The sequence below is a fragment of the Psychrobacter aquaticus CMS 56 genome, assembly GCF_000471625.1.
GTDB classification, from domain to species: Bacteria; Pseudomonadota; Gammaproteobacteria; order Pseudomonadales; family Moraxellaceae; genus Psychrobacter; species Psychrobacter aquaticus.
The window spans coordinates 57,672-115,342 of sequence record NZ_AUSW01000013.1 but is presented as its reverse complement, the minus strand read 5'-3'; the positions used below and the strand labels follow the sequence as shown (position 1 = coordinate 115,342).

Annotated in this window: 47 protein-coding genes and 1 pseudogene (1 of these 48 only partly in view); 31 read left to right on the top strand and 17 right to left on the bottom strand. The window is 42.9% G+C overall.

Annotated features, from left to right (window positions below):
* The 11 genes and pseudogenes from M917_RS02895 to M917_RS02845 form a co-directional block, all read left to right on the top strand.
* On the top strand, nt 1-133 hold the final stretch of the coding sequence (locus tag M917_RS02895; RefSeq protein ID WP_021813261.1) for a YigZ family protein. The gene continues 464 nt to the left of window position 1, outside the view; the window shows 133 of its 597 coding nt (coding positions 465-597); its start codon lies off the left edge, out of view; its stop codon occupies nt 131-133.
* 351 nt (nt 134-484) lie between these two features.
* The gene (locus M917_RS02890; protein ID WP_021813260.1) at nt 485-1,534 is read left to right on the top strand and encodes a YheT family hydrolase; all 1,050 of its coding nucleotides are present in this window, start codon (nt 485-487) and stop codon (nt 1,532-1,534) included.
* A gap of 74 nt (nt 1,535-1,608) precedes the next feature.
* Nucleotides 1,609-2,150, top strand: a pseudogene (locus M917_RS02885) (acyl-CoA thioesterase).
* A gap of 168 nt (nt 2,151-2,318) precedes the next feature.
* Nucleotides 2,319-3,776, top strand: a complete 1,458-nt coding sequence (locus M917_RS02880; protein ID WP_021813257.1) for a hypothetical protein — start codon at nt 2,319-2,321, stop codon at nt 3,774-3,776.
* 177 nt (nt 3,777-3,953) lie between these two features.
* On the top strand, nt 3,954-5,012 hold the full coding sequence (locus M917_RS02875; protein ID WP_021813256.1) for an NAD(P)H-dependent flavin oxidoreductase: 1,059 nt from the start codon (nt 3,954-3,956) through the stop codon (nt 5,010-5,012).
* A 171-nt stretch (nt 5,013-5,183) separates the two neighbouring features.
* Nucleotides 5,184-5,438 (top strand): DUF2798 domain-containing protein, encoded by a 255-nt coding sequence (locus M917_RS02870; protein WP_040641754.1) that lies wholly within the window; start codon nt 5,184-5,186, stop codon nt 5,436-5,438.
* A 120-nt stretch (nt 5,439-5,558) separates the two neighbouring features.
* Nucleotides 5,559-6,665, top strand: a complete 1,107-nt coding sequence (locus M917_RS13640; protein ID WP_021813254.1) for a DUF2157 domain-containing protein — start codon at nt 5,559-5,561, stop codon at nt 6,663-6,665.
* Nucleotides 6,666-6,669: 4 nt separating this feature from the next.
* A complete protein-coding gene (locus tag M917_RS02860) occupies nt 6,670-7,827 on the top strand; it encodes a DUF4401 domain-containing protein (protein ID WP_161626687.1) in 1,158 nt (385 codons plus the stop codon).
* A complete protein-coding gene (locus M917_RS02855) occupies nt 7,824-8,396 on the top strand; it encodes a GDYXXLXY domain-containing protein (protein WP_021813252.1) in 573 nt (190 codons plus the stop codon). Before M917_RS02860 ends, M917_RS02855 begins: the two co-directional genes overlap by 4 nt.
* A 218-nt stretch (nt 8,397-8,614) precedes the next feature.
* Complete coding sequence (locus M917_RS02850; RefSeq protein ID WP_021813251.1) at nt 8,615-9,592, top strand: zinc-binding dehydrogenase; 978 nt, start codon at nt 8,615-8,617, stop codon at nt 9,590-9,592.
* A 111-nt stretch (nt 9,593-9,703) separates the two neighbouring features.
* Nucleotides 9,704-10,708 carry an oxidoreductase gene (locus tag M917_RS02845; protein ID WP_021813250.1) on the top strand — a complete coding sequence of 335 codons (1,005 nt, stop codon included), beginning with the start codon at nt 9,704-9,706 and terminating at the stop codon, nt 10,706-10,708.
* Between the two features lie 71 nt (nt 10,709-10,779).
* Here the strand turns inward: M917_RS02845 and M917_RS02840 are convergent, their stop codons facing one another.
* The 3 genes from M917_RS02840 to M917_RS02830 all read right to left on the bottom strand — a co-directional run bounded on the left by M917_RS02840 (nt 10,780) and on the right by M917_RS02830 (nt 13,425).
* Nucleotides 10,780-11,835 (bottom strand): hypothetical protein, encoded by a 1,056-nt coding sequence (locus M917_RS02840; RefSeq protein WP_021813249.1) that lies wholly within the window; start codon nt 11,833-11,835, stop codon nt 10,780-10,782.
* A 308-nt stretch (nt 11,836-12,143) separates the two neighbouring features.
* On the bottom strand, nt 12,144-12,830 hold the full coding sequence (locus M917_RS02835; protein ID WP_021813248.1) for a zinc ribbon domain-containing protein: 687 nt from the start codon (nt 12,828-12,830) through the stop codon (nt 12,144-12,146).
* A gap of 196 nt (nt 12,831-13,026) precedes the next feature.
* A complete protein-coding gene (locus tag M917_RS02830; RefSeq protein ID WP_040641752.1) occupies nt 13,027-13,425 on the bottom strand; it encodes a winged helix-turn-helix transcriptional regulator in 399 nt (132 codons plus the stop codon).
* Between the two features lie 96 nt (nt 13,426-13,521).
* Between M917_RS02830 and M917_RS02825 the strand changes: the two genes are divergently transcribed.
* Nucleotides 13,522-14,373, top strand: coding sequence for an SDR family oxidoreductase (locus M917_RS02825; protein ID WP_021813246.1), 852 nt, complete (start codon nt 13,522-13,524; stop codon nt 14,371-14,373).
* Nucleotides 14,374-14,568: 195 nt separating this feature from the next.
* On the opposite strand, the gene M917_RS02820 is transcribed toward M917_RS02825, so the two are convergent.
* From M917_RS02820 to M917_RS02810, 3 genes are all read right to left on the bottom strand, one after another.
* Nucleotides 14,569-15,255 (bottom strand): DUF2628 domain-containing protein, encoded by a 687-nt coding sequence (locus tag M917_RS02820; RefSeq protein ID WP_021813245.1) that lies wholly within the window; start codon nt 15,253-15,255, stop codon nt 14,569-14,571.
* A 214-nt stretch (nt 15,256-15,469) separates the two neighbouring features.
* On the bottom strand, nt 15,470-15,991 hold the full coding sequence (locus M917_RS02815) for an NADPH-dependent FMN reductase (RefSeq protein ID WP_021813244.1): 522 nt from the start codon (nt 15,989-15,991) through the stop codon (nt 15,470-15,472).
* Between the two features lie 122 nt (nt 15,992-16,113).
* A complete protein-coding gene (locus M917_RS02810; RefSeq protein ID WP_021813243.1) occupies nt 16,114-17,298 on the bottom strand; it encodes an MFS transporter in 1,185 nt (394 codons plus the stop codon).
* A 106-nt stretch (nt 17,299-17,404) separates the two neighbouring features.
* Here M917_RS02810 and soxR point away from each other — a divergent pair, with 106 nt between their 5' ends.
* A complete protein-coding gene (gene soxR / locus M917_RS02805; RefSeq protein WP_021813242.1) occupies nt 17,405-17,854 on the top strand; it encodes a redox-sensitive transcriptional activator SoxR in 450 nt (149 codons plus the stop codon).
* 119 nt (nt 17,855-17,973) lie between these two features.
* Here soxR and guaA read toward each other — a convergent pair whose 3' ends face one another.
* Nucleotides 17,974-19,584: a glutamine-hydrolyzing GMP synthase gene (gene guaA / locus M917_RS02800; RefSeq protein WP_021813241.1), complete on the bottom strand. Its 1,611-nt coding sequence runs from the start codon at nt 19,582-19,584 to the stop codon at nt 17,974-17,976.
* 692 nt (nt 19,585-20,276) lie between these two features.
* Here guaA and M917_RS14355 point away from each other — a divergent pair.
* Together M917_RS14355 and M917_RS02790 are read left to right on the top strand one after the other, a co-directional pair.
* Nucleotides 20,277-21,980 carry a YadA-like family protein gene (locus M917_RS14355; RefSeq protein ID WP_021813240.1) on the top strand — a complete coding sequence of 568 codons (1,704 nt, stop codon included), beginning with the start codon at nt 20,277-20,279 and terminating at the stop codon, nt 21,978-21,980.
* Nucleotides 21,981-22,099: 119 nt separating this feature from the next.
* Entirely contained in the window at nt 22,100-22,948 is an 849-nt protein-coding gene (locus M917_RS02790; protein ID WP_021813238.1) for an outer membrane protein, read from the top strand.
* Nucleotides 22,949-23,206: 258 nt separating this feature from the next.
* Here M917_RS02790 and M917_RS02785 read toward each other — a convergent pair whose 3' ends face one another.
* Nucleotides 23,207-24,373, bottom strand: coding sequence for a MalY/PatB family protein (locus tag M917_RS02785; protein ID WP_021813237.1), 1,167 nt, complete (start codon nt 24,371-24,373; stop codon nt 23,207-23,209).
* Nucleotides 24,374-24,458: 85 nt separating this feature from the next.
* Here M917_RS02785 and M917_RS02780 point away from each other — a divergent pair, with 85 nt between their 5' ends.
* Entirely contained in the window at nt 24,459-25,220 is a 762-nt protein-coding gene (locus M917_RS02780) for a class I SAM-dependent methyltransferase (protein WP_040641747.1), read from the top strand.
* 175 nt (nt 25,221-25,395) lie between these two features.
* Nucleotides 25,396-25,893 (top strand): cupin domain-containing protein, encoded by a 498-nt coding sequence (locus tag M917_RS02775; RefSeq protein ID WP_021813234.1) that lies wholly within the window; start codon nt 25,396-25,398, stop codon nt 25,891-25,893.
* A gap of 94 nt (nt 25,894-25,987) precedes the next feature.
* Here the strand turns inward: M917_RS02775 and M917_RS02770 are convergent, their stop codons facing one another.
* The 3 genes from M917_RS02770 to M917_RS02760 all read right to left on the bottom strand — a co-directional run bounded on the left by M917_RS02770 (nt 25,988) and on the right by M917_RS02760 (nt 29,540).
* The gene (locus tag M917_RS02770; protein WP_021813233.1) at nt 25,988-27,775 is read right to left on the bottom strand and encodes an NACHT domain-containing protein; all 1,788 of its coding nucleotides are present in this window, start codon (nt 27,773-27,775) and stop codon (nt 25,988-25,990) included.
* 186 nt (nt 27,776-27,961) lie between these two features.
* Nucleotides 27,962-28,621 (bottom strand): hypothetical protein, encoded by a 660-nt coding sequence (locus tag M917_RS02765; RefSeq protein ID WP_021813232.1) that lies wholly within the window; start codon nt 28,619-28,621, stop codon nt 27,962-27,964.
* Nucleotides 28,622-28,736: 115 nt separating this feature from the next.
* Entirely contained in the window at nt 28,737-29,540 is an 804-nt protein-coding gene (locus tag M917_RS02760) for a crotonase/enoyl-CoA hydratase family protein (protein ID WP_021813231.1), read from the bottom strand.
* Between the two features lie 291 nt (nt 29,541-29,831).
* Between M917_RS02760 and M917_RS02755 the strand changes: the two genes are divergently transcribed.
* Nucleotides 29,832-30,530, top strand: a complete 699-nt coding sequence (locus M917_RS02755; protein ID WP_021813230.1) for a LysE family translocator — start codon at nt 29,832-29,834, stop codon at nt 30,528-30,530.
* Between the two features lie 65 nt (nt 30,531-30,595).
* Nucleotides 30,596-31,636 carry a 23S rRNA (adenine(1618)-N(6))-methyltransferase RlmF gene (gene rlmF / locus M917_RS02750; protein WP_021813229.1) on the top strand — a complete coding sequence of 347 codons (1,041 nt, stop codon included), beginning with the start codon at nt 30,596-30,598 and terminating at the stop codon, nt 31,634-31,636.
* 87 nt (nt 31,637-31,723) lie between these two features.
* Here rlmF and M917_RS02745 read toward each other — a convergent pair whose 3' ends face one another.
* The 5 genes from M917_RS02745 to dnaA all read right to left on the bottom strand — a co-directional run bounded on the left by M917_RS02745 (nt 31,724) and on the right by dnaA (nt 40,148).
* Complete coding sequence (locus tag M917_RS02745; protein ID WP_021813228.1) at nt 31,724-32,320, bottom strand: manganese efflux pump MntP; 597 nt, start codon at nt 32,318-32,320, stop codon at nt 31,724-31,726.
* 108 nt (nt 32,321-32,428) lie between these two features.
* The gene (gyrB, locus tag M917_RS02740) at nt 32,429-35,038 is read right to left on the bottom strand and encodes a DNA topoisomerase (ATP-hydrolyzing) subunit B (protein WP_021813227.1); all 2,610 of its coding nucleotides are present in this window, start codon (nt 35,036-35,038) and stop codon (nt 32,429-32,431) included.
* Between the two features lie 662 nt (nt 35,039-35,700).
* The gene (gene recF / locus M917_RS02735; RefSeq protein WP_021813226.1) at nt 35,701-36,909 is read right to left on the bottom strand and encodes a DNA replication/repair protein RecF; all 1,209 of its coding nucleotides are present in this window, start codon (nt 36,907-36,909) and stop codon (nt 35,701-35,703) included.
* Between the two features lie 309 nt (nt 36,910-37,218).
* Nucleotides 37,219-38,394, bottom strand: a complete 1,176-nt coding sequence (gene dnaN / locus M917_RS02730; protein ID WP_021813225.1) for a DNA polymerase III subunit beta — start codon at nt 38,392-38,394, stop codon at nt 37,219-37,221.
* Between the two features lie 308 nt (nt 38,395-38,702).
* Nucleotides 38,703-40,148 carry a chromosomal replication initiator protein DnaA gene (gene dnaA, locus M917_RS02725; RefSeq protein ID WP_021813224.1) on the bottom strand — a complete coding sequence of 482 codons (1,446 nt, stop codon included), beginning with the start codon at nt 40,146-40,148 and terminating at the stop codon, nt 38,703-38,705.
* Nucleotides 40,149-40,751: 603 nt separating this feature from the next.
* On the opposite strand from dnaA, the gene rpmH reads away from it, so the two are divergent.
* The 8 genes from rpmH (at nt 40,752) to M917_RS02685 (ending at nt 48,593) form a co-directional block, all read left to right on the top strand.
* Nucleotides 40,752-40,886 (top strand): 50S ribosomal protein L34, encoded by a 135-nt coding sequence (rpmH, locus tag M917_RS02720; RefSeq protein ID WP_007394757.1) that lies wholly within the window; start codon nt 40,752-40,754, stop codon nt 40,884-40,886.
* Nucleotides 40,887-41,076: 190 nt separating this feature from the next.
* On the top strand, nt 41,077-41,478 hold the full coding sequence (gene rnpA, locus M917_RS02715; RefSeq protein WP_021813223.1) for a ribonuclease P protein component: 402 nt from the start codon (nt 41,077-41,079) through the stop codon (nt 41,476-41,478).
* A complete protein-coding gene (yidD, locus tag M917_RS13845) occupies nt 41,468-41,824 on the top strand; it encodes a membrane protein insertion efficiency factor YidD (RefSeq protein WP_084606122.1) in 357 nt (118 codons plus the stop codon). The genes rnpA and yidD overlap by 11 nt, the downstream gene beginning before the upstream one ends.
* Before the next feature lie 419 nt (nt 41,825-42,243).
* A complete protein-coding gene (gene yidC, locus M917_RS02705; protein WP_021813221.1) occupies nt 42,244-43,926 on the top strand; it encodes a membrane protein insertase YidC in 1,683 nt (560 codons plus the stop codon).
* Between the two features lie 205 nt (nt 43,927-44,131).
* On the top strand, nt 44,132-45,568 hold the full coding sequence (mnmE, locus tag M917_RS02700) for a tRNA uridine-5-carboxymethylaminomethyl(34) synthesis GTPase MnmE (protein ID WP_021813220.1): 1,437 nt from the start codon (nt 44,132-44,134) through the stop codon (nt 45,566-45,568).
* An 87-nt stretch (nt 45,569-45,655) separates the two neighbouring features.
* Nucleotides 45,656-46,114 carry a transcriptional regulator NrdR gene (gene nrdR, locus M917_RS02695; RefSeq protein WP_021813219.1) on the top strand — a complete coding sequence of 153 codons (459 nt, stop codon included), beginning with the start codon at nt 45,656-45,658 and terminating at the stop codon, nt 46,112-46,114.
* 97 nt (nt 46,115-46,211) lie between these two features.
* The gene (ribD, locus tag M917_RS02690; protein WP_021813218.1) at nt 46,212-47,258 is read left to right on the top strand and encodes a bifunctional diaminohydroxyphosphoribosylaminopyrimidine deaminase/5-amino-6-(5-phosphoribosylamino)uracil reductase RibD; all 1,047 of its coding nucleotides are present in this window, start codon (nt 46,212-46,214) and stop codon (nt 47,256-47,258) included.
* A 660-nt stretch (nt 47,259-47,918) separates the two neighbouring features.
* On the top strand, nt 47,919-48,593 hold the full coding sequence (locus tag M917_RS02685) for a riboflavin synthase (RefSeq protein WP_040641736.1): 675 nt from the start codon (nt 47,919-47,921) through the stop codon (nt 48,591-48,593).
* 204 nt (nt 48,594-48,797) lie between these two features.
* On the opposite strand, the gene M917_RS02680 is transcribed toward M917_RS02685, so the two are convergent.
* Nucleotides 48,798-51,704, bottom strand: coding sequence for a response regulator (locus M917_RS02680; protein WP_021813216.1), 2,907 nt, complete (start codon nt 51,702-51,704; stop codon nt 48,798-48,800).
* A gap of 318 nt (nt 51,705-52,022) precedes the next feature.
* Here M917_RS02680 and fmt point away from each other — a divergent pair, with 318 nt between their 5' ends.
* The 4 genes from fmt to M917_RS02660 all read left to right on the top strand — a co-directional run bounded on the left by fmt (nt 52,023) and on the right by M917_RS02660 (nt 57,606).
* Complete coding sequence (fmt, locus tag M917_RS02675) at nt 52,023-53,135, top strand: methionyl-tRNA formyltransferase (protein ID WP_021813215.1); 1,113 nt, start codon at nt 52,023-52,025, stop codon at nt 53,133-53,135.
* Between the two features lie 114 nt (nt 53,136-53,249).
* Nucleotides 53,250-54,833 (top strand): transcription antitermination factor NusB, encoded by a 1,584-nt coding sequence (locus M917_RS02670; protein ID WP_021813214.1) that lies wholly within the window; start codon nt 53,250-53,252, stop codon nt 54,831-54,833.
* A 46-nt stretch (nt 54,834-54,879) separates the two neighbouring features.
* Nucleotides 54,880-56,301 (top strand): threonine synthase, encoded by a 1,422-nt coding sequence (gene thrC / locus M917_RS02665; protein ID WP_021813213.1) that lies wholly within the window; start codon nt 54,880-54,882, stop codon nt 56,299-56,301.
* 207 nt (nt 56,302-56,508) lie between these two features.
* On the top strand, nt 56,509-57,606 hold the full coding sequence (locus M917_RS02660) for a LysM peptidoglycan-binding domain-containing protein (protein ID WP_021813212.1): 1,098 nt from the start codon (nt 56,509-56,511) through the stop codon (nt 57,604-57,606).
* The last annotated feature ends 65 nt before the right edge of the window (nt 57,607-57,671 follow it).

Sequence of the window (57,671 nt, the reverse complement as noted above, 5' to 3'; positions counted from 1 at the left end):
GAGTTTAAACGGCAAGATTGATGATGTTGCTTATAGTAAGCAAGTCACGCTTACCGTCACGCTGGCTGAGGCAGATATCGAGGGCTTAAAAGAACGTCTTGCGATGGATGGTCGAGTGTTGGATAAACCATAAGCGATAGTTGATCCTAAATAAAAAGAGTACAACAATGATAACGTACTGCCAACATCATATTCTCTTGCTTGCTGTGCCTTCGCAGACAGAGGCTACAGAAATATGATGTTGGCTGTACTGTATGTATTTTATAGAGGATTGACGATATGAAACAATTTGGCATAACAACGTTTTCATCACAGATAATGTTTTAATCACGGATTTTGAGTAACCGTGTTTTGAGTAACCCTGTTTTGAGTAACCATGCGTTCACTGAAAACTATTGGTTTTACTTCTTGCTATCGCTATGATAAGGCATGAATTTTAACCAACAAAAACGAAATAAGCTCCCTAATTAAATAAGACCCCGATATGTCAACTTCCAAACCGAATAAGCCTTTTTCTCCATCGCCTTTTAAACCGCCATTTTGGCTAACCAATCCCCATTTACAAAGTATTTTGCCCAAGTTTTTTGCGCCCAAAGCACCCACTTATCGCCGTGTGGTCGAAAAGGACTCTTTGGAAGAAAGCGATATCGCTTATGATTTTTACGATGCGCATCCTGTAGAAACATCGACAGATGGTGAGCGGGAACAAACGCCCCTTATCGTATTGTTTCATGGAATGGAAGGCAGTAGCGATAGCCACTATGCCCGTGCTTTAGCGTATCAGATGCATGCGCAAGGCTGGCACTTCGTCGTGGCGCACTTTCGCAGTTGTGGCGGCATTCCTGCTAATGGTAGAGTTTTTTATAATGCGGGTGATACCGATGAAGTGCATCATGCGCTACAAAATTTAAGTCAGCAATACGCCAATATTTATGCAGTTGGGGTGTCACTTGGCGGCAATGCGCTGGCAAAATATATGGGTGAATATGCGGATAAGGCGTTATGCGCTGCCGCAGTGGTGATTTCTGCACCTGTTGATATGTCATCGGCGGCCATTACAATGCACAACTTTTTAAGCCATCGAATTTATACGCCGTACCTGCTCAATCCGATTATCAAAAAAGCCTTAGCCAACGATATTACTCAAGATGAGATCGACTCGATCAAAGCCGTCAATCGTATCAGTGATTTTGATGATATCTTTACCGCGCCGCGTCATGGCTACCGCTCTAACAATCACTATTATCACTCGTCCTCTGCCCTGCCTTATTTAAGAGACGTGACTCATCCATTATTACTTATTAGTGCTAAAGACGATCCCTTTATTGGCTTTACCGCGACGCCAAATGATGTCTCTGATAGCGTCACCATTCTCGATACGGCTCACGGTGGCCATATTGGTTATCTGCGTTATCGCTCTGATAAAGACACATCACCTCATCTTTATAAAAAATCAAGATTTGATATCAACTGGATACCCGAAACCGTGAGTGTGTACTTCAACTGGATTGGCGTTGAATCACGTAAAAAATAAGTATAAGTGCTCTGACAATAAACTTCTGATATGACGAATATTAATTCTGCTCTTTAACCTTTTGAGACTGCTTTATGTATCCATTTATCCGTTACGCCAGTACCATCGCTCATGCGGCACTACAAGTGAAAAAGGGCAATACTTTAGCGCTAAAGGAGACAAGCGAAATCAGGTTTCGCTGCCGTTTATCAGACATTGATAACTTCTTGGAGATGAACAACGGTCGCGTGTTTACGCTATATGACTTGGGACGTATGGACTTTGCGGTACGCACAGGGTTGGCAAGCAGCTATTAAAACAGCGTTGGGGATTGGTCGTTGCTGGCAGCACCATCCAGTACCGCAAGCGGATTCGCGCGTTTGAAAAGGTCACACTAAAGACCAAAATCGTTGGCATCGATGCACGCTGGATGTATATCGAGCAGTCGATGTGGGTCAAGGGTAAGCCGTGCTCTTCTGCGCTACTACGTACTGGGGTCACCGAAGGCGGCAGAGTCATCGACACGTCACGTGTGCTGACGGCGTTAGGTCAATCTGAGTGGGAATTACCGCCAACTGGCTATGTGGCAGAATGGATTGTAAGCGATGCAGATCGTCCGTGGCCGCCTGTGGCTTGAGGTTAAGTTTTACTATAGTTAGATAAATGGGGTGGTTTTTTTAATTGTCTTTTTGAGGATTTGAGAAACCGAATTTTTTATTCCATGCGAAGCAATACAAACTTAAATATATAAACTTTAGTATGCTAATATTATATTAACTTATATGCTTCAATAAGCGTGAATTTTATGACTAATAGAAATAGTGAATATGAAAGCTTCTTGAATGAGTGGCAAGAGTTAGTAAATAAAATTTGCGATATATCTATAGTAGATACTGATAGTGAATCAACTGATCCTACGCAAGAGTTTGCCCGATTGTTGAAAGTTATTACTTATATGGATGAAACTATAAAAAGTATTGATAGTGAACTTGTTCCTTTAACCTTATGGAGTGAATGTAAAAATCATTGTATAAGCTGCAAATCAAGTGTAGAGGAAGCTATCAACAACCAAACTGAAGCCACTGTTCTAACAGCTAATAACTCAGTAGATGTATTACTTTCTAAACTTGCTCCCTACTTTCAAGATTCTTTAGCTAAAATTAAAGCGATGAAGCCTGCTTTTAATGAATATACTAAATATATCACAAATCAGCTCGAGGCTTATAAAGAGAAAAACAATGATTTAGTAAAGCACCTTAAAGGAAAGGTAAGTACTGCTTCAAAGATTAATGATGAATTGCTTGAGTATAAAGATAGTATTTCGAAGTTACATAGTGAGTTTTTAGTAGGCACAGACGAAGAACATTCACTGCAGGCAAAGATGAAAGGTCTGGAAGAATCTATCGACGAACAACGCTCTAAGATAGACGCTTTTTATAGTTCTCTTTTGATAAATGAAGGCTCAATACAGTCTAAAATAGAAGAAGCTCAAGAGCTAATAACTACTGCAAATACAGAAGTCCAAAAAATTCGAGATGATTTATCCGTAAAGCTTAATGAATTAGACGACTTTCATAACAAAGTTTTTGGGGAACCCAATGCAGAGGGTGACATAGAAAACGGACTCAAATTCGAAATTAATGAAAGAAAAAATAACTTAGATTCTTTAATCACCACTCAAACAGATCAATACAAGGTTATAAAATCTAATATTGAAAGTCTGTTGCCTGGCGCTACAAGTGCTGGATTAGCAAGTGCGTATCATGAATTAAGTATATCTTTCAACGAACCTATAGAAAAATATTCCAAATATTTTACTATCTCTCTTTTTCTTCTTTTACTTGTATCAGGTTCCTTGACCATACATAGTTTACTTTTGACTAATTTTCCATCAAATGCTGATGGTCGTAATTTTCTCAATGATATAGGCGTGTTTTTACTTCAACGCTTACCTATTGTTTTACCTATTATTTGGTTTGCGGTATTTGCTTCTAAAAGAAGAAGTGAGGCGGAGAGACTAAAACAAGAATACGCACATAAGGAAGCTTTGGCTAAGTCCTATCAGAGCTTTAAGCTTCAGATAGAAGAACTTGATAGTGAAAACAAAGAACCTTTACTAGAAAAACTTTTAGCTGCTGCTATTGAAACTATAGCTATGAACGCTTCAAATACGTTAGATAAAAAGCATGGTGATAATGCTCCTCTAATTGGTATCTTCGATAAAACTGTTAATAAACTACCTTTTACTGACCCTAAAGAGTAGTTTTTTCATAAACTATACCTGCTTAACTACAAAACCATAGTCAACCATTTTAACTACAATTTTATAGCCAAAACCCCTCAATCCATTCAGCAACTAAATAAACATTATCCAACACGTGAACCGCCTTCCTCTGCTACAGTAAGTCATGTAAACATCCTACTAAAAAGGCGGCCCGTCATGACGTTACGTAACACGCTTAACTTAACCTATGCGATCATTCAAGCACCAATGGCAGGAGCAACCACACCCGAGCTGGTGGCGACGGTGAGTAACTTTGGTGGATTAGGTTCATTAGGTGCTGGCATGACCGCACCAGATGTTTTAAATAGCCAAATCAATACGATTAAAGCCCTGACCGACCGTCCTTTTATGGTCAATCTGATGGTGCTATCTGAGCACGAGGCGAGCATCTTTGATGCCGACATACCCAATTGGTTAACTGATTATTATCAAAAGCATAATATAGAAGTTGCATTACCTGAACGCCCTGCACAGAGCTTCGCGGATCAGCTACAAGTGCTCTATAACAATCCTGTGCCTGTCGCTAGCTTTACCTTTGGCATTATCAGCACCGAGCAAGTACAGCGTCTGCAAAGTGTAGGCACGTGCGTTATCGGTACAGCCAATCATCCCAAAGAGGCAAAACAGTGGGTAGATATTGGCGCGGACGCGGTCTGTGTACAAGGGGTAGAAGCTGGTGGGCATCGTGGTGGCTGGTTGCCACAAAGTGAAACCGACCCTTTAGGGTTATTGACATTGATTAGTCAAACGCGCGCCCTCACCGACATTCCCTTGATTGCCGCTGGTGGTATCATGACGGCACAGGATATCAAGGCAGTGCAGACAGCTGGTGCTGAGCTTGCGCAAATGGGGACGGCGTTCTTGACCACAGATAAGTGCGGTATCAACGACACTTATAAGCAAGCGCTACTTGATGCCAGCCAAGGCAAACGCAGTACCGAGACACGCTTAACGCGACTGTTTTCAGGCAAGCTTGCGCGTGGTTTATTAAACGATTATCTGCGTGAATTCGCCCAATTTGAGAGCAGTACGGATCTACCGCCTTATCCCCAGTTGAATGCCATGACCAAGTTTGCACGTGCTCATGCTACCAAGCGTTTGGACGCCGAGCATCAGTCTTTATGGGCGGGACAAGGCGTTGCTTTGGTTAAAGACGAGGATACGATTGCATTGTTAGAGCGTCTGGTAAAAGAGTTATCATTGCCTATAGAATGATTTTATCTTGCTTACGGTGCTGTTGCTGGCAAAGGCCGAGAAAATTTATCCTAGCAGTACGGTGTTTATTTTATGATGAATTGACAATATCATAACCATCACTGATGACTCATGACATAATACGCCTCATCATGAACGTAGCATCATCACCACGCAGGACAGCATAATACTATGGCAAAATTCCCCACCATCAAAATACGCACACGGCGCAAATACTATCGGCTCATTTTCACAGGTCTCATGGCGATGATGATGTCACTTATTATCTCAGCGGCATTGATCATCGTTAAAGCCGGGATTCATGATGGGTTTTTTATGACGCTGATACACTCATGGGGCTTAGCGTTTATGTTTGCTTGGCCGAGCGCTTATATTTGTGCTTATTTAATTCAAGAGCACGTGCTGAGTCGCATTGAGTTTTATTAGTGGCTGTATGGGATTTGAGCATAAATTTCGACCGTAAATAAAATCTACAAACTTTAGTATACCTGTGCCTCATAAAAACCGTTAAGATAGCTTTCATACTGTTTTTGCTGAGAGCGTGCTATGAGTCAACCACGGCGCACTATTGAGCATTTGCTTCAACACGGTATTCTCCCCATCACACAGGCTGATGCAGCAGCCTCTCATCTCGAAGTCTACCCCAATAAGCGGACATGGCTGGCATTTTTTGACAAAGCTTTGCTGGTTATTGGCGCTGTCGCCCTAGCATTGTCTCTTGTGTTCTTTATTGCCTACAACTGGCAAAACATGGGCAAGATGGGTAAGTTTGCTTTGGTTGAAGGGACGCTGCTCGTCACCATCGCTCTCTACGTTGGACTCTCTTTTAGGCGACGATTTTTACTCATTCGCCAGTTATTATTGCTCATCGCCAGTATCATCACAGGCAGCCTACTGGCATTGTTTGGGCAGGTGTATCAGACGGGCGCAGACACGTGGCAGTTATTTTTTATGTGGGCGTTGCTCATCACACCGTGGGTCGTCATCGCGCGTTTCCCTGCGCTATGGTTATTGTGGCTCGGGCTGATTAACGCCAGTCTCACTTCATATTTTGATATATCAGATTTCTTGTTCAACGATTATTTATATCAAAGAGTGGTGCAATTAGGCGCACTGGCAATCACTAACTTTATCGCCTTAAACGTCTGGCTATTTTTTATCGAAAACAAAAAGCGCAGTCAAACGACTTCTACCCGAATAGAGCCGTCTCACTCTATCGCTGATAGACAACGTCCGACCAAATCCAGTTTGCACTGGAGCACTTATGCAGTTGGTTTACTCAGCACCTACTCCATCACTCACCTCGCTATTTTCACCATTTTTGAAAACAACCGTTTTCTAATGTCAGCGGTTTTATTAGTGATGTGGCTAATTTGGTGTGTGTTTATGGTTTGGCGATTTTATCGATACAGCGTGAGTCTATTGATGCTGACCTATTTAAGTGGCTCTGTCATTATCGTGGTGATGTTTTGGGCAGGTAAGCCGCTATTAGACCATCTTTATATGAGTGGCTTTTTAATCTTAGCCCTATTGCTGATGGGCATGAGTTCAGCGGCGGTCGTTTGGCTACGTAAGGTGGCGCGTTTGAGCAACGAAAACAACATTCCAAATGCTGTGGTTAAAGGACTAGCTAGGGGACGCAATGATGAATAGCGACATGAATAACAACCACTTGCGCGCAACCCTTTTACAACTCCAACAGCGTGGATTGGTAGACACAGATGCGATTGATAAAAGTGGTCAAACAACCCTAGTTGATAATAATTTTCAAGAGCATACCCCTTGGTTTATACAAGTGCTTTTTGGCCTTAGCGGTGTCGTAGCGAGTCTGTTTTTTATTGGCTTTTTGACTTTACTATTAGAAGGTACGGGCGTGCTTGATAGCGCCATCATGATGGGCATTATTGGTCTGTTGTTAAACGCGAGCGGTTTTTGCTTATTTAAGTATGAGCGTCGCCGCGATAATGTATTTTTGAACAGCCTAGCCTTGATGACTAGCGTTGCGGGTCAGTCATACGTCATATACGCCTTGAGTGAAAGCGGTATTGCAACGCCTTTTAGTGTGTGGATATTTCTATTGCTGCAAAGCGCCTTAACGCTTATCGTTCCAAGCTTTATGTACCGCTTACTCAATAGCGTGGTGGCATTTGGCTGCGTGGTCTATTTACTCAATTATTATGATTTGCCTGAGATCAGTTTGGGTTTATTGGCACTGGTTGCGGTTGTCAGTCATTTACAACGTTATACCCTGTTACAGCATGTCCCTCCCAAATGGCGAGCATTCAGTTTTGAGCTGATAAAAGCCGTTGGTTATGCCAGTGCTCTCATGCTGCTATGCATCTCCGTCTACTTTATCGCTGCTGAATACGGGCATGGTTTTGAGAGCGATGGCGACGCTGTCTATCATTATTATGTGGCGCAAGCGCTGCTCACACTTGCCAGCCTTTATGCAGCTTATCTGATACTCAAACGCTACCAAATCAAATTCCTGTCAGCCACGGGAGTCATCGTGGGCTGTACGGTCGCGGTGCTGGGCATTGTCTCGATATATGTCTCAGGCTTGCTGGCTACCTGTGTGCTTGTGGTGATTGCCATGGCCAATAGCCAGCGTACCCTATTGGCTATCGGTATTTTTGCCTTAGTCTGCTATGTGTTTTGGTACTATTATCAACTCGATACTTCTTTGTTGGTCAAATCTATCTCCATGCTGGTTGTTGGTATTGCGCTATTATTGATGCGGTGGCTACTTATTAAACAGTATTTTGCAGAGAATACTACTCATCCTGCGACCGATAGTCAGGAGCATTTATCATGAAAGCCACTCATTGGACACAAAAACGAGCCTTCACTATTGCCATTTCCGTGCTTGGATTGGTCATTATCTTCATTATCATGACGTTGAATGTGGCGAAATATGAGACGCATCTTGCCAGCGGTGATATCGTTTTATTACCCCTTGCGCCTGTCGATCCGCGCGGTTTCATGCAAGGGGATTATATGACGCTCAGCTATGCGTTAGAGCGTGACATTTTAGACACGCTTGAGAAAGTAAGCGACCTTGAGAAAGCCGCAGATGGTTATGTGATCGTGCGTTTGGATGAACATAATGTTGGGCAGTTTGTACGATTAGCTGATAGTCATCAGCCTGATACTTTAGCCGCTGATGAGATGGCTATTCATTATCGTGTGCGCAATGGCTCGGTCAAGCTTGCGACCAATGCGTTTTTCTTTCAAGAAGGTCATGCTGAGGCTTTTGAAGCGGCAGAATACGGCTTATTCCGTCTCAATGATAAAGGTGATCCGCTCCTGACCAATCTCGTCAACGAAACATTTAAAGTGATTGATCCGTCAAATAATAATAAAGAAAAATTAACAATAATTTAAATTAGATGAGTAATACTTCATTATTGTAAGCAACCGCTAACCTTATTTAACCAAATAAGTACTGATGATAGTGAGGTGGACTTGTTACTGTGGTGCCCTGATTGTGCACGTTTATACAGAACATCTATTCATAATAACCGACTAATAATAACTGAATTAATAATAGTCGACCTGTTAAGTACGATCATTCCATCAAAAAATAAATAAAGGAATCTCCCATGCGTAGTGCTATCCATAAAAGCTTTGGTAAACCTGCTGACGTATTGAGCGTTGGCGACAGCCCCATGCCGCAACCGGCTGCCAATGAAGTACGTATCAAAACCATTCTCTCCCCCATTCACAACCATGATTTATTGACGATCAGTGGTCAATATGGCTATAAGCCTGAGCTGCCAGCCATCGGTGGTAGTGAAGCATTAGGCATTATCGATGCCGTGGGCGATGACGTCACAGACCTCAGCGTCGGTCAGCGTGTCGCTTGTGCCAGTGTGCACGAAACATGGGCGGAGTATTTTGTTGCACCTGCCAACATGGTGTTTGTCATCCCTGATGCTATCGAAGATGAGCTGGCGGCACAGCTGATTGCCATGCCACTGTCTGCCTTAATGTTATTGGAATTCTTAGAAGTAGATAGCGGGCAATGGATCATCCACAATGCGGCAAACGGCGCGGTGGGTAAAACACTTGCCATGCTCGCGGCGGCACGTGGCGTAAATACTATTAATCTCGTGCGCAGTGCAGATTCGTTAGAAGAGCTGACCTCACTGGGTATTAAAAATAATGTCGTCACCGCTGATGACGACTGGAAAGATCAAGTCCGTGCCATCATCGGCGATGACAAAATAACAGCCGCCGTTGATTCAGTCGGTGGTGAGTCGAGCAATGAGCTGCTATCACTACTTGGTAGCAATGGCACGCTGGTCTCATTTGGTATCATGTCAGGCAAACCAATGTCACTGGACGCGGGCAGCCTAATCTTTAAACAAGCCATCGTCAAAGGTTTCTGGGGTAGCAAAACCAGCCAAGAAATGGATGTTGAAAACAAACAACGTCTGATTGATGAGTTGCTAGAACGCGCGACAAATGGCGATTTAAAACTACCGATCGAAGCCATTTATAGTCTGGACGACATCGCAACAGCTGTCTCTGGCAAAGTACAGTCGGGCAAAAAAGGCAAAGTCATTTTAAAGCTTTAATAGGCAAAACTTGAATAAAAAAGCTCATGACCTCATGGGCTTTTTTTGTTTAAATGGTGAAGATAAGCCATTACTGACCACACAACAATAAATCCAACAGGGAATATCATTATGTCAAACAGTACCACTTTCAAAGCCTTAGTCGTCCGCGAGGTCAGCGACGGTGAATTCAATAAAAGCATCCAAACACGTAACCTCAGCGATTTACCTGAAAATGATCTGCTCATCGAAGTGCATTATTCATCGCTCAACTATAAAGATGCGATGTCAGCCGCTGGTAATAAGATGATTACTAAGAACTATCCGCACACCCCTGGTATTGATGCGGCAGGTATCGTGATTAGCGATAAATCCGGCACTTTTACCGCAGGGCAAGAAGTACTGGTATTTGGTTATGATTTGGGCATGGATACGCCGGGCGGTTTGGGTCAAATGATTTCAATTCCAGCAGATTGGGCGCTCCCCTGCCCATCGTCTTTGACCTTAAAAGAAGCCATGTGCTACGGCACGGGTGGTTTGACTGCGGCGTTATGTATTCAAAAATTGGAAAAAATAGGTGCTAAGCCAAGCGATGGTTCAGTTGCAGTCACTGGTGCAACGGGCGGTGTGGGCAGTATCAGTATCGCGATTTTAAAACAGTTGGGCTATGACGTCATTGCCTTCTCAGGAAAGACAGAACAAAGCGCGCATTTAAAAAACTTGGGCGCAAGCGAAGTACGTCATCGTGATACGATCAATGAGGTCGGCAGTAGACCTGTTGGGCGCGAATTGTGGGCAAACGCCATTGATACCTTGGGCGGTGACTATTTGGCAAACTTACTCAAACAAACCAAGTCGGGCGGCGCGGTATCTGCTTGCGGCTTAGCCTCATCAACAGAGCTTGACATGACCGTGTTACCATTTATCATTCGCGGTATCTCTTTGCTGGGCATTGATTCGGTCACGATACCATTGCCTGAAAAGCAGGAAATTTGGGCACGTGTCGCGACCGATATGAAGCTGCCTGACATTGAGCAATACTGCGAAGAAATTACCTTAGAGCAAACGCCCGAATATCTAGAGCGCTTCATTGCTAACAAAGTTGTGGGTCGTTATGTGGTGAATGTGCGGGGTTAGGGTTTAGAAGATAGGTTTTTGGATGATGGCAGCGCTCCTTTTGGGGTGCTGCCTTTTTTATTATGTATTAGCTATACGGATACTTGTACGTCTTGATATTCTTTACCCATACCAAACACATATTGATGACAGTTCTGTACAGTGTGTTTGTTATGATGCACAAGTTCAGCCCAACCACATGTTTCCAACGATAAAGCTGTATTTTTTTCTGAAAACATTTCCAAAAACAAACTTATATGGAAATCCACACCTTTTTTAGCGAGCTCATAACTTACCTTGGATTCTTCAGCAAGTACTTTAATTGCATCTTCAGTATAGAATTTTTTTGGATTAAAAAATTTAAAATCAATATATGTGTTTAGATCTACACTAAACTTAAAAGATACAGAGGACTGACCCTCTGAAGATATGTCATATACTTTATCTGAGAGCAGTCTATCTTCGTTACCTTCGTATATATCTATTGTTGTAATACAGTAGACTTCTCGTTCTTTAAGAAAGTTATAAGTAATATTTTCAATATCTACTTGATTATTATTGATAGCAGCAACTATACCTTTTGTCCATCTTATAAAGCCTTGTAACTCCTTACTTGGGCTGTTATCACCTATATAATTACCGACTATATTACTATTCTTTATTTTCTCCTCACTTTTATCACTATCTAAAAATAATCTATAAAAGCAGATGAAGTCTTTGTTGGCTAGTGTGTTTTTCAACATGTTCAAATAATGATAGACAAATACATTAATAATCTCTGGAGGTGCTTCTTGTAGCTGTTCTTCCTCGTCCATTTTTTCAGCACTATCTATGATATTTTTTGTATAAATATCAATGTTTTCTTCATATTTTTTTATAGCCAAATCAATAGATTCTAGTAAATCAGCACTGAATATATTATCTTCAATAGTTTCAAGGCCGTTTAAAATACTTTCTAGCTCTACTTTTTCTTCGCTTGTTAGCTCTATATTACTGTTCTCTCTATCTTTTACTCTAAATTTATAAAAACCTGTACTATAGTTCTCGTGTTCTATTGGTGCCTCCTCTTCTATAGTATGACTCTTGTCCAAGTTGTCGTAACTTTTCTCACCACCAAACCACGCCTTAATGCTATTAAAAAAACCCATATTTTAACCTATCAAAGACCTTATAAAAACAGCCATACCTATTCAGCTATGGGCGGTTTTATTGACCATATTAATTTATATTCTTTAGCAAAAAACTACTCGAAAGGTAAGACGTACAGTCGAATCAAAGCACGACAAACCTACCTATGCAATTATAAAGATTAAGTAAACTGCCTTATTATACTTAAATAAGACAAATGTTCAATAAAGTAAGTATATTCTCTGGTCTTGGTATCATTTACGAAAAAAACACCCAAACAAATTGAGTGCTTTTAGCAAAATACCGTTTACTTAAAGAGCCAAACCTATCACTCTAACCAATACCACTCAGGCGCAAAGAAGTAAGTCATTAAAATTGATAAAGCGATAATTACTATACTAACGCCAATTGCGCCCGCCCACGACGTACCACCTTTTTTAGCTAACTGTTCTCTCATCGCATTTGGATCTAAGGTAACGCTGGTAATCTTCTGAATCTGTCTAACGCTATGATCAAAATACAGATAATTACCTAAGATACCAGTCATGACAATCCAGACAACCATAAAAGTAGATTGACCCAATACGTTGTAACGCTCCATCCCCAGTACATACATCATAACTAGATCGATGACTGTGATAGCAAACATAATCAGAGCAGCAGCTATGTACATTTTGCGATAGCAAAGCCATGACACTCCTAAAAAAAGTCCCGCGATATTAAAACTGCGCATGTTCATCTTTGTTACGTCTTTATCTAAAGTGGGTATATGATTTTTAAACCATTTCTCACGATAATAGCTATCATATTTTTCACCGACAAAGGCAGCCAATAAAGTATCAGCGTTATCAGAGTCAGAATTTGACCCATATTGTCCGCTTTGCGCCTCTTTTGAGATATTAACTGGCGTTAATGGCGGTGGTGTTTGTGCGTGAGTATTACCAAGTCGTTGTTTACAATTTGAGCAAAATACAGCCTCACGTGAGTTCTCTTGACCGCAATTAGTACACAGCATCGTATCCCTTATTTTTATTGAAAAATGATAGTTTTAATTTTATGGCAAATAAAATAGCCAATTAAAGTCGATCATATTATAAAGATTTAAAACAAATGTTCAATAAAAAACTGGATTATTCATACTTTACTGATTTTGAACCAAAAAAACACCCAACCATGTTGAGTGTTTTTTTGGTTCAAAATATAAGGCAATTTCAATCAGCAGCGGTTTGCACAGAAACAATATGATGAATATTGTCCTCTACCCAACCAATCAAATCAGCCACCCGATCACTCGCGTCCATACCCAATGGCGTAAGACTGTACTCCACATGCGGCGGCACCACAGGATAAGCAGTACGTAGGACAAACCCATCTTGTGCAAGGGTTTGCAGCGTTTGCGCCAACATCTTTTCACTGACGCCTGTGATAGCGCGGCGCAGCTCGCTAAAGCGATGTGTCTGCCCGTCTTTTAATGCCACCAATACCAGTACACCCCAACGACTGGTGACATGATTGAGCACCGCACGCGAGGGACACTTGTCCGAAAACACATCGCCACGAGTAAATAACTGTGCCAGCCCCTGTTGGTCGTTCTGTGCTTTATTTTTCATCATTAATTTCCATACTTACTTTTTTGTACGTACTTACTAAAGGTTTGTTAGTGGTTTATTATAAGCCTGAGCGAATCAAACACCAAGGAGAATGTAATGATTTTAGTCACAGGCGCATCCGGTCATTTAGGCCGCTTAGTTATCGAACATTTAATCAAACGCGGCACACCTGCTGAGCAGATTGTCGCAGCCGTACGTACACCAGAAAAAGTACGAGATCTTGCAGAGCAAGGCGTGATCGTACGCAAGGCCGGCTATGAAAATATCGATACTTTAAATGCGGCAATGGCAGACGTTAAGCGTGTTGTATTGGTGTCCTCTAGTGAAGTCGGTCAACGCACTGCCCAGCACAAAAACGTCATCCAAGCGGCAAAAAGTGCGTCGGTTGAGCTACTGGCTTATACCAGTATCTTGGATGCTGATCATTCATCATTACAACTTGCAGCCGAGCACGTAGAGACAGAACAGGCATTGGCAGCGTCTAGTGTCCCATATGTGTTGCTACGTAACGGTTGGTACTCGGAGAACTATACTGAGAATATCAACACGGCACTTGAGCATGGTGCGGTACTAGGCAGTGCTGGACAAGGCAAATATGCGACGGCGACGCGCTCAAACTATGCCGAAGCGGCAGCCGTGGTCATTAATGCTGAGAATCAAGCGGGCAAAGTCTATGAGCTGGCAGGTGATCAAGCCTTTACCCTAGAGCAATACGCGCAAACCGTTAGCGATATAAGTGGTAAGCCAGTGGTCTATCAAGACTTACCTGAAGCAGAATATGTCAAAGTGCTGGTTGATGCGGGCGTGCCAGAAGGATTTGCCACCGTCTTAGCAGACGCGGATGCAGGCGCGGCAAAGGGTGGCCTATTTAATGACAGTCAGACCTTATCGGCACTTATCGGGCATCCAACCACGCCGATTGAAGACAGTATTAAAGCAGCTCTGTAAGCAAAGAGCAAAACATACCTGACTGACTTTTAGACAAAATTCTTAAAATAAAAAAGCCCATGACAACATGGGCTTTTTCTATCAATAGACTTACATACTTTGGTTATATATTAGAAAATACTATCTACTTAAAGAACTAAGCTGAGTATTTTCCTTACTTTATCTACCGATCAGTTAAATAAAAAGCCAAATCTATCACTCTATCCAATACCATTCAGGCGCAAAGAAGTAAGTCAGTACGACCGATAACGATATGATCACTATACTAACGCCAATTGCGCCAGCCCACGATGTACCACCTTTTTTAGCCAACTGTTCTCTTATCATATTTGGATCTGAGGTAGCGCTGGTAATCTTCTTAATCTGTCTGACACTATGATCAAAATACAGATAATTACCTAAGATACCTGTGACGACAATCCAGACAAACATAAAGGTAAATTGACCCAACATCGTATAACGTTCCATACCCAATACATACATCATTATGAGATCGATGACCGTTATAGCGAGCATAATCAAAGCAGCAGCTATGTACATTTTGCGATAGCAAAGCCACAACATACCCAAGAAAAATCCGGCCAAATTAAAGCTTTGGATATTAACTTTTGTCTTGTCGTTATCTAAAGTAGGAATATGAGTCTCAAACCACTTATTACGATAATAACTGTCATACTTTTCACCGACAAAACCCGCCAATAATGTATCAGCAGTATCAGAGTCAGAAGGCGATCCATGTTGTACCTTTTGCGCCTCTTTTGCGATATTAACGGGCGTCAATGGCGGCGGCGTTTGTGCTTGAACATTAGTAAGACGTTGGTCACAGTTTGAACAAACCAGAGCATTCTTTGAGTTTTCTTGACCGCAGTTAGTACACAGCATCGTATCCCTTAGTATTATGAACAATGATAATTTTAGCGTTATCTTTAATCTTTTTAGTAAATTAAAGTCGGCTAATTAAATATGGTCATATTATAAAGAATTAAAACAAATGTTCAATAAAAAAGGACTTATTAATACCTTATTTATTTCACTCAAAAAAAACACCCAACCAAGTTGAGTGTTTTTTAATCATCTTTTATAGTTGCATTAAGGCTTAAAGCGTACTGATAATCTCATTCAGCTTTTGATTAAATGTCTCATCGGTGACGACACTCGCTTCTGAATCAAAGTTATCGAAGAAATTTGGTAGTGACAGCGCGCCTTTTACATCGGCTGCAAAGTAAGGCGCTGAACCTTGAGCAGCGGCCAACACGCTTTGTGCGCCGCCTGGGCCGGGCGAGGTAGACAGCATGATGACTGGTTTATTTTGAAAGACCTTCATATCTATGCGTGATGTCCAGTCAAATAGGTTTTTGTAGGCAGAGGTATAAGAGCCGTTGTACTCAGCAAATGAGATCACGATGGCATCGGCTTCATTGATAGCCTGATAAAAATCATGAGCAAGCGAAGGGATACCCGTTTCGTTTTCGCGCGCTTCGCTAAAGATCGGCATCTCAAAGTCGTGAATATCAAGCAAGGTGACGTCAGCATTGCTGATTTGCTGGGCGGCATAAAGTGCCAATTTTTTATTGATTGAATTGACACTGTTACTGGTACCAAAGGCAGTTACTTTCATTTTAAAGTCCTTATGATCTGTGAATGGTTAATTTGTGGAGCAAAATTTATTATGTGAGATGAGGTGTATTACAGCCTCAAACAATGGCGCAAGGTCTATCAATTTTATGTATGTAGACGATATCATACCGTTTGCGCTCTTAACATTGCCGAACTTGCGAGTGCCAAAACGACAGTAAACCCTGCCGCTAGCAGATAAAAATGACTATAAGCCAATATTGAGATAAGCGCGGACGATATCAATGGCGATACAAATTGCCCGATAAAAATGCTGCTCGTCAGCACGCCCGACGCCAGTCCACGTTTGTCGCTTGGCACCAATGCGAGGCCAGTGACCATAAAGTTGGGCATTACTAAGCCCATACAAACACCCATTAAGGCGCAGCCAACAATCACAACGCTAAACGTCGCGGCCTGTGACAACACCACCATGCCAACACTCATCGCCAAAAACCCTAAGAATGCCACGCCATAGTTTTTAATTCTATTCACAAGTTTGCCGAAGCTGATACCTGCTATCGCCGCAGCAAGCGTGCCCGCCCCCATGGCTAAGCCTGATTTACTTGGATCAGAGATCCCGATATCCACCATAAAAAACGGTATCTGAGTCGGTAAAATATAGAAGATGACCAAATGACAAAAGAGAACGAGTGAGCAGCCAATCAGTGGCCATTTCCAGCTGGTTTGCGCTTGGGGATTTATCTGGTTATTGGCTTGTTGTTGCTCATGCTCACTGTTAGTAAAGGTAGTGTCCTTAATAGCGATAAACACCAGTGGCACCAATAAAAGAGCGGCGGCGTAAATAAAAAACGGCAACCGCGCGCTGATGTTGGCCAGATACCCTGCGGTAACGATGAATACAATGCCACCGATATTAGAGAACGACTGCTGAAGTCCCATAAACTGGCTTCTTTGCGCGCCAGAAAAATAATCAGTGATCAGGGCAGTAATGGCAGTCATCAGTCCCGCGACGCAAATACCCAAAATCGCACGGCTGATGATAATGGCCTCTAAGCTTGATAACAGCGCCCCAGCCGCACCTGATAACGCGAATACAGCGGTTGAGATGAGCAACTGCTTGCGTCGACCAAATTTATCCGCCGTCCATCCCAATATAGGCGCAAAAATAACCACAAATAGCGCGGGTATCGGTAGTAGCATCTTTACCAACAGATCAGCAGATGGCATACCCGCAAACTCACGCGCCAAACCTGGTAAAGCGGGTGCAATCGTAGCATTGGACATGACCGTTAAGGTGGAGAGCAAAAGCAGGCAGAGGGCACTTGGTGCCAGTAGATTAATTTTCACAGACACCGCTTATCTTTGATTGCTTGTTTTGTGGGTAGCATGGCTTGAGTTCCTGTTGATTTGCCGCTATTCTGCTACCTAAACCTAAGTTGAGGTCAAGCAAAAAATGAAAAAAAACTTTATTCCTGAATGTATATCGGTCGGTGTACTCAGTGAAAGAACAGGCGTATCGGTGTCTGCGCTACATTTTTATGAGAGAAAAGGGCTGATAAAAAGCCAAAGAAATGCCTCAAACCACAGACAATACCCAAAGCAGGTTATTCGCATCGTCTCTATAATCCAAGTGGCGCAGCGGACAGGGTTTTCGTTAGAGGAGATTTTATTAGAGCTACAAGTACTGCCCAACCATACCCGCATCACGCTTGAAGATTGGGAAGCACTTGGCATCAGATGGCAAGATGAGCTTGATCGCAAGATTGCGCAATTGACCGAATTAAAAAACATGATGACAGACTGCATTGGCTGCGGCTGCCTATCGCTTGAGCGCTGTAAGTTATTAAATCCTTACGATGAATTGGGCAAAAAAGGCGCAGGCCCGCGTTTGATGACGCCATAATTTGTTAAAGCTATAAAAACATAGCGTGTCTACCAATCGCATCATAAATATAGGGCATAAAAAAGCCCACGTTAACATGGGCTTTTTTTGGTGATAACAAACAGTATCTTATAGAATCATTATTCCCACTCAATCGTCGCAGGTGGCTTGCTCGACACATCATAAGTCACGCGCGAGACTTCCGCGATTTCATTCATAATGCGGTTTGATACCGTTTCAATCAACTCATACGGCAGATGAGCAAAGCGTGCGGTCATGAAGTCTACGGTCTCAACCGCACGTAAGGCAATCACCCACGCATAACGGCGACCATCGCCGACCACGCCGACCGACTTGATCGGTTGGAATACCGCAAACGCTTGCGCCGTCTTGTCATACCAGCCTGAACGCTCAAGCTCTTGCATAAAGATGGCATCGGCCAAACGCAGGATATCTGCATATTCTTTTTTGACTTCGCCAAGGATACGCACGCCCAAACCCGGACCTGGGAACGGATGACGATAGATCATTTTTGCAGGTAATCCTAACGTGATACCCAGTTTGCGCACTTCATCTTTAAACAAATCACGCAATGGCTCGATCAACTTGAACGCTAGATCATCTGGCAAACCGCCAACGTTATGGTGGCTCTTAATGACGTGCGCTTTGCCTTGATGTGACTTGGCAGATTCGATCACGTCTGGGTAAATCGTACCCTGCGCCAAGAACTCAACGACTTTACCATCGCTTTGCTCGCTCACTTCGCGCGCGCTATTGGCGAATACGTCGATGAAGGTTTTGCCGATGATTTTGCGTTTTTTCTCTGGATCAGACTCGCCTGCGAGCGCGTTTAAGAACAAATCCTCGGCATCGACGCGAATGACTTTCACACCCATGTTTTCGGCAAACACTTGCATGACCTGATCGCCTTCATGCAGACGCAAGAGACCATTATCGACGAACACACAAGTCAGCTGATCGCCAATCGCTTTATGTAATAACGCGGCAACGACCGAACTATCTACGCCGCCCGATAGACCGAGCAATACTTGCTTGTCACCAATTTGCTCTTTGAGCTGTGCAATACGCATATCGGCAATGTTGTCTGGCGTCCACTCACCTGCACACGCGCATATTTGATGGACAAAACGGCTAAGCAATGCCTGACCTTGTAAGGTATGCGTCACCTCAGGATGGAACTGTAGACCATAGTATTGCTTATCATCGTTGGCCATGATCGCAATCGGACAGCTTGGTGTGCTGGCGATAATGTCAAAACCTACAGGCGCTTCGATGACTTTGTCACCATGACTCATCCATACGTTGAGCTTGGCTGATTGTCCTTCCGTACGGCTGTCTTCAATACCCTCAGTCAGCTGTGAGTGACCATTTACTTCAATCGTCGCTGCGCCAAATTCGTGAATGTCGCTGGCATGCACCTTTCCGCCAAAACGATCCGCCATCGCTTGCATACCATAGCAAATGCCCAATACCGGCACTCCCAAGTCAAACACGGCATCGTTGATACGTGGGCTGTTGTCGGCATGTACGCTTTCAGGGCCGCCCGATAAGATCACGCCTTTTGCGCCAAAATCGATGATGCGCTGGCTGTCGATATCGTAAGGGAACATCTCACAAAACACGCCAGAGTCGCGCACACGGCGGGCGATTAGCTGGCTATATTGTGAGCCAAAATCGAGGATTAAGATGCGGTCTTCTTTGATTGCAGGAGTAGCAGCGGCAGTGGTCATAAATTGATGTCCGTCAATAGAGAAATTGGTGCGCTATTTTAACAAGTTTAAGCACCATCAGGGCTACTTCATCAGCAAAATTTCGTTATTCAGTTTTTTCCTAAATAAAGTTGTTAAGTAGTGCTTATCAGACTCATTTCGTCCACTTTATACACTCGTAGTTTATTGCCCATAAGTTGCTGCTCGTTTTTAGTAGCATACGAGATATTTTTTTAAATTTAGGTTTTTATGAGTCATTTAAACTGACAGTTACCGCCCTGCTCATATTCTAAATTTATCTCGGATTGAAATCTTTACTTACAAATTAATATATTCTATCCCTCGATTTGACGGTGTTTTGTTAAAAATAATGGGTGATTAATAGTCGAATCTTGTTACATAACCGTGTACAGTAATGAAGTGAATATAGACTCTAGCAGCTGCGGATTGTATGGCAACTTTGGTACAAAACTTTCGAATGATACCAGTTGCTTACGTTTTGATATTTCACATTGGGTTAGTTTTTTAATCGCAGGACAGCGTTTATGCCAATTCAATACAGCTTTTTTAGGTATGTGATCAAATCTGCCAGACGGTCCATTGTTAGGTTATTCACAGTCGAGGTGCCTTGCTACTGAGCGCACTAAGACCTCTGTTACAGCCAACCAAACCAGCTACGAAGCCACTAACACTTTTAAAAAGGATAAAAAACAATGAAAATGGAATTATTACCGCGCACAGCACTAAAGATCAGTACCCTCTCCCTTGCAATCGCCGCCGCTTCTTTCACTACTTCCACCGTCATGGCCGCTGAATGCCAACTCAGTGATGGCACTAATGGAGGTGCAACCAGTAGTGGCGCCACTGCGCTTGCTTGTGGCAATGCAGCTGTCGCTGGCGGAGCTAACGATACTGTAGCCATCGGTAATGCTGCCATGGCAACTGGTAACTCTACAACTGCGGTCGGCGGTGAAGCTTTCACTGGAAATGTCGCTGCAGGCACTGACTTAAACGCAGGCTCTCTTACTTCTACAGGCGCTACTCCGGGCGCGACCGCCATTGGTTGGCGTGCAACGGCTACCGCAGAGCGAGCGACTGCGGTCGGTCATTTAGCCAGTGCTGCTGGCGTTCGCGCGACTGCAGTCGGTGAAGACGCTTTTGCTGGCGGTACTAACGACACCGTCGCTATCGGTAACCAAGCAAACGCGGGTCTGAATTCTGCCACCGCTGTCGGTGGTCAAGCAAACGCGGCTGGTCTAGGCTCAACGTCTATCGGTTGGCAATCAAAAGCCACTGCTGAGCGTGCGCAAGCCTTTGGTCATTTAGCCAATGCTAGTGGTGTTCGTTCTACGGCAGTGGGTGAAGCGGCAAATGCTGGTGGCACTAACGATACCGTCGCGATCGGTAACCAAGCAAACGCGGGTCTAAATTCTGCTACCGCTGTCGGTGGTCAAGCAAACGCGGCTGGTCTAGGCTCAACGTCTATCGGCTGGCAATCAAAAGCCACTGCTGAGCGTGCGCAAGCCTTTGGTCATTTAGCCAATGCAAGTGGTGTTCGTTCTACGGCAGTGGGTGAAGCTGCTGCCGCGCAAGGCGCAGGTGCTGTGTCTTTAGGTAATGAGTCTGTGGCTGGTGGCACTAACGATACCGTCGCGATCGGTAACCAAGCAAACGCGGGTTTAAATTCTGCCACCGCTGTCGGTGGTCAAGCAAACGCGGCTGGTCTAGGCTCAACGTCTATCGGTTGGCAATCAAAAGCCACTGCTGAGCGTGCACAAGCCTTTGGTCATTTAGCCAATGCAAGTGGCGTTCGCGCGACCGCAGTTGGTGAAGCTGCCACCGCACAAGGTGCAGGCTCTGTAGCGCTAGGCAATCAATCCACTGCCAGCGGTACAAACAGCATCTCCATCGGGAATGGTGCAAGCGCATCAAACGCCAACCAAGTTGTCTTGGGTAACGCAGGCCAACTCCAAGCGAGTACGGCATCGCAGTCAGGTGGCGCCAATATAGTCACTACTGATGCAAACGGTACTTTGGGCACCAGTGTCGCCGTGGACTCACTGGCTACTAGAGTTCAGCTGGCAAATACTGACGCTCAAGTTGCTAACTTTGGCGCAGCGACAGCCAATAACACCAGACAAATCGATGATTTGCGCAGCCAATACAATCGTCAAGAAGACCGTTTAGATGAAGCAGAAGATGGTATCGCGATGGCACTATCGATGGAAACCCCTGTTATCCCTGCAGGCAAGAGATACGCTATGGGATTTGGCACGGGTTATTACAATAGCAGCACTGCTGTGAGCGCTTCTTTTGCTGGACGGGCAAGTGACAATGTGACGATTTCAGCTGGCGCAGGCTATGGTACTGATACTGGCAAAGTAGGCGCGCGTGGCGGGGTTACTTTTTCTTGGTAAGCCGATTATAACTATCTACTGAACTTATAAGTAGGTATGAGCAAACCCAAATAGGTAAAAATAACTTTTATCAAACCAACAATAAAGCCTTTAGCGCTTTTTATAAAAGGATCAACATTATGCAAATGGATTTTTCACCGCGTTTAGCACTAAAGGTCAGTACGCTTGCGCTTGCAATGGCTACCGCTTCTTTTGGTACTACCGCTGTGATGGCGGCTGAATGTCAACTCAATGATGCAAATGCTAAGACTATCTCAGGTGCGACCAGCAATGTCAAAATCGCTCTCGCTTGTGGCAATGCAGCAAGCGCTGGTGGAACGAACGATACGGTTGCAGTCGGTAATAAAGCCAACGCTGGTATGAACTCCGCCGTGGCGGTTGGTGGTCAAGCCAATGCGGCTGGTCTAGGCTCAACCTCTATCGGTTGGCAATCAAAAGCCACCGCTGAACGCGCTCAAGCATTTGGGCATTTAGCCGATGCAAGCGGCGTACGCTCAACTGCTGTGGGTGAAGCAGCAATGGCTGGTGGTAGCAATGACACCGTCGCTGTCGGTAACAAAGCAATGGCTGGTATGAACTCTGCCACGGCGGTTGGGGGTCAAGCCAATGCCGCAGGTTTAGGTTCAACGTCTATCGGTTGGCAATCAAAAGCCACGGGGGAGCGCGCTCAAGCATTTGGTCATTTAGCGGATGCCAGTGGCATGCGGGCGACCGCAGTGGGTGAAGCGGCAATGGCACAAGGCGAGTCTTCTATTGCGATTGGTAATATTGCCGTTGCAGGTGGTTTGAACAGCATTGCTATCGGTAATGGCGTAAAGGCTGCCAGTAAGAATCAGATTGTCCTAGGCAATGCTGGTCAAGTTCAATCCAGTACAGCGTCACAGACAGGCACAGTCAGAATAGTAACGATTGATGACAATGGCACGTTAGGTACGATGCTCGTTGACTATTATAAGTCAGCTCAGTAAGTCATTTATAACTATCGACTTCATCCATCTGTCTATAAAGACAAGTCACAGTAGATACTATTAATTTTTATCAAATAAAAACCCTGCCATGGCAGGGTTTTTTGATATCTAAATATAACCAAATCTATAACTGCTTGGCAATATAGTCAGTGAAACGTAATATCGATACATCGCACACTGCTGATATTAATTTTCTTGCTTGCTATGCCGTTGCTGCCAGAGGCTGCAAAAATTTATTTCAGCAGTGCCGTAGCACTTTTAAGGGTTTTTGGATACATCACTCAAGGCTGTATCAATACGCTTTAATCCCTCTAGCAATAATGCTGTCGGACATGCCACGTTAAGGCGCATTTTAAGATGCCCTTCCTCTCCATAGCTGATACCTGCATTAAGCTCAATCTTAGCCGCTCTCAAAGTATCATATAGCACTTTATCGTCTTCGGCATAAGCTGAGCAATCCAGCCAAATCAAATACGAGGCTTCTGGTCGCATGACCTTAATATCAGGTAGATGCTCCTCTAAAAACCGTACGGTTACGTCAATATTGGCTTCGATATAAGCAAGCGCCTGCGCTAACCACGCACCGCCTTGCTCATAGGCACTGCGCATTGCCGCATAAGCAAACAAGTTTAGTTCATACTCGTCATTTAAGTGCTGCTGTTGACTTATCTTTTTGAGTAACTCATTGTCTTTGGCAAATATCAGTGAACCTTTGATACCGGCGATGTTAAAAGTCTTAGTCATTGAGGTCAGACTCACCACGTGGTGCTCATAGCCTGTTGCTAGCGTTAATAAAGGCGTGAATATGTGACCGCTCAACGTCAAATCTTGATGAATCTCATCGCTGACAATCGTCACATTATATTTTTTACACAAAGTAAGAACTGCTTCAAGCTCCTCCGTCGTCCATACGCGCCCGCCCGGATTGTGCGGATTACACAATAAATAAAGCTTCACCTCATGCTGGGCGATCTTGGCTTCGATATCGACCAAATCCAAACGGTACTGTCCTTCGACTTCTTTTAATGCCGAGGTTACAAGCGTGCGACCATTTTGCTCAACCTTAGTCATAAATGGCGCATAAATAGGATCATTGACCAGTACCGCATCCCCTACTTCGGTAAATACATTCATCATCAGCGCCAAACTCGGAACCACGCCGGGGGAAAACAAAATGTTCTGTTTTTCAAGCGACAAATCATAGCGACTGCCATGCCAGCCAATGATCGCGTCATACAACGCCTCAGTGGGTTTGGTATAACCCAATATGCCATGCTGCGTGACTTGTTCAATCGCGTTTAAGATAGGCGTGGCAGCCTTAAAGTCCATATCTGCTACCCATAGCGGAATCGTCTCATCGCTATAGTGCCACTTGACCGATCCTGTATCACGTCTGTCGATGACCTCATCAAAGTTGTACAACACCAGCACGCTCCTTATATAAAAAATAATAGTTTGGGATATATCTTAGATTATTATAGAGGTACAACATTAAATAATGGATGACAGCATGAAAGATTTAGACTTCAAGGATCATTTTTCCAAAGGCTCTGAAAATTATGCCACCTATCGTCCTTCGTACCCTCTTGAGTTAGTGACTGAACTTGCTGATTTATGCCCCGCTCAAAACCGTGTGTTGGATTGTGGTTGCGGTACGGGGCAGCTTTCTGTGCTCTTAGCCGAAAGATTTACAGAAGTCATCGCCACTGATGCCAGCTCTGCGCAAATAGCCAAAGCCAAACAAAAAGACAATGTAATCTATAAAACAGCGCTGGCTGAACAAAGCGGATTGGCTGATGAATCCGTTGATTTAATTACCGTCGCGCAAGCCGCCCACTGGCTAGATCTAAATAAATTCTATAAAGAAGTAGAGCGTGTTGCTCGCCCTAATGCTGTTTTGGCCTTAATTACTTATGGGGTGTTACAGGTAGAAGGGACAGTTGATACCCTCGTGCAAGATTTCTATTACCAAACCATTGCACCCTATTGGCCAGCAGAACGAAGGCATGTAGAGGACGGTTATCAAAGCTTACCTTTCCCATTTACCGAGATCAAAGTACCTGCTATCACTATGCAAGAATTCTGGAGTTTGGATGAACTCATGGGGTATTTTAATACGTGGTCAGCAGTCAAAGAAGCCAAAAAGGTACTGGGTTTTAATCCTGTAGATCAGCTTCGAGCCATTTTGTTACCTGAATGGGGAAATTCTGAAAGCAAGAAAAAAATCGTTTGGCCTTTATCCATTCGAGCTGGAAGAGTAGAGGGTCAATAACTCTAGAAATGACTAAAAATTGCCTTATCGTCCCTACACAATCGATTTTGTTAAATTTACTATCCGCACCAAACACCAACAGATTGCCAGTATTATCGCGCTATTTTCATCCTTTTAAAACCTGATACTATTGGCTCATAGTGGTATACACTCAAAACATCAATCACGGAGCCAGATGATGACCCTACCTGACCAAAAGCCGCATACGGATACGCAAGCTTACGTCCTAACGAAGTCCGATATAGATAACACCACGGAGACCAAACACGTCCATCAGTTCAATGAGCAGGCCATTCGCCATACCGTCTCGTTAAGTGACATCGTCGGTCTCACAAAATGTGGCTTGCACCTTGTGCGAGTTGAGGCAGGCGATGAGACGACGACGCATCACTATCACGAAGAGTCAGATGAGTTCATCTATATGCTGTCGGGCGAGCTGTCGCTTCGCTATGGCGATGAGCAGTATCAGCTGCGCACTGGTGACTTTGTGGGATTCCCTGCGCATGGCGCGCCGCACTCTATGCGCAATGATAGCGATACCGATGCCACTTACCTGATGGGTGGTAGCCGACCGCCGATTGATATTACGCTGTATCCAGAGATTAAACGCAAGATGTACAACATTCATGACAAAAAAGAGTATGTGGATTTGGAAGATTTGGGTGAGGTTTGAGAGTAAATACTACCTTTAAAATGGAAGCTTTATTTGCATTAACAGGAAGCTTTACATTACTTTATGTTATAAAAACATAGCTATGTATAAGCCTTTAATCAAAAATAAAGTTTTCAATATCATCTAGAGAATCGTTTCTATTAGTCAGAATTAAGCTCTTAATATATTCAATTAACTCAAAACTCCACTCTCCATAACGTGAACTACCCATACGACAAACTAAATCTTTCTCAAAATCGTTCAACTCTTCAAGCATTATAGCTCCCTTGTCGTTTAAGACTAATTCAAAAAAGTCTGTTTCTTCATAGGTAAAATCATAAGAGTGATATTTGTTATTCAAATAAATAATTTGACTGTGACAATCATATTTTTTCATCAGATAGTAGAGAAAGTTAGAGTTTTCATTGTGTGTGAACCCTATTTCTTTTTTTCCTCTATCTTTGACCTCTTCAATTCGATTAAAGAACACTGATATTAACGTTATTTTACGATTTATAGTTGTAATATCTACTGGTTTTAATTCTAAAATTTTGTTTATTTTTGGAAGTATCCACTTGTCTTCCATTATGTCTTTATTCATAGAAAACGCCATATCAACAACATTATCTGAATAATATCGTCCACATGCACGTTCAAAAACTTGTTCTTTAACTGCATGATTTACTATGTAATATGCAGTTAAATATTCTTGAAATGAACGATGGGTAAAGCAATAATTTAGGCCGTCTCTCATTAATAAAGGCACATTATTTAATAGCTCTAGCTTTAGATCCTTGTCAATAACCTCAGATTTTGAATGTACTAAGCATTTTTTCAAAAATGTATGAATTTCATTTTCTGTCATCTCAAACATCTGTTTACTATATGTAAATAAACTGAACAGAGCGAATATATCTCTTAACTCGTACATATCTAGATTGGTTGAACTTTTTCTTAAGAAGCCCTGTTTTGATACGTCATGCTTGTTAAATAGTGCTTGATAAGCATGATCATAAAATATATAAACTCTATCGGGAATACTTCCGAATTGCTCATAAGTTACCAACATAATTGTAAGTAATAAAGGATTACTAGAGAACCCTTCCTGCTTATCAAAAAGAGTGTTTTCTAATGCTAATGTAAACCTCTCTTTTACATCCTCATCGTAATCTATTTTCTTTATTACCTCTATTGCTTGAGACAAGATTAGAGGTTGAATACGAGCGACGTTATATAGCGACCAATCAGAGAATAAATTATATTCTGGTCTTGAGGAAACTAAGATGATGAGATTCGGATACTTATCTGCTAACTCATTAATTTCTTTCGTGAACTTATCTTTCAAGTCATGGTTTACTTCATCAAAACCATCTAAAAAGACTATTGTCCCCTCTCTATCAAGTAAGTAGTTCAAATTGTCTTTATTAAATTTTTTGTCATATATTGCTATATCTATTCTAAGCGTTTCGAAAATAGAATTATTAGTCTCATTCACTTTCCTAAGTTCTAGGAATAGAGGTAGTAAACTATTTTTGTCTTTTATTATACTTATAAACATACTCTTCAAAAGACAGGATTTTCCTGAACCTGCTGTGGCACTAACTACTATTTTCTTATGTTGTAAGAGTGATTCAAAAAAACTTTCCTGTGAGCACAGTTTGTTTCCTAAAGAAATGAATTGTGGGACATAAATTTCATCAAGTTCAACTACTTGTGAAGAGAAGAAAGCCATTTTGACTTTAGAAAGACTGATTCGCTTAGCTTCTAAGTAGTCACTCAAAGCAAAGTTGTATTTGGTAGCAAACTTCTGGTAATCTTTACCAAAAAAATTAGCGACAAATTGACTAACCTCTACAAAGATATCTCTAATTTCTTTGACACTTCCTGTAGTTTCCATGCCCATATTAATTGCCCTATTCCAACTCTAATTATTCACTAAAATTTATTTGATATTCTTAAGATTTAATCTTATGAAATCTCATATTCAACGCCTTCTAAATTCCGCCTTCCTTCTCTCAACCATCGCCATTGCACCTTCTTTCGCATCTTCTGAACAAAGCCTCTCGCCCAACCCACTACTAATACAAGATTACTCCATACTCTTTACGTTCATCTGATCGACAATCGCTTCTAAATCATAATAATTGGATAAGACTTTTACCTTATTTACTTTCCTTAATTTGACGGCTAACTCAATACTCTCAAAACGATTGTCATCAAACACAGCGTTATATATCTGCTGCAATATCCTCTTTTGGATAGCGAGGAACTCCTCCCGATAAGGCATGGCTTTTAACTTATGGATGGAAAAGAACAGCAACGCCAAAGGTACGAGCATTACATACTTATCCACACCGTCCTGTAGTGGCAGCAGCGGGATACAAACCATCAGCACGACAGGCATCACCCAAAGGATAAAGCGCCACTTCTTTTCATAAAAACGGATCTGTTTTCTGACGGCAATATACTCTTTCAGCTCTACAAAGTGCCTCTTTTTGGTGATATTGGTATAAAAGTAATCTTCTCGTATGCCATGTTGAAAGACTTGCCGTAAGCCAACATATTCCAGCCTATCAATATTGAAGCGCTCTTCCATAAAATCAAAAGGTAGCCAGCGCAGCAGTTTTTCACGCAAAACATCTGACATGCCACCTTCTTTATTAACGGACTTTAGAAACATGACCACTGACAAGCTGAGCATAAAAGTCAAAAACAACAAAAATAATAGTAAATAAAAATGATCAGTCATAGATGGTCGTTAGCCCTTGTGGCTCTTTTAGTATGGTTATAAAATCGTTCAATCTTAGTATTTTAGAATCTTAGTGTCTTAGAAACTTAGCTTTGTATATTAAGCTGTGGTTGCACTACTTTCCTTTAAACTCAGCCTCGCGCCGCTCAACCATTGCCATCGCCCCCTCGCGGGCATCCTCTGAATAAAACAAATCTGGCAGATAGCTATGGATATTGGCCAGTGCCGCGCCGACGCCACTACGGCTGACATCTTGTGCAGACGACAGCAGACCTTGCACACCAAGCGGTGCCGCCTGACATATCTCTTTGGCAATCGTGAGCGCACGCTCGTATTCTGTGCCATTTTCGACCACTTCACTGACCAGATTGAGCCGATCCGCGGTTTGCGCGTCAAATGCTTTGCCTGTGAGCAGATACGGCATGGCTTTTTGCCAGCCGGCGGCCGCTACAAATCGTACCGTCGCTCCGCCAAACGGCATGATACCGCGCAGCACTTCCATTTGCGCAAAGTTGCAGTTATCACTTGCGATGACCACATCACTGTTGAGCATCAGCTCAATCCCAGCGGTAAAGCAGGTGCCTTGTACCGCGACGACGATGGGTTTGCTACGTAATTTACCACTAATGCCCCACGGATCAATTTGATCATAATCAAACTCAAACGCGCCTTTGTCCCATTTATCCTGTAGCTCCATCAGATCAAGACCCGCCGTGAAATGCTCGCCGTGGGCGAATATTAGGGCGCAGCGTAGATGGTCGTCATTATCATAGTGAGTGAGAGCGTCAGACAATTGCTGAATCATATGACTGTCAAACGCATTGCGTTTGTCCGCACGATTTAGCCCAATCAGGCAGATATGCCCTTGAGTCTCATAAGTGATGCGATTGTCGTTCGTACGCTGATTTTCTGTGGTCATGACTTTATCCTTGTCAACAGTAGCATGGTGGTGTCGTGAATAGTGGTATCGTAAATGGTGATAAACGCCTTTTTAATATAGACATCCCTGCTCTAGAACACAAGCAACAAAACATTGATTGATAAATGGTCTCATTCCTAACAGCGAGCAAGAAAAATTTGTACCAGTTCCGCGTTGGAATATAATGGTTTTGTTTTATTTAGAATTGACTATAGCCAGCACATTATAAGTTGACGTTATTTATGATAAGTGCAACTATTATCCAAACCAAGCATTTACTCAGAGCACCTTATGGAATTTTGGCACGGTTTTTTGCTTATCACAGGCGTTCACTTGCTGGCAGCTGCCTCACCCGGCCCTGATTTTGTTTTGGTGACGCAGCAAACTTTGTCAAAAGGTCGACGCACTGGGCTGATTTGTAGCCTTGGTATTACTTTTGGCTTGGGCATACATGTTGTCTATTCTGTATTGGGACTGGCGACTATCATCGCCCATTCACAGCCGCTATTGACCGCGATTAAATGGTTGGGTGGCAGCTATCTGATTTATCTTGGTTGGCAAGGTATTCAGGCCAAACCCAAAAAGCCAGCAGAATTGGCAAATTCGGCAGGATCAGTTTCTAACGTTGCACAAAACGTGCTTACCACTCAAAACACGATTGCTGATAAAAATATCTCGACCAACAATCCCGACTCAGCGATTGCCATTCTACGCCGTGGCTTCTTTTGTAATGTATTTAATCCAAAAGCGCCTGTGTATTTTGTAGCGATATTTACTCTGGTGCTGTCACCCGATATACCGCTGTGGCAGCTGGCGATTTATGGTGTATGGATGATGGTGTTGCAGATGGCATGGTTTAGTACGGTGGTGATGTTGCTGTCTATTCCTGCGATTCATCGGCGCTTTCAGCGTTTTGAGCATTGGATAGACCGTGTATTGGGGACAGCGATGATCGTGTTGGGCTTAAATCTTATTTTACGTAGCCGATAAGCCGTGAGTTCCTCGTAAAATCTGCTAAACTAATAGTTTATATTCAGACATCAAAGCCCGAGACTATGACAAGTAAGCCGACAGCCAATAGAGCCATGAACAGCAAACACAAAAACAGATCGCCCGCGACTGCCAAAAAATTGGGGCAACTACACCCGCGCAATCCGCACCAAGGTCGCTATGACTTTGCAGTATTGACTCGCGCTTTGCCTGAGCTTGCCGATCATACCATTACCAATCCGAATGGCGAGCCGACGATTAATTTCTCCGATCATCAAGCCGTACGCGTGCTTAATAAAGCCTTATTAGCGCATTATTATGGTGTCAAGTTTTGGGACATTCCTGAAGGCTACCTATGTCCGCCTATCCCTGGACGTGCCGATTACATTCACTATGTTGCCGACTTACTCGCGCAAACCACCCACGTAAATGACGATAATACACCGCCTACTGGTAAAGAAATCCACGCCCTTGATATTGGTACGGGTGCCAGTGCCATTTATCCCATTATTGGTAGTCAAAGCTACGGCTGGCGTTTTACAGCGAGTGACATCGACCCTATTTCGGTCAACACAGCGGCGCTTATTTGTGAAGCCAATCCAAAGCTAAAAAGCGCGGTAAAAGTAAAACTACAACCTGAGCCAAAAGTCATCTTCAAAAACATCATCGGTCGCCAAGATTATTTTGATGTGGTTGTTTGCAACCCGCCGTTCCATGCTTCACTCGAAGAAGCGATGGAAGCCAACAGTCGTAAACAGCATAACTTGCAACGACATCGCGGCAAAAACGAAAGCGAACAAATAAGTCGTAGCTCAACAAAGTCAGGTAACGCTGCACAAAACCTAAACTTTGGCGGTCAGCATAAAGAGCTATGGAGTGAAGGTGGCGAGATTACCTTTTTGACCAAAATGGCAAAAGAAAGTCAAAGCTTTGCAGAGCACGTTGGCTGGTTTACCACCTTGGTATCAAAATCAGAAAACGTGAAGCCCTTACAGCTATTACTCAAACAACTCGATGTTGCACAAATGCGGATCATTGAGATGAGTCAGGGTCAAAAAAACACTCGTATATTGGCATGGCGCTTTCATACTGATGAAGAAGCATAAACAGTCATAATCTTTATTAAAGTTTCACGTGAAACAAAAAAAACACCGCTTCAGTCACTGGAGCGGTGTTTTTTGTAGACCAGATGATTAGCTAAAAAACATTATTTTTAGACCAATAGCAACAAGTACCAAACCACCTAATGCTTCTGCCTTATCCTCTAACCATGTACCAGAGCGCCAGCCTAAGTAGACACCTGCTAAGCTAAATAACGCTGTGACTATCGCGATAATCAAACAGGCCAACCAAGCATTCAGCGCCAACAAGTTAAGCGTGAAGCCAGCAGCCATTGCATCGATACTAGTGGCAATAGCAAGGGTAAACATAGTCTTATGATTAATACCTTTATGCCCGCTATTGTTTGCTAATACATCATCAGCAATGTCATCAATCTCTTCTTCCTTGTCGCCAGCAACCACTTCATAAAGCATTTTGCCACCAAGCGCGATAAGAATAATACCGCCAATCCAAGGAGCCGCGGCAGCCAACCAACCCAGCAATGCAGCACCCAACAGATAACCAATAAGTGGCATAATGCCCTGCGCGATACCAAAATATAGGGCGGCATAAAACGCCAAACGTAAAACATAGTGATGGTTCTGTTTTTGTGATTTGGCACCCAAACCAATTGCGACGGCGAACGCATCCATAGCTAAAGCAATAGCAAGTAGCAGGACTTCAATCATTGTGTTGTTCTCTTATCAGAAATAGCAAAAAGGTTTCACATGAAACAAAAATACCGCTCTAGATATCAAAGCGGTATTTTTATAAGAAATAAAAGAAAATCAGAGTACCTATATGTCTAGATTAGAAACCGTCAACGCATTTTCTTCGATAAAGATACGGCGAGGCTCTACATGATCGCCCATCAGACAAGTAAACATATGATCGGCAGCGATGGCATCTTCAATCGTCACACGCAACATACGGCGGTTTTCAGGATCCATTGTTGTATCCCAAAGCTGATCGGCGTTCATCTCGCCCAGCCCTTTATAACGTTGAATCGCCAGACCACGACGCGCGTCAAGCATCATTTGCTGCCACAGATAATCAAAGTCGCGTACCGGAATGTCTTTGGTCGTGCCTGCACTGGCTTCACGGCGGATAAAAGCATCATCAGCAAGTAAGGTATTCCACTCGCTTGATAAACGCAGCAACTTGCTGTACTCACCCGAATTGATAAAGCTAGAATCCAACAGATAATGATGCGCCAACTGATGCACATAAACAGTGACACGTGGTAACCACTGGGCTTTAGTAGACAGGGTATCACTATTAGCGCCTTCCTCGATGTCTACTTGTGGTTTCATACCCAGTAAATCGGCAGCAGCGGCATCCATATTTTTTGGTTGAGGCGCATGAATATTTACCAACTCAATCTCAGGGCTTAGATCAGAGCCAAAGTGGTCAAGCTGGGTTTGCATGCTTTCCTTCCAAGCTTGCATAGCAGACTTGTCATAAGTCATGTCCGTGCTTAGCTTTGGCGTATGGGTCAACGCATCCAAGATAACCGCTGGAAAGCGAATCTGCAAACGTGCTTTGATGAGCTGGGTTTGGTTATAGTCATTCAGCAGTGTTTCCAGCGCTTGACCTGTGATAGCAGGCGCATCTGCACTGATATGTAACTTGGTATTGTCAATCGTTGAAGACAGTAAATAGGCTTTGAGTGCCTCATCGTCTTTTAGATACAGCTCTTGACGTCCTTTCTTCACCTTATACAGCGGCGGCTGAGCGATATAAACATAGCCACGTTCGATCAGTTCAGGAGTTTGACGGAAGAAAAAGGTCAATAGCAGCGTACGAATGTGCGAGCCATCCACATCCGCATCGGTCATGATAATGATTTTATGATAGCGGACTTTATCAGGGTTATATTCATCCGGACCGATACCGCAACCAAGGGCGGTAATGAGATTGCCCACTTCGGCAGACGATAGCATTTTGTCAAAACGGGCGCGCTCAACGTTTAAAATTTTACCTTTCAGTGGCAAAATAGCTTGAGTTTTACGGCTACGGCCTTGCTTAGCTGAACCACCAGCAGAGTCACCCTCCACAATGTAAAGCTCTGACAATGCAGGGTCTTTTTCTTGGCAATCAGCCAATTTACCCGGCAAACCTGCAATATCCAAAGTCGTTTTACGACGCGTCATCTCACGCGCTTTACGCGCTGCATCACGAGCACGTGCCGCATCGATAATCTTATTAGCGATGGCTTTACCCGCCGTTGGGTTTTCTAATAAGTAGTCGTTAAACTTAGCGTGCATTGCTGATTCAACCGCAGATTTTACTTCGCTTGATACCAGCTTGTCTTTGGTCTGACTAGAGAATTTCGGATCTGGTACTTTAACAGAGACAATGGCCGTTAGACCTTCACGCGCATCATCCCCAGTTGCGACCACTTTTTCTTTTTTGAACAAATTCTCACGATCCATGTAGCTGTTTAGGCCACGTGTGAGCGCTGAGCGGAATCCTGATAGATGCGTACCACCATCGCGCTGCGGGATGTTATTGGTGAAGCACAGTACTTTTTCGTTATAAGTGTCTGTCCACTGTAGCGCCACTTCGACACTGATGCCGTCATCTTGTTCGCTTGTGAAATGGAACACTTCATTGACGCCATCTTTGCCCGCATTGATATAGCTAACAAACTCAAGCAAACCGCCTTTGTGCTCGAACTCGTGACGCTTATCGATGCGCTCATCGGTTAATACAATACGCACACCTGAGTTCAGAAACGATAGCTCACGTAAACGTTTGGCCAAGATATCATACTCAAAGACAGTGCCAGTAAAGACATCCGCGCTTGGGTAAAAACGAATCTGAGTGCCTGTTTTATTTGTTGGCTCCATTTCCTGAATATCAGCATCAGGTACGCCATCGGTATACGTTTGGTGATAGTGATAACCTTCGCGCCAGATATTCATTTCGAGCTTTTTGGACAATGCGTTCACGACGGAGACACCAACGCCATGTAGGCCACCTGAGACTTTATAGCTATTATCATCGAACTTACCACCAGCGTGCAGTACCGTCATGATGACCTGCGCCGCTGACACCCCTTCTTCTGGATGGATATCGACCGGCACACCGCGACCATTGTCCATCACACTGACCGATTCATCTTCATGGATGATGATATCAATCTGATCACAATGACCAGCAAGCGCCTCGTCGATAGAGTTGTCCACTACCTCAAAGACCATATGATGTAAACCAGTACCATCATCAGTATCACCGATATACATACCTGGGCGCACGCGTACCGCTTCCAACCCGCGTAATACACGAATATCTTTGGAACTATAATCAGAAGGTAATCCTTCAGGAGCCACAGCTGGTACAGTCGTTTCAACAATGCTGTCTGATATCAATTGCTCGTGGTCTGTCGGTAGTGAATCACTCATGCGTATTCCTTAATCTAGCCATAATCAGCCGTTTGTTATTGACCCATCAATACGATGATCTCTAATAACGTTATTTTAGATTTAACTTTTATAGTCAAAACTTTTGATAGGCATTATTTGTTAAAAGCTATTAGTTGTTAAAGGCTATTAGCCAAAATTTTATAAGATATTCAACGAACTTAAAAACGTTAAGTCGAACTCTGATTCATCCCATTTTAGCGGTTTTGTCTTACAGCAAATCAAAGCCAAAACAGAACGAATAAAAGTTATATTTATCAATTACTTAAAATTTTTAGCCAATAAAAAACATCTATATAACGCTATCAAAAAACTTGCTGAGAATAGGACAAAAATAAAGCCCTATTTTAGCATTTTTTTGCTTCTAAGTCACTGTTTGCTGGCCGTTTTGTGCTTATTAAAAAACCGTTTAAAGAGGATAGGATTAGGAGGGTGTATAGTCAATCCAGAATAAAAGTGGCACATCCGTTAATTATGTTCTACTGGTATAAATTTTCCTCGCTGGCTGTTCGCAAGCGTGACAGATGCTTCATAAAATTCACACCAGCAGAACCGTAAATTTTTTAAAGTGGATCAACTATAGACTGGTAAATAGAGAACATCACGAGTTGACAACAACGAAGGAAAAGCTAGAGAGCAAAATACTATGAATCAAAGAAAACTTGGCCTTGTTTCACATGAAACACATTAGGCTCTGACCACAATTCCAAAACCAAGGGCACAATATCGTCAGTCAAGCTGGTCATAAACACTTGGCATGGCAGCTGTGATAGCGTCGATAATAAGATTTTTATGGCTCTATCATCCAGCTCTGCCGTAATATCATCAAGCAATACGACGGGCGTGTTTCGGGGTTGCAAGCTATTACCAGACACCTCAGCATTTTTTGTCGTATTAAGTAGCAACGGCAATTGTGATAAACGCAGGGCGGTAATCAACAGCTTTTTTTCACCTCGCGACAAAACATTGGCTGCCTGCTCTTTTAGAACTGGCCGTTTGTTATGGATTTCCGCTTCTGGTGTTGTCTCTGGCTGCTTATCACTCATCTCTACTGAATCATCAGAGCGCCAATGTACATGAATATCGGCGCGGTGGTTGCCAATTCGCGTATAACCCAGCTGCAAATCCTGCTCTAAGCGCTCATTGAGCTGCACATCAAGTGCGATACTGGTGTCATAGCCAGCGTTATAACTCAGGCTCAATTGTTCTGCATAGCTGGGCAATAACTCAGCAACGCTGTCAGCAAAATAAGGCTGCCATTCTGCAAATATACGTTCACGATAATGATGAATAAGGGCAGCATGACTGCTCAAGCCTTTGTCCCATGACTTCAACTCGGCGAGCTGTACTTGGGTCAAATGTCGCGTCTTTTTTAACAAACTATTGCGCTGTTTTAGGAGACGCTGATAAGCCACCCATTGTGGGTGAAAGCCTTGTTTCATGTGAAACACTAACCAATCTAATAGCTGTCGACGGCTCGCACTACCCTGCTCTAACATATCCATTGTTGATGGATCTATCAGTAACGTGGGAAGCTGTTCGGTTAAAATACTTTGGTTATAGACCGTGGTTTGATTAAGCCGAAGAACGGTTGTAGCGTCTGCTTGCTTTTGGATAGCCAAGGTGCTGGCATCATTGAGTTTGGCATGTACTGTTACCGTGTTTTGATGATGCTGGATATAGCGTTTGGGCTGATGATGACGAAAGCTCTTACCTCTGGATAATAAGAATATCGCTTCAAGCAAAGAGGTTTTTCCACTACCGTTTGCGCCGATGATGACATTACAAGCAGCAGAGGACAAATTAATCTGAGTTAGATTGCGCAAATATGAGATTTGTAGACGTTCAATCATGATACCGATAGCCGCCTATTAAAGTTGCCCATATAATAGTAGGCAAAAGTTTGATTAAAACATAAATTATATATAGTTAAAATATTTTGCAGTCGTTACAGTATTGCTGGTGTAAATTTTTTGCAGCATCGAGCTGCGCAGGCACAGCAAGCAAGAAAAGTTTGCACCAGCAGTACGTGTTGTATCGATATTACTTTTCACCCACTATAACTATTGAAAGCTAGAGATGGACTGCTAAAACCGCCCTAAAGACAGTTTTATCGCCAAGCGTTCAGTCCTTAAAAAACCAAATATATCATCTAAATAACACTATATACGCATTGGCATGATGACGTACTGATGAAACTCATCATTTAGCTGATTGACCAATACCGAGGCATTTGATTGACTCATATGCATTTGTAAATCACCTTGGATAACGCCCAATACATCTTGCAAATACGCAGCGTTAAACGATAACTCCATCGGCTCACCTTGATACTTCGCTTGTATCATCTCGACCGCTTCATCTTGCTCAGCATTATTGGCTCGTACTTCCACCATGCCATCACTGGCAAAGTTGAATACTACGCCGCGAGACTTCTCATTACTCAGAATCGCAACACGGCGCAGCACATCTGTCATCTTTTCTTGATTAAATAAAGCCAATTTGTCAGTATTACTTGGCATGACGCGGCGATAATCAGGGAATTTACCATCAATTAGACGTGCGGTAAATGTCACCATGAGATTCTGACTCACCTGCCCTGCACTATCAATATCACCAAATGGTAAGGTGACTTGCAAAAACTCACGGCCAAAGCTCAAGGTGACTTGATTGTCTTGCTCTCCAAGCATTTTACCAAGCTCAGTGGCCAAACGTTCAAGCTCAATCACGGCTTTACGTGGCAAAATGGCTTGCATGTTGAGATCGGCACTCACATCAATGACACTACGCGCTAAAGCCAGTCGATGGCCATCGGTCGCGACCGTCGTCAACTGCTGCTGTGATACATCAAATAGCATACCAGTGAGATAATAACGGACATCTTGAATCGCCATCGCAAACTGAGTCTTATGAATCAAATCAGTCAGACGATTGCGGCTGATGGTCAATGGCGTGATGTTTTCAGGATTGCCCAAACTTGGATAATCTTCGCTAGGTAAGGTGCCTAAAGTAAAACGGCTTTTGCCGCTGGTCAGTAAACAGCGCTCGTTTTTTTGAGTGGCAAGGGTCACTTGCGCTTGTGCAGGCAATGATTTACAGATGTCTCTTAGTTTGGTCGCAGGTAACGTCGTTGTGCCTGCTTCAACACAAGCACCAGCTGGCAATTGCAACGTTGACGTCAGCTCTACTTCTAAATCAGAAGCTGTCAAAATCAGCGCTGACTCAGACAGTTGCAACTTAATATTACCCAAGATAACCATGTTGTGGCGCTTATCAGCCGCCTTGGCAATCAAGTTAATGGCTTTTAGTAACGACTCTCGATTAATCGATAATTGCATGCTTAGTTACTCTTATTTGAATGGCATTTTTTGTATAAATTTAGAAGAATGGCTCAATAATACCTTGTCTATTGGCTATAATCTATAAGGTATTGGTCTACTTATCATCAATTTACTATAGCTATATAGCTAGGTTAATGTGACGAGAGTCAGTAGGACTGGTACAAATTTTTCTTGCTTGCTGTGCCTACGCCGACAGAGGCTACGAAAAATTTGTACCAGTCCCGCGTCATAATATCGTGTATCAACTATATTTCATTATCACAAAACATTTTGATCAACAGAAAACATGATGACACTCCAGTCTTTTAACCCGCTTGCAACATCAGGGCCAGCGTTTTGTAATCCTTATCAAATGCAGGATCTGCGCCTCTTAGCTCATTTACTTTGTCGCAAGCATGCATCACCGTCGTGTGATCACGTCCCCCAAAAGATTGACCAATCTCAGGAAAACTGTCACTCGTCAATTCACGCGATAGTGCCATCGCTATTTGCCTTGGTCTGGCAATACTGCGCGTGCGTTTTCGACCCAAGATATCTTTGACGGTCACATCATAGTATTCAGCGACCACTTTGCGAATATTATCCATATTGACGGCCTGTACGCGCATCGCGACGATGTCTTTTAGCGCATATTGCACCATTTCAAGGGTAATCTGAGCACCTGTCAAATTAGCGTTAGCAAATACCTGATTGAGCGCACCTTCCAAACGCCTGACATTTGACACTACATTTTGAGCGATGAATAGGGCACACTCTTTAGGCAGTGTCATGCCATATGAAGCCGCTTTTTTTTGTAAAATTTGTACACGAGTATCAATTTCAGGAGGATCGACAGCGACGGTCAAACCCCATGAAAAACGTGAGCGAAAGCGTTCATCAAATTCAGTCATTTGCGACGGATGGCGATCAGAGGCCAAAATCAGTTGTTTATCACCACTTGTGAAATCCGCAAACAATGTCAAAAATTCATTACTACTTTTGGTTTTTCCTGCCAGTACATGAATATCATCTACAATCAATAAATCTACTTTTTTAATTTTCTTTTTAAAATCTTCTATTTTATTATTTCTTAATGAATAAACCAATTGATTAATAAATTTTTCAGAAGTGAAATAATAAAAGCTTTGATTATTTTTTAAATAGCGATGTGCTACAGAATGCATTAAATGGGTTTTTCCCAATCCGGAAGGCCCATATATAAATAAAGGATTGTGACGATTTTTTGATTGGCGCTTCCCAAGCTCATAACAGGCTTTATAAGCCAAATTATTAGACTTACCCGTGACAAATGTCTCAAAAGTAAAGTCAGGATTTAGATAACTCAACGATTTTGCATCAGCCGAATCGGCTAATTCTGCGTGACGCATATTGGCATCAATATCCGCTTTTGCATTGTTATGATGAATGCTTTCAAATTTATGATCTGTAGGGGTAGGGGAGGGCTTATCCTCTGCAAATAAAGACCCTGATTGGGTTTGGCTACTGTCATCGGTATCGCGATCAGCATTATCGACCCGTACAATAACCTCTTCAATACTTCCTTGACTGTGCTTAGCAACCAATTGCTGAATATCCTGCAAATGGTTTTTTTTGATATAAGTCACAAAGTAATCGTTGGGGGCAAGTATGATAAGCGTTTGCGCTTCTTGATGAGCGGACAATGGTCTCAACCACATGGTAAACACGTTGTCTTTAACGTTATATCGCAAATCGTTTAAACATTTGTCCCAAATACTTGCTGTGTCTATCATGAAAAATACGAATCCTATAATCTGAAATAATAGATATGTAGCAACGGTAAGAACCATTATTTAGCGCTCAACATTACCCACCGTGATCAAACCAAAACTCATCTTGGTAAATCGCTTAGAACGGCATGTCGAGTAGGGAGATAATTTAACACAAATACCCTGTGGATAACATCCTGTTTTTTGTGGATAACCCTGTGGGTAGTTTTGTGGATAAGTACAAACAAAGAGTTATCCATATTTAACCCACAGGTTATCCACAGGTTTACCCATAGTCTAATATTTTGATAACTAAAAGAAAAGTAGACTTAACCACAGAAAAAACAGGTCCCAATAACAACAATATCCATATATATTAATTAATTTATTATTATAGAGTTCGAGGTAATCTGTGGATAACTTCTAAAAAATATAACTGTGTTAACTGTAAATTCTGTTTACTTGCTCACTAAATTAAACAGCAAAGAATCATTAAAAATAGTAGTATTACTACAGTAAAACACGCAGGCATAAATATAGATTGAATTAGTTTATTGACCAAAATCATATTTGGTGATATAATCCTCCGTTATTACGAATTTAGTCCATTATTTTGATAGGTGAGTTATGAAACGTACATTCCAACCAAGCGTGATCAAGCGTAAACGTACTCACGGTTTCCGTGCTCGTATGGCAACTAAAAAGGGCCGTCAGGTCTTGGCTCGTCGCCGCGCTAAAGGACGTCATCGTCTTACTGTATAGTCAGTAGGTAACTTGTGATAAGCAGAGTTCCTTTTACTTATTGCCTACCTATTGTTTACAGATCACGATAGTCGATCATCAAAATTGACACGTAGCCATATATTAAAAGCGCCCATAAAGGCGCTTTTTTTGTCTCTATATTTTACGATTGTTTCTAATCTTGTCATTTGCTCTTATACTAGGTTGTAATATGCCCACTACTGACTCAGCTATACCTACCGCGCGCTTTACTAAAGAGCAACGCTTGCTCACACCAGCAGCGTTCCGTGAGGTGTTTGATGCACCTGAGCGTAAATTTCATCAGAGTCACTTAATGGCTTTTGTACGCGTGAACACTCAGGACAAGCCACGAGTAGGTATGGCTATTACAAAGCGAAAAGTACCAACTGCGGTTGCTCGTAACCTTATTAAACGCCAAATACGCGAGCAATTTCGCACAAAAGCTTTGAAATTAGAAAATAAAGATATTGTTTTTATTGTTAAAAAATCTATAAAAGATATAGATACTAAAGAATTAATAAATCAGATAAATAATATTTTAAAAAAAATAGAAAAAAATAAAATGATTTTTTATTTAAAAAATAATAAATAAATTTTTATTTAATTTAATTGTTTTTTATCAAAAGATAATAAGTCCTATACTGCCTGCTCGTTGTCGCTATTATCCAACATGCTCAAATTATGGCAAACAAGCATTGGCATGGCATGGGGTTCGGGCTGGTAGTTGGTTATTATTAAAACGTATTGGCAAGTGTCATCCATTAGGTGGGCATGGTATCGACTTTGTCCCTCTACCTCTGGCTTCATATCATTATCATTATTTACCTGCCACTCATTCATTAAATATGAGTGCTCAAGGACTGGGCGTTTACCGAGACAAAAAAAGTTATGTCTCCCGTCTCAATCACTTAATGAAGCACAGCCACAGTAAGTACTAATGGCACGTTATAATGTGTGTACTTCTTTTATTTAAGATGAACGATAGCGAGTTCAGTATAAAAACGAGTCAGTGGGACTGGAATGCTTATCTTTAAACGAGAAGTTTCGTAGCATCGAGACTGCGCAGGCACAGCAAGCCAGAAAAACTTATACCTGTTCAGCGTCGGAATATAATGGTTCTGTTTTATTTAGAACCGACTATACAGTCCCTATACTTGGTTTTAGTATCATAACTTGTGAGTTACCCACAAGTTATCCACACTCTTGGTATCATTTAAAGCAGATTTTTAGTAAAATGATGCACATTTTATGTAAATGACTCCCAATACAGTTGCTGGATATGAAGAGAGCTGTGCTGTGTGGTCATGACACATGCCCTAATTTTTCATTCCCTAATTTTTTAATCTAGGAAAGGTTTATGCAAAAGATATTTCGGGTGATGATCATCATTGCGATGCTAATCACCGCTTATCTGCTGATTTTGGCATGGCGAGATGATTATGCCGATGCGCCAGCTGTAGATGCGGTGCCAGAGACTACCACTTCAGTAGGTGCTGACATTCCTTCTACGACTGGTGCAGCAGGTGATATTCCGGTACAGACGCAGCCTGTCGATAACGCTACTGTGACTGCCACTCCTGCTAAAGACACAGGACTCATCACGGTAACAACCGATCGCTATGATATAAAAATCAATCCAGAAGGCGGTGATATTGTTTATGCTGCTCTCAAGCAGTATGATGCGACGCTCGATAGTGATAAGCCTTTTGTATTGCTAGAAAATAACAGCAATCGTGTGTACGTAGCACAGTCTGGTTTGATTGGCCCAAATGGCATTGATACAGCAGAAGGTCGCGCTAATTACAGCCATACTGCGAATAACTATGTGATGGAAGAAGGGCAGCAAACGTTGTCAGTACCGCTAACTTATAAACAAGATGGCGTGACAATTACCAAGACTTTCACCTTTACAGAAAATAAATATCCAATTGATATTAGCTACCAAATTCAAAATGCTTCTACAAACGCTTGGCAAGGTCAGATGTTTGCGCAGTTGAAACGCGACGACAGTAAAGACCCTGGTATGTCTGATAAAGGCGCGCTGAGTATGGCGACTTATCTAGGCGGCGCTTGGGGTACACCTGACGACCCGTATAACAAGTTAAAGTTCGGCAATTTCAATGATGGTGAGTTGACCACGACCAGTAATGAAGGTTGGGTTGGCATCGTACAGCATTATTTTGTGTCGGCATGGACACCTAATAATTTTACGGGTAATTTCTTTAGCCGCGAAACGGGCGATGATTACTTTATTGGTTTTAACAGTCAGCCAGTTAATGTTGCCCCAAATAGACAAATAACCTTGGATGCAACCTTGTATGCAGGTCCAAAAGTACAGTCTGAGCTAAAAGACGTCGCAGTAGGACTCAATCAGACCGTTGATTATGGATTATTATGGCCAATATCCAAGGTCTTGTTTGCTATCTTGGATGGGGTTCATAAAGTCGTTGGTAACTGGGGTTGGTCAATTATCATCCTGACGATTTTAGTCAAAATTGCTCTGATGTGGTTCTCTAATAAGAGCTACTACTCAATGGCGAAGATGCGTGCTATCGCTCCGAGATTAAAAGTGCTCAAAGAAGAGCATGGCGATGATCGCATGAAGATGTCGCAAGAGATGATGGCCATCTATAAAGAAGAGAAGGTCAATCCGATGGCGGGTTGTTTGCCTATTTTGATGCAAATGCCCATTTTCTTAGCGCTGTATTGGGTATTGGTCGAAAGTGTTGAACTGCGCCATGCGCCTTGGATCTTATGGATTCAGGATTTATCAGCGATGGATCCATGGTTTATTTTACCATTGCTAATGGGTGCATCGATGTTTGTACAGCAGCAGCTAAATCCACAGCCAGCTGATCCGATGCAAGCGAAAGTGATGAAGTTTTTACCGATTATCTTTACCGCTTTCATGCTATTTTTCCCAGCAGGTCTAGTGCTGTACTGGACGGTGAATAACTTGTTTAGTATGACTCAGCAATATATTGTCAACCGAAAAGTCGAAGAAGAGCAAAAGCGCCGTACCGTTAAAGTGCTTGATTAATTAGCCATCGTTTAGCACTATGAATGAAACCACCGCGTAAGCGGTGGTTTTTTTATACGTGCGAACTTTGTGTTATTTCTTATTGTTATTGCATGTGAGACTCAAGCTTAAAAGTATGGCCATCTAAAGTTTGCTTTGTCAGTCTGCTTCCAGCCGTCTATAATGGTGATTTTAGCTATTGAGAATATTTGTGGATTCATTAGAGATGGCATTTACTGCTCCTGATTCGTCTGAAAAATCTAATACCTCTGGATTGGCCACGATTGCTGCCATTGCCACGCCGCTTGGTCGTGGGGGTGTTGGCGTCATACGTCTGTCAGGCACACGTGCTTATGCCATTGCTTGCGCCCTTACTGGTAAGTCTGCTTTTACGCCGCGAATGGCAAGTTTTTGTCGTTTTTATCAGGCTGACGGTACGGTGATTGATGAAGGGTTGGTACTTTACTTTAAAGGTCCGCACTCATTCACTGGTGAAGACGTGATTGAGCTGCAAGGTCATGGCGGCATAATTCTGCAAAACCAGCTATTAGCACGCGTCTTTGAATTGGGTGCAAAACAGGCGAGCGCTGGTGAGTTTTCTTACCGTGCTTTTGATAATGATAAATTAGATCTGGTACAAGCAGAAGCCATTGCTGATGCGATTGATGCCACCAGTGCCGCCGCTGCCAGCAGCGCCATTCGCTCACTGAGCGGTGAGTTTTCACAAAAGATTAACCAGTTATTAGAGCAACTTATTCATCTGCGTCTACATGTCGAAGCCGCGATTGATTTCCCTGATGAAGAGGATGTAGATTTCTTGTCTGACGGCGTCATACAGACCAAGCTTGAGCAAACGCAAGCAAAAATACAGCAAGTATTGGCAACGGCAAAACAAGGTCAGCTGTTGCGTGATGGTATCCATGTGGTCTTAGCAGGCCGACCAAATGCTGGCAAATCAAGCCTACTTAATCGTCTGGCAGGACAAGAACGGGCCATCGTTACGGATGTGGCTGGCACGACTCGTGATACGTTACAAGAAACTGTCGTACTCAATGGTTTGACCCTGCATTTAACAGACACGGCAGGACTGCGCGAGACTGAAGATACCGTCGAACGCATTGGTATTGAGCGCGCGCGTACCGCCATCACTCAGGCTGATATGTTGCTGATGGTCTATGATGTCACTCGTGATTTGGAAGAAGAAAGTACACCGCTACAGCTGGCAAAGCAGCTATTTGGTGAGCTACCAGAAGCCAAACGCTTATTAATTATCGCCAATAAGAGCGATCTCTTAAACGATAATAATGGTGAAAAAATAGCCACTGCCGCGCAAATTGAAATCAGCAGTAAAGGCTATGAACAAGTCAATGTTTCATGTGAAACAGGCACTGGTATCGATGAATTGGTCGAGACCTTATGTGCTAAAGTGGGCTTTCATCCGCCAGAGAATAGCTTGATTGCGCGTACGCGCCATTTAGATGCCTTGCGCCGAACGGCAGAATGTTTGACTGAGGCGCATGAACAACTGACTGTTTTTAAGGCAGGCGAGCTGGTTGCCGAAAGTTTACGCCACGCCCAGCAAAGCTTGGGTGAGATTACAGGTGAATTTAGTGCAGACGATTTATTAGGTAAAATATTTGGCAGTTTTTGTATTGGCAAGTAGCGAGTCAGTGAGACACTTTAATCATTTGTTATAAGTGTTGATTACACGAGTGACCGCTTTTACTTTTAATAATATAAGGAATATGTGATGCACTGTCCGTACTGTAATGCGTCAGAGACGAAAGTGATTGACTCGCGTCTTGCTGCCGAAGGCGCGCAAGTACGCCGCCGCCGTTCCTGCAATACCTGCCAAGAGCGTTTTACGACCTTCGAGATGGTAGAAGTGGTGATGCCAAGAATCATCAAATCCAGTGGCAAGATTGAGCCTTATGACAATGAAAAATTGCGTCGCTCTATTTTATTGCCCTTGCAAAAGCGTCCTATCACTATCGATGAGCAAGAGGCGATGATTAGCCGTATCGAGAAGCGCGTCAGGCAGATGGGTGAGCGCGAGATTAGCAGTAAAGTTTTGGGTGAAATCATCATGAGTGAGCTTAAGACGTTGGACGATGTTGCTTATGTACGTTTTGCCAGTGTTTATCGGGATTTTCAAGATATCGATGCGTTTCATCAAGAAATTGCCAATATTCGCCCAAATGAGAAATAAGTCAGCTTGCTCTAGGGCATGTTTTTGAGCTGAGCGCTTTTATTGTCTTAAACGAACCTTCCAATAATCACGATCAATCATTGATTAAGTCTATTTTATGTCGATTCAAAACCACTCGCAAGATCGTTATTTTATGATGCTTGCTATCGAGCAAGCCAAGCAGGGTTTGTATACCACTAGACCCAATCCAGCAGTTGGTTGTGTCATCGTCCAAGCAGACAAGGTGGTCGGTCAAGGGTTTCATCCCAAAGCGGGTGAGCCGCACGCAGAAGTGTTTGCGCTCAGAGAAGCTGGCGCGCGCGCAGTAGGTGCGACTGCGTATGTGACCTTGGAGCCATGTAGCCATACGGGACGCACGCCGCCTTGCGCACTGGCAATTATTGCCGCTGGTGTTAAACGCGTCGTGATTGCAGGTCTTGACCCCAATCCGCAGGTAGCAGGACGCGGTGTAAAGTTATTAGAGCAATCTGGAATCGAGGTTACGCTAGGCGTACTAACCGCGCAAGCAGAAGCATTAAACCATGGATTTTTAACAGCGATGCGTACACAAATGCCTTATGTGCGTCTCAAAATTGCCACCAGTCTCGATGGACGTACAGCGATGGCATCAGGGGAGTCAAAATGGATTACCTCAGCGGCTGCCCGCGCAGATGTACAAATACTGCGGGCACAAAGTGGCGCTATTATTACGGGCAGTGAAACCGTTATTGCTGATAATCCGCAACTCAATGTACGTTCTAACCAGTTAGGTGTGTCACCTGAGCAAGTGCCTACGCCTATGGTGGTAGTGCTTGATAGACGTCAACGCTTAACACACAGTCCGCAGTCTGACTATCAGTTGTGTCGTCGTCCAGATACCGTATATTGGCGCACAGATGATCTGACCACTTTATTAAAAACGTTAGTGAGTGACTATCAATGTTATGACGTATTGGTAGAAGCTGGTGCTAGTGTTGCAGGTAGTTTTTTGAGTCAGCAGCTGGTAGATGAATTGATTGTTTACCAAGCGCCTTGTTTGTTGGGCGCTCAAGCACGACCAATGGTTGAATTTAATCCATTATCTTTGGCGCAGCAGCTACGTTTTAATGTTGATAGCCATGAACAGATTGGCTCTGACCTCAAGTTAACGTTATTGCCTTTATAAAATGGTTATGCCCAACCCAAAAGTATGATTGGCTGTGTAAAACCTGTTTATCGCCCAATGCGTCGTAGCTGAACTCGTTTTCCTTACTACTCTAATTTCTGCAAAGGGTATCACTTATAAGCCGCTTATCCACAACTTTTATGCCGTATGAGACAAGTGTGTATAAGTCATTTGGCAAAAACAATGTTTCACATGGAACTGTGCATAACTTTGTTTCACATGAAACAGAAAATAGCGATGCTCATTGAAATTTTATAACAAAGATATATAAATCAATAGGTTATATATATTTTATCTATTTTGGATAATCTGTCGGAAATTGAGTTATTCTGTGGATAACTTTGAATAAGTATGAGTTTTTGAAGGGTGACGGGTTGATTTATCCTTACTTATCCACAACTTATAGTCAGGTCAATATAAAAGAAAGTCAGCGAAGCTGGGATAAATTTTTTGTAGCCTCTAGCAGCAGAGGCACAGTAAGCAAGAAAAGTTTGTGCCAGTCTCGCATCATAATATGGTGTATCTATTTTATTTGGTATCAACTATATCCTCTATAAGATTAAAATAAGCGCACGTTTCGCCGAATAAACCAATTTATGCAACATTAGCTATGCGATATGAATTAGGCAATAAATGCCAAAAATATGAGATGAGGTCTATATGTTTACTGGAATTATAGAAAGTGTGGGAAAAGTTAAGTCTATGCAACCAATAGGGGGCGATATACGTTTGACGATAGAGTCTGATGAGCTGGATTTCAGTGATGTGAAATTGGGCGACTCCATTGCATCGAACGGTATTTGCTTAACCGTGGTGGATTTTGGTAGCAATCATTACTCTGTTGATGTTTCACGTGAAACTATCGCTCGCACAGCTCTGAATGAACTGAAAGCTGGTCATATTGTCAATTTAGAAAAAGCAATGTTACCAACCACTCGTTTTGGCGGGCATATTGTCGCCGGTCATGTCGATGGCGTAGGGATGGTCAGTAAGCTGCAACAAGATGCGCGTTCTATCTATATTGAAATTGAGATACCGCAAGAGTTGGCGCATTATACGGCGACTAAAGGCTCTATTACGGTCGATGGTATTAGCCTAACGACCAACCTTGTACGTGACAACATTGTCTCTTTAAACATCATTCCGCATACTGCACAAGTGACCAATATCGCCAAACACTGGCCAGTGGGAGCTAAGGTCAATATCGAAGTAGATATCGTTGCGCGCTACTTAGAGCGTCTGATAAATAAGTCAGCAGCGAGCAGCATGAATGCGCCTAGTCCGCAAAGCCAAATTACAGAGGCGTTCTTAGCAGATAATGGCTTTATGAAGTGATATAAAAAGAGTTACGGCGTTAACCTCGCTTGAAGTATTAAATATACATCTACACTCGGTTGCCTTGTACCACTTTCAAATTGGATCAACTATACCTAAGAGCGCACGCAAGAACGTACGAAGTTGCCATTAAGTTATTGATCGATGTTCAGCTCGCTGCCAAAACCAATCTTCAAGAGCTAGAGGTTGTTTTAAAGACTTTCATTATTGTGTAATAAATTTCTGTAAAACCGCTTCTAGCTCTTTTATATTGATAGGTTTAGACAAAAAATCGTTCATGCCTACTTGTATACAAGCGTCGCGATCCTCTTCCGTATTGTTGGCGGTCAGAGCCACAATAGGAATGTCATCACCTTGCGCACGGATAGCTTGCGTAGCCTGCAACCCATCCATAACAGGCATTCGGCAATCCATCAAAATAAGGGAAATATCTTGACGCTGACTCTTCAGCTGTTCAAGGGCTTGCTGACCATCTGCTGCTGTGCCACTACGATAACCAAGTTTGCTTAGTATTTTGCAGGCTATTTTTTGGTTGGTGGGGCTGTCTTCTACTACTAAAATAAGTGGCAATAAGGTGTCGCTGACCGGTTCAGCAATGTCTTTTGGTACTAACTGACCGCTGTTGTTTTCTACATTGATTGGTGGGTTTGTTAGCTGGGTAAGTGCTTGTCTTGCGGGCAAAGTCAAGCGTAGCAACTCAGACAACAACAAGGTAGCATCCAGTGGTTTGTTCAAAAAACCTTCATGTTTATCTAACACGTTAGAAGGAATACGGCGCTCAGGTTTCATACTAAATAATATCTTTGGTAGCCTAGGGTGGGTGAGTAGGGTATGTAATGCTTGCTGGCCATCGGTATTCCTTAATATGCTATCTACTGTCCTTAGCTGTCTTTCTAGAAAGGGGGCGTTTGTACTCTTTGCTTTTTCTGTTTCTTGATCACGCCAACTTGTATCATCAGTGACTGCACGATTAGAGGAAGCGGCGCTGATGGTTTCATAGTATTCGTAATCCAATAGCAATATAGGGGCGAGCGTTTGCTTGGTTTGAGCCCATTGATTGGTTAACTGTTGTATGGTCGTTCGATCTACAGAAGTATGAATGGTTGTCGATAGGGATAAATGCTCACAAAGGCGTTGCAAGTTTTTGGCAACCAGTGGTTGATTGACGATGGCGATCAGATGAATGCGAGTCAAATGCGTATTGCGATGATATACCGATTGATATTTTGGCTGGCGACAAGGGAGATACAAAGTAAAAGTACTGCCTTCACCGATAGAGCTTTGCAACTCAATAAAGCCGCCTAATAGTTGCGCGAAGCTATTGGCATTATTTAAGCCAACACCAGTTGCAATGGTTTTTTGGTCTATCTTATTGTTTTGGCTGATATTTTGATCGAAATCAGCAAGTAGCTGTCTTTGTTTATCTGCTGTCATACCGATGCCCGTATCTTTTATACTAAAACGAAGCCAGTGAGGTGACGGCTCTTTTCCCTTGTTTTTATGTGCGTTACCAACAACGGGCAGCAAACTGTCGCTACTGATTTGGATGATTTGCGCTTGAGTCACGCGGTCAATAGTAAGTGACACGCAGCCTGAGACGGTGAATTTTATGGCGTTTTTTAACAAGTTTACGAGGATTTGGCGCAAACGAAGGTCGTCTGTATCAATGCAACGTGGACTATCTGGAACAAAGAAATAGTTTAACTCTAGTCCTTGTTGTCTAGTATTGTTTATGATCAAGTTACTAACGTCTTGACCAAGTTGATAGATATCGACAGGTGCAATATTAAGTCGAGTTTTCCTTACCTCTATTTCTCCTATATCTAGCTCGTCATTGAGCGTCGCTAGCATACTCTGACTGGATTTAATCAACGTCTTTAATGCGTCATTCCGCTCTTCAGGCGGAGTTTGGGGATTGATCGGTTCAAGGGTATCAATTATTGCCTCTAGTGGTACGCGCAATTGACGACCGATACGGGATCGAAACGTATTTAATTGATCGAGTTTTCGCTGTAGCTGTTGGTTTTGTTGCTGCAATTGCTCAATTTGATTGATGAATTCATTGATCGGGTTAAGAAGTACGGTAAAGCCGTGAATTTGCCCATGCTCACCAAACCATGGTGTGACATGTAGGTGATAACTATGTTGATTTGTTAATCCGTAAACGGTTAGTGTGCGAGTGACGCGTAAGCTAGATAATGTCTGTAGGATTAGCTGAGTGGATTCGTCCTTACCAGCGATAAAATCCGTTAACTCATGGTTGTTATCAAGTTCAGACGAAGAGATAAAGATGCGCTCAAAACTTCGATTAAAAAAGCTAATTTGGCCATGGCGCATGATCATCAGCATCGGTAATGGCGCTTGATTCACCAAACGTTCAAGCCGATGCGTTAGGGTTTTGATACGGCGATAATCACTGTGCAGCTGATAGCCTGCCCGACTCAGCGCATGGCCTAAGCGCAAGAATTCAGTGGTAGAGTTTTTATGTACAAAAGGCGGCGGCGTATAAGCTTCTTTTGCATGACTGCTCAAGTTGTCGGTATAAATCAGCAGCTGCTCCCAATTGAGGCGACGATTGAGCATATAAAGTAAAGTGATGATAAAAAATATGATCGCTGTCATCAAGGGTAGCCAGTAACGATAAGATATCCAATCAATATCGAGCGGCTGGTGACGTAACATAAGGTGAATTTTATGACCGTCTTTAACTCTAATAGTACCGGTTAAGTGATAGTTATTGATTGTATAAGCGCCGCGGCTACTGTTATTAGAGTTTGGCGAGTCAATAGTAGGAAAGGTGACAGTCGCAAAAGCAGTCTCATTAGGACGAGTATGGCGATGAATATAGGTCTGCCCAGATGGCGTCATAAAGATTAGCTGATAGCTAACCTCTTCAAATGCAGGGTCTTTTAGGATCTTTTTAATGTCACTGTTTAATAGGCTCGCCTGTTTAATAACGTCATGCTGCAATAAACGAAAGGTATATATACTGTGTTGTTCACTATGATTCTTTATTTCATAAAACAGTGTGGAATAATACAGCGCTAACATAGCCAGCAAAGTCAATGTATAAAATAGAAGTAAGCGTTGTAAGGACTGAAACTGTTGCATGAAAGCCTGGCCCCATATAGGCACGAAAAAATATACTATAGTCTAAGCAGTTTAAAGTGGGTACAAGGCAAGCGAGTACAATTAGTGCATTAAGCGAGGTTAAAATCGTACCAATTTAAGAATACTTTGACTATACGGATAATATATCGCTCAATAAAGCAGCATTTAATAAAAAGACACATAAAAATTGCGTTGCTTGTTTTTTATTATAAAGATAAAAAGGAGCATTAGTAACGCCCGATTGCTGCTGTTACAATCATGGCACAACATCGCAAACTCACCTATAATGGGCACACTACCCATATATAATGCATGATTATGACTATAATTGCTCCTGCTATCAATTTATCCGCCTCATCTACAATTGAGAACAACCTCTCTAGAAAGCGCTTGCGAGTGGTGTTTGCTGGCACGCCTGAGTTTGCTGCTAGTAGTCTTATCTCGCTAATTCAGCAGCAAGACGCTCTGAATATAGACATCGTTGCAGTATATACGCAACCTGATCGCAAGGCAGGACGTGGTCAGAAATTATCAGCGTCTGCAGTCAAACAAGTGGCATTAAATCATAATATTGCCGTTGAACAACCCGCTACCTTTAAAAAGTCCAGTACAGAAGGTATGGGAGCGCGGCAGACCTTGCGTACTTACCAACCAGACGTCATGATTGTCGCAGCTTACGGGCTTATTTTGCCTATAGGTGTATTGACTACCCCCACGCATGGTTGTCTCAACATCCATGGCTCCTTATTGCCACGCTGGCGCGGTGCTGCGCCCATTCATCGTGCACTCTTGGCGGGCGATGATGAGACGGGCATTACGATTATGCAGATGGATAAGGGCTTGGATACTGGCGATATGCTGTATAAAGTCAGTTGTGCTATTGAAGCACAAGAGTCGGCAGCAAGCTTGCATGACAAGCTGGCAGCGCTTGGTGCGATCGCTATTGTTACCGTGATAAAAGACTTGGCATATTATCAAGCACAGGCGATTGTCCAAGACGACAGCCAAGCCAACTATGCCGAAAAGCTCGTCAAAACCGAAGGCGAAATCGATTGGACACAACCCGCTGCTACTATCGAGCGACAAATTCGCGGATTGACACCATGGCCAGGTGCTTATACTTTTTTAGCAGGGCAGCGTGTCAAAATACTCGCAGCACTACCTATTAATACAACGCAGAAAACTGATAAGCCTGCTGGCACCGTCATTAGCGTTGGAGGCAAAGCGATATTGGTGGCTTGTGGTAAGGATGCTGATACCAAACAAGCTGATACTAAACAAGATAATCAAGTAAAAAGTATTGAGCCATTAGCCAGTACTTTAGCCATCACTGAGTTGCAGTTTGCTGGCGGTAAGCCAATGACCGCCGAGCAAATCTGTCATGGCAATCAGTTGAACGATGGCGATCAGTTCATAACCGATTCGAAATAACGCACGCCAAATTTATACAGTTTCATCTTGCTTATTTTAATATTTTTAATTTGATACCAAATAATCTAACTTTTATCAGACGTTATCGATCATACGTCAAGGAAATCCAATTTAATGAGACAAACCAACACTGCGCCAAGAAACAACAAGCTCAAACCATCTAGCAACCTTATTATGAATGGCAGCGTACGTGTACGGGTAATTCGCACCTTACTGGCAATTCAAAACGGTCAGTCGCTCGCAAGCGTGCTTGATCCGTTACTAAACAGTCTGCACGACGGCGATAAAGGTTTTGCTCATGCGCTATTATTAACGACATTGCGCCAATGGTATGCGTTAGCGCGTTTGCTAGATACTTTAGCGGATAATCCTATCGATGAGGTTGAAGTTCGTACCACGATTCAAGTGGGTTTAGTGCAATTGCTGTATTTAGAAGTGGCCGATCATGCCGCGATTCATGAAACAGTTGAAGCGGCAAAAGAGATTGAATTTGCTCATGCAACTGGTTTAATCAATGCCATCTTGCGTAAAGTCGCCAAAAATCCTAGCAAATTTCGTAAGAAATGTGATAAAAAACATAGCCTACCGAATTGGCTCGCTTATCAGCTTAAGCAAGACTGGAGCGAGCAGTATGACGAGCTAACTCAAGGCTTACGCCAAGCTGCACCAATGTTTTTGCGAGTGAATACGGCTGTTACGTCGATAGATGACTATCAAAAAGAATTGTACAGTGCAGAAGTGGACGCAGACTTGGTTGAGCTAATGAGTGGCTTACAACTGGCAGGTTCGTCAGATGCCGCTGCTTCTGCAACGCTATCAACCAAAGGGTTTAGACTACATCAAACCACCGCTGTGAATGCTTTGCCGCAATTTGCCCAAGGCGCTGCTAGCGTGCAAGACATGCATGCGCAACTTGCTGCACCAATTATCCACAAAGCATTGATGGCTAAGCTTAATACCAAAGTTACCGACCCTGATAATACTGAAGGCGATAACAGTGAGATACATATTCTAGATGCTTGCGCAGCACCAGGTGGCAAGCTTGCGCATTGGTTAGAGTTGCTCAGCTCAGATGTTCAGTCACCATTGTTTCACGTGAAACAAGAAAATGTAGAAGCGACATCGTCTGTTTCTAAAATCAAGCTGACTGCTATCGACAATGAAGCGACACGTATCGAACGTATTTATGACAACCTACAGCGTTTGACTTTAACGCAGCATGATTTAGAGCAAGCAGAAAAAAATATTGCGCTAAATATTGTTTGTGCCGATGCAACCAGATGGCAGCATGGAAAAAATAAAAAAGCAGCTACCAATGAGCCGGTATTTGATGCAATATTGCTTGATTCTCCTTGTACTGCGACGGGCGTAATTCGTCGTCATCCTGATATTAGTATCTTGCGTACCGAAGAAGACGTCGAACAAACTGCATTGTTACAAGCCGATATATTGCACAATCTGTGGCCACAGCTCAAAGCGGGTGGATATCTGCTCTATGTAACATGCTCTATCCTAAAGCAAGAAAATGTGGCGCAAATGCAGGACTTTATCAGCTATCATAATGATGCGGTCGCAATTGAATTTACCGAAGATTGTAGTTGGGGTATTGCCCAAACCATCGGTCGCCAGTGTTTGCCGATCAATAGCGAGAGTGGTGATGGTTTTTATTATGCGTTATTGCATAAAACTGCTGAATAAATCGTTTTTAATTATTGACTAACCTTATTGTAGACAGGACAACCTCATGAAATATATCAGTACCCGTGGTCAGACAGCGCCGATGGATTTTAGTGATGTGCTTTTGATGGGTTTGGCACCAGACGGTGGTTTGATGTTGCCTGAGCATTATCCGCATATTGACAGTGCGGTACTTGATGAATGGCGCACGCTTAGCTATCCAAAGCTTGCCATGGCGATTATGCAACGCTTTGCCACTGATATTCCTGCGGCAGATTTACAAGATATCATTGATCGCACCTATACTGCTGACGTATTTGGCAGCGCGGAGATTGTTCCTGTCCGCAAGCTTAAAGATAATTTATACATTTTGGGATTATCAAACGGTCCAACGCTAGCATTTAAAGACGTTGCCATGCAGTTTTTGGGCAATGCTTTTGAATATGTGCTCAAAAGAAAAGACGCGCGTATTACCATTATTGGTGCGACCAGCGGCGATACCGGTAGTGCGGCAGAATACGCACTGCGCGGTAAAGAAAACATTGAAGTCTTTATGCTGTCGCCACATGGCAAAATGAGTGAGTTTCAGCGTGCGCAAATGTATAGCTTGACCGATGACAATATCCATAATATCGCCATCGACGGTATGTTTGATGATTGCCAAGATATCGTCAAAGCTTTGCAACAAGACGCTGAGTTTAAGGCGGCTTATAACTTAGGCACGGTCAACTCTATCAACTGGGGTCGCATACTGGCGCAGATCGTTTACTATTTCAAAGCTTACTTTGCGGTCACGACGAGCAACGATGAAAAGGTTAGTTTTAGCGTACCATCAGGCAATTTTGGCAATATTTGCGCGGGTCATATCGCGCGTGAAATGGGCTTGCCAATCGAGCGTTTAATCGTCGCTACCAATGAAAACGACGTATTAAACGACTTCTTTAACCAAGGGGCGTATCAGCCGCGCCCGACCGAACAGACCTACATCACGTCAAGTCCTTCAATGGACATCTCAAAAGCCTCAAACTTTGAGCGTTTTGTGTATTTATTATTAGATAAAGACACGGCTCGCGTTCACGAATTATTTGACGGGGTAAAATCAGGCCAAGGTTTTGATTTGTCTGATGTGATGGAAGCGGTCAATACGCGCTATGGTTTTGCTGCTGGCAAATCTACCCATAGTGACCGTCTACAAACCATCAAAGCGCTTTATGAGCAGCATGGTGAATTGGTCGATCCGCATACCGCTGATGGTATCAAGGTCGCTAAAGAACTACAGTTAGAGAATGAAGTTATCATCTGTGCAGAGACCGCATTACCGGTCAAATTTGCTGATACTATCGTTGAAGCGATCGGCCACATAGACATTGCGCGTCCTGCCCATACAGAAGGGTTGGAAAGCTTGCCGCAACACGTGGTGATACTAGATAATGATGCTGAGCTGGTCGCTGAGCAAATACGTCAGCATGTCACGCCAAACTCAGTGTAAATACTGGGTAAATAATATTTTGTTTTCATAGCAATTTCAAAGAAAACATCCACAAAAAAGTTACGACATTGTAATAAATTGTTTATTATTGTGTTATGGTGGATATGATTGTAATATTAGAAACAGCGCCAGCTTTTCACGATTGTGCTCGGCGCTTTTTTAGACACAACACTGGCCAAAACAGCGTGACACATTGTGGATATAATAATGAAAATGAGCTTAAAAACGGCAGCAAAAGCCCTACTAATCACAACGTTTAGCAGTGCAATGCTAATGACCACTGCCTACGCTAATAATCCGCCACCAACCATCAAAGCGGACGCCCCCAATCGTTACGTCGTCAAAAAGGGCGACACTCTGTGGGATATCTCAGGGCGCTATTTAGATAGCCCATGGCGCTGGAAAGAGATTTGGGCGACCAATAAACAAATCAAAAACCCAGATCTTATTTATCCCAATGACATTCTAATTTTATGCGTCATTCAAGGTAAGACACTCATTGGCGTGGATACGGGCGAGGGCTGTGCTGGAATTGAAAAACAATTAACTGGCAATGTGGTTGCCAGTACGGTCGCAGTCACCTCAATTGCCAACAGTATTCCGCCTATTCCATGGTCAGCTATTCAACACTGGTTGGATAAAACTGTCATCGTTAATCCAAAAGATTTCAATACCACGCCCTATATTTTAGCATCTAAGAACCGGAACTTAATCACTGCAGCGGGTGATAAGGTTTATGCCAAAGGCGTGCCGCTTATCGTCGGTCAGCGCTATGGTATTTACCGTGAGGGTGAGCTGTATGTTGATCCTAAAACGCAAGAAATTATCGGTCTAGAAGTCACGCTAGTAGCGACAGGATTGGTGACTTCTACAGAAAATAATGGTGTCACAAGCTTAAAGCTCACAGACAGTTATGGTAAGGAAGTGCGTGAAGGGGATCGTGTATTCGTTGAGTTGAACAACTCGATTCCGCCTGTGTTTTATCCAACTCCTGCGTCTGTCAGTCGCGGTGGTTTGATTGTACGCGTGATGGACTCAATCAGCTCAGCCGCCAAACGCAGCGTGGTTGCTATTAACCTTGGTAGGATACATGGCGCTAAACCAGGTGATGTGCTGACGGTTTATCAAAAAGGCCCGTTGGTACGTGATATCAAAGATAATGACATGCCAGTACGCTTACCAAATGAGCAAAGTGGTATGGTTATGATCTTTAATACTTTTGATCATATTAGTTATGCTTATGTGCTAAATTCTGAGCTGCCTATTAATGTCGGCGATCAGCTGTTACCACCGCCTTATCTGTAAATAATACCAAACCCAAAAAATACGATTAGCCGCGTCACACTCGTTTAGCCTATCATGCGTAGTAC

Excerpts from the sequence above, each read along its gene's own strand:
- gyrB (WP_021813227.1), bottom strand. The coding sequence starts at position 35,038 with ATGAGTGATTCACTACCGACAGACCACGAGCAATTGATATCAGACAGC.
- M917_RS13640 (WP_021813254.1), top strand. The coding sequence starts at position 5,559 with ATGAGTCAACCACGGCGCACTATTGAGCATTTGCTTCAACACGGTATT.
- M917_RS02850 (WP_021813251.1), top strand. The coding sequence starts at position 8,615 with ATGCGTAGTGCTATCCATAAAAGCTTTGGTAAACCTGCTGACGTATTG.
- M917_RS02820 (WP_021813245.1), bottom strand. The coding sequence starts at position 15,255 with ATGCTGTGTACTAACTGCGGTCAAGAAAACTCAAAGAATGCTCTGGTT.
- mnmE (WP_021813220.1), top strand. The coding sequence starts at position 44,132 with ATGGCATTTACTGCTCCTGATTCGTCTGAAAAATCTAATACCTCTGGA.
- M917_RS02775 (WP_021813234.1), top strand. The coding sequence starts at position 25,396 with ATGATGACCCTACCTGACCAAAAGCCGCATACGGATACGCAAGCTTAC.
- fmt (WP_021813215.1), top strand. The coding sequence starts at position 52,023 with ATGACTATAATTGCTCCTGCTATCAATTTATCCGCCTCATCTACAATT.
- soxR (WP_021813242.1), top strand. The coding sequence starts at position 17,405 with ATGAAAAAAAACTTTATTCCTGAATGTATATCGGTCGGTGTACTCAGT.
- M917_RS02770 (WP_021813233.1), bottom strand. The coding sequence starts at position 27,775 with ATGGGCATGGAAACTACAGGAAGTGTCAAAGAAATTAGAGATATCTTT.
- M917_RS02830 (WP_040641752.1), bottom strand. The coding sequence starts at position 13,425 with ATGAAAAATAAAGCACAGAACGACCAACAGGGGCTGGCACAGTTATTT.
- M917_RS02680 (WP_021813216.1), bottom strand. The coding sequence starts at position 51,704 with ATGCAACAGTTTCAGTCCTTACAACGCTTACTTCTATTTTATACATTG.
- M917_RS02860 (WP_161626687.1), top strand. The coding sequence starts at position 6,670 with ATGAATAACAACCACTTGCGCGCAACCCTTTTACAACTCCAACAGCGT.
- ribD (WP_021813218.1), top strand. The coding sequence starts at position 46,212 with ATGTCGATTCAAAACCACTCGCAAGATCGTTATTTTATGATGCTTGCT.
- M917_RS02875 (WP_021813256.1), top strand. The coding sequence starts at position 3,954 with ATGACGTTACGTAACACGCTTAACTTAACCTATGCGATCATTCAAGCA.
- dnaN (WP_021813225.1), bottom strand. The coding sequence starts at position 38,394 with ATGCAATTATCGATTAATCGAGAGTCGTTACTAAAAGCCATTAACTTG.
- M917_RS02685 (WP_040641736.1), top strand. The coding sequence starts at position 47,919 with ATGTTTACTGGAATTATAGAAAGTGTGGGAAAAGTTAAGTCTATGCAA.
- M917_RS02660 (WP_021813212.1), top strand. The coding sequence starts at position 56,509 with ATGAAAATGAGCTTAAAAACGGCAGCAAAAGCCCTACTAATCACAACG.
- M917_RS02745 (WP_021813228.1), bottom strand. The coding sequence starts at position 32,320 with ATGATTGAAGTCCTGCTACTTGCTATTGCTTTAGCTATGGATGCGTTC.
- M917_RS02790 (WP_021813238.1), top strand. The coding sequence starts at position 22,100 with ATGCAAATGGATTTTTCACCGCGTTTAGCACTAAAGGTCAGTACGCTT.
- M917_RS02780 (WP_040641747.1), top strand. The coding sequence starts at position 24,459 with ATGAAAGATTTAGACTTCAAGGATCATTTTTCCAAAGGCTCTGAAAAT.
- M917_RS02880 (WP_021813257.1), top strand. The coding sequence starts at position 2,319 with ATGACTAATAGAAATAGTGAATATGAAAGCTTCTTGAATGAGTGGCAA.
- recF (WP_021813226.1), bottom strand. The coding sequence starts at position 36,909 with ATGATTGAACGTCTACAAATCTCATATTTGCGCAATCTAACTCAGATT.
- dnaA (WP_021813224.1), bottom strand. The coding sequence starts at position 40,148 with ATGATAGACACAGCAAGTATTTGGGACAAATGTTTAAACGATTTGCGA.
- M917_RS02845 (WP_021813250.1), top strand. The coding sequence starts at position 9,704 with ATGTCAAACAGTACCACTTTCAAAGCCTTAGTCGTCCGCGAGGTCAGC.
- M917_RS02765 (WP_021813232.1), bottom strand. The coding sequence starts at position 28,621 with ATGACTGATCATTTTTATTTACTATTATTTTTGTTGTTTTTGACTTTT.
- thrC (WP_021813213.1), top strand. The coding sequence starts at position 54,880 with ATGAAATATATCAGTACCCGTGGTCAGACAGCGCCGATGGATTTTAGT.
- M917_RS02855 (WP_021813252.1), top strand. The coding sequence starts at position 7,824 with ATGAAAGCCACTCATTGGACACAAAAACGAGCCTTCACTATTGCCATT.
- rlmF (WP_021813229.1), top strand. The coding sequence starts at position 30,596 with ATGACAAGTAAGCCGACAGCCAATAGAGCCATGAACAGCAAACACAAA.
- M917_RS02755 (WP_021813230.1), top strand. The coding sequence starts at position 29,832 with ATGGAATTTTGGCACGGTTTTTTGCTTATCACAGGCGTTCACTTGCTG.
- M917_RS02840 (WP_021813249.1), bottom strand. The coding sequence starts at position 11,835 with ATGGGTTTTTTTAATAGCATTAAGGCGTGGTTTGGTGGTGAGAAAAGT.
- M917_RS02890 (WP_021813260.1), top strand. The coding sequence starts at position 485 with ATGTCAACTTCCAAACCGAATAAGCCTTTTTCTCCATCGCCTTTTAAA.
- M917_RS02835 (WP_021813248.1), bottom strand. The coding sequence starts at position 12,830 with ATGCTGTGTACTAATTGCGGTCAAGAGAACTCACGTGAGGCTGTATTT.
- yidC (WP_021813221.1), top strand. The coding sequence starts at position 42,244 with ATGCAAAAGATATTTCGGGTGATGATCATCATTGCGATGCTAATCACC.
- M917_RS02760 (WP_021813231.1), bottom strand. The coding sequence starts at position 29,540 with ATGACCACAGAAAATCAGCGTACGAACGACAATCGCATCACTTATGAG.
- M917_RS02670 (WP_021813214.1), top strand. The coding sequence starts at position 53,250 with ATGAGACAAACCAACACTGCGCCAAGAAACAACAAGCTCAAACCATCT.
- guaA (WP_021813241.1), bottom strand. The coding sequence starts at position 19,584 with ATGACCACTGCCGCTGCTACTCCTGCAATCAAAGAAGACCGCATCTTA.
- M917_RS02825 (WP_021813246.1), top strand. The coding sequence starts at position 13,522 with ATGATTTTAGTCACAGGCGCATCCGGTCATTTAGGCCGCTTAGTTATC.
- M917_RS02870 (WP_040641754.1), top strand. The coding sequence starts at position 5,184 with ATGGCAAAATTCCCCACCATCAAAATACGCACACGGCGCAAATACTAT.
- M917_RS02815 (WP_021813244.1), bottom strand. The coding sequence starts at position 15,991 with ATGAAAGTAACTGCCTTTGGTACCAGTAACAGTGTCAATTCAATCAAT.
- nrdR (WP_021813219.1), top strand. The coding sequence starts at position 45,656 with ATGCACTGTCCGTACTGTAATGCGTCAGAGACGAAAGTGATTGACTCG.
- rnpA (WP_021813223.1), top strand. The coding sequence starts at position 41,077 with ATGCCCACTACTGACTCAGCTATACCTACCGCGCGCTTTACTAAAGAG.
- rpmH (WP_007394757.1), top strand. The coding sequence starts at position 40,752 with ATGAAACGTACATTCCAACCAAGCGTGATCAAGCGTAAACGTACTCAC.
- M917_RS14355 (WP_021813240.1), top strand. The coding sequence starts at position 20,277 with ATGAAAATGGAATTATTACCGCGCACAGCACTAAAGATCAGTACCCTC.